Annotated in this window: 55 protein-coding genes (1 of these 55 running past the window's edge); 20 read left to right on the forward strand and 35 right to left on the reverse strand. The window is 46.0% G+C overall.

What is annotated here, in order from left to right; genetic code table 11:
* Nucleotides 1-283: 283 nt before the first annotated feature.
* From clpB to rluD, 3 genes are all read right to left on the reverse strand, one after another.
* Complete coding sequence (gene clpB / locus ABUE20_RS17565; protein ID WP_408621259.1) at nt 284-2,860, reverse strand: ATP-dependent chaperone ClpB; 2,577 nt, start codon at nt 2,858-2,860, stop codon at nt 284-286.
* An 84-nt stretch (nt 2,861-2,944) separates the two neighbouring features.
* Nucleotides 2,945-3,664, reverse strand: a complete 720-nt coding sequence (pgeF, locus tag ABUE20_RS17570; RefSeq protein ID WP_408621260.1) for a peptidoglycan editing factor PgeF — start codon at nt 3,662-3,664, stop codon at nt 2,945-2,947.
* A 30-nt stretch (nt 3,665-3,694) separates the two neighbouring features.
* Nucleotides 3,695-4,666, reverse strand: coding sequence for a 23S rRNA pseudouridine(1911/1915/1917) synthase RluD (gene rluD / locus ABUE20_RS17575; RefSeq protein ID WP_408621261.1), 972 nt, complete (start codon nt 4,664-4,666; stop codon nt 3,695-3,697).
* A gap of 124 nt (nt 4,667-4,790) precedes the next feature.
* Here rluD and bamD point away from each other — a divergent pair, with 124 nt between their 5' ends.
* Nucleotides 4,791-5,528 carry an outer membrane protein assembly factor BamD gene (bamD, locus tag ABUE20_RS17580; protein ID WP_408621262.1) on the forward strand — a complete coding sequence of 246 codons (738 nt, stop codon included), beginning with the start codon at nt 4,791-4,793 and terminating at the stop codon, nt 5,526-5,528.
* A gap of 73 nt (nt 5,529-5,601) precedes the next feature.
* Here the strand turns inward: bamD and ABUE20_RS17585 are convergent, their stop codons facing one another.
* Nucleotides 5,602-5,940, reverse strand: a complete 339-nt coding sequence (locus ABUE20_RS17585) for a P-II family nitrogen regulator (protein WP_408621263.1) — start codon at nt 5,938-5,940, stop codon at nt 5,602-5,604.
* Between the two features lie 186 nt (nt 5,941-6,126).
* Here ABUE20_RS17585 and ABUE20_RS17590 point away from each other — a divergent pair, with 186 nt between their 5' ends.
* The gene (locus ABUE20_RS17590; RefSeq protein ID WP_408621264.1) at nt 6,127-6,660 is read left to right on the forward strand and encodes a GspH/FimT family pseudopilin; all 534 of its coding nucleotides are present in this window, start codon (nt 6,127-6,129) and stop codon (nt 6,658-6,660) included.
* Here ABUE20_RS17590 and ABUE20_RS17595 read toward each other — a convergent pair.
* The 10 genes from ABUE20_RS17595 to murJ form a co-directional block, all read right to left on the reverse strand.
* Nucleotides 6,643-7,050: a type IV pilin protein gene (locus ABUE20_RS17595; RefSeq protein ID WP_408621265.1), complete on the reverse strand. Its 408-nt coding sequence runs from the start codon at nt 7,048-7,050 to the stop codon at nt 6,643-6,645. The two genes, ABUE20_RS17590 and ABUE20_RS17595, sit on opposite strands and share 18 nt — an antisense overlap.
* Nucleotides 7,047-7,469 carry a hypothetical protein gene (locus ABUE20_RS17600; protein ID WP_408621266.1) on the reverse strand — a complete coding sequence of 141 codons (423 nt, stop codon included), beginning with the start codon at nt 7,467-7,469 and terminating at the stop codon, nt 7,047-7,049. The genes ABUE20_RS17595 and ABUE20_RS17600 overlap by 4 nt, the downstream gene beginning before the upstream one ends.
* Nucleotides 7,466-8,398 carry a PilW family protein gene (locus ABUE20_RS17605; protein WP_408621267.1) on the reverse strand — a complete coding sequence of 311 codons (933 nt, stop codon included), beginning with the start codon at nt 8,396-8,398 and terminating at the stop codon, nt 7,466-7,468. The genes ABUE20_RS17600 and ABUE20_RS17605 overlap by 4 nt, the downstream gene beginning before the upstream one ends.
* On the reverse strand, nt 8,391-8,837 hold the full coding sequence (locus tag ABUE20_RS17610) for a prepilin-type N-terminal cleavage/methylation domain-containing protein (RefSeq protein WP_408621268.1): 447 nt from the start codon (nt 8,835-8,837) through the stop codon (nt 8,391-8,393). The genes ABUE20_RS17605 and ABUE20_RS17610 overlap by 8 nt, the downstream gene beginning before the upstream one ends.
* An 87-nt stretch (nt 8,838-8,924) precedes the next feature.
* Nucleotides 8,925-9,860, reverse strand: a complete 936-nt coding sequence (gene ispH / locus ABUE20_RS17615; RefSeq protein ID WP_408621269.1) for a 4-hydroxy-3-methylbut-2-enyl diphosphate reductase — start codon at nt 9,858-9,860, stop codon at nt 8,925-8,927.
* Nucleotides 9,860-10,312, reverse strand: a complete 453-nt coding sequence (fkpB, locus tag ABUE20_RS17620) for an FKBP-type peptidyl-prolyl cis-trans isomerase (RefSeq protein WP_408621270.1) — start codon at nt 10,310-10,312, stop codon at nt 9,860-9,862. Before fkpB ends, ispH begins: the two co-directional genes overlap by 1 nt.
* Complete coding sequence (gene lspA / locus ABUE20_RS17625; protein WP_408621271.1) at nt 10,309-10,809, reverse strand: signal peptidase II; 501 nt, start codon at nt 10,807-10,809, stop codon at nt 10,309-10,311. Before lspA ends, fkpB begins: the two co-directional genes overlap by 4 nt.
* Complete coding sequence (ileS, locus tag ABUE20_RS17630; protein WP_408621272.1) at nt 10,810-13,629, reverse strand: isoleucine--tRNA ligase; 2,820 nt, start codon at nt 13,627-13,629, stop codon at nt 10,810-10,812.
* Nucleotides 13,626-14,588 carry a bifunctional riboflavin kinase/FAD synthetase gene (ribF, locus tag ABUE20_RS17635; protein ID WP_408621273.1) on the reverse strand — a complete coding sequence of 321 codons (963 nt, stop codon included), beginning with the start codon at nt 14,586-14,588 and terminating at the stop codon, nt 13,626-13,628. Before ribF ends, ileS begins: the two co-directional genes overlap by 4 nt.
* Before the next feature lie 47 nt (nt 14,589-14,635).
* Nucleotides 14,636-16,213: a murein biosynthesis integral membrane protein MurJ gene (murJ, locus tag ABUE20_RS17640; RefSeq protein WP_408621274.1), complete on the reverse strand. Its 1,578-nt coding sequence runs from the start codon at nt 16,211-16,213 to the stop codon at nt 14,636-14,638.
* A gap of 188 nt (nt 16,214-16,401) precedes the next feature.
* Between murJ and rpsT the strand changes: the two genes are divergently transcribed.
* Nucleotides 16,402-16,662, forward strand: a complete 261-nt coding sequence (gene rpsT, locus ABUE20_RS17645; protein ID WP_408621275.1) for a 30S ribosomal protein S20 — start codon at nt 16,402-16,404, stop codon at nt 16,660-16,662.
* A gap of 82 nt (nt 16,663-16,744) precedes the next feature.
* On the opposite strand, the gene ABUE20_RS17650 is transcribed toward rpsT, so the two are convergent.
* The 5 genes from ABUE20_RS17650 to ABUE20_RS17670 all read right to left on the reverse strand — a co-directional run bounded on the left by ABUE20_RS17650 (nt 16,745) and on the right by ABUE20_RS17670 (nt 20,696).
* Complete coding sequence (locus ABUE20_RS17650; RefSeq protein ID WP_408621276.1) at nt 16,745-17,038, reverse strand: ArsR/SmtB family transcription factor; 294 nt, start codon at nt 17,036-17,038, stop codon at nt 16,745-16,747.
* A gap of 5 nt (nt 17,039-17,043) precedes the next feature.
* Complete coding sequence (gene nhaR, locus ABUE20_RS17655; RefSeq protein WP_408621277.1) at nt 17,044-17,952, reverse strand: transcriptional activator NhaR; 909 nt, start codon at nt 17,950-17,952, stop codon at nt 17,044-17,046.
* A gap of 7 nt (nt 17,953-17,959) precedes the next feature.
* A complete protein-coding gene (locus ABUE20_RS17660; RefSeq protein WP_408621278.1) occupies nt 17,960-18,313 on the reverse strand; it encodes a hypothetical protein in 354 nt (117 codons plus the stop codon).
* A gap of 30 nt (nt 18,314-18,343) precedes the next feature.
* Nucleotides 18,344-19,528, reverse strand: a complete 1,185-nt coding sequence (gene nhaA / locus ABUE20_RS17665; protein WP_408621279.1) for a Na+/H+ antiporter NhaA — start codon at nt 19,526-19,528, stop codon at nt 18,344-18,346.
* Nucleotides 19,529-19,793: 265 nt separating this feature from the next.
* Nucleotides 19,794-20,696, reverse strand: coding sequence for a LysR family transcriptional regulator (locus ABUE20_RS17670; protein ID WP_408621321.1), 903 nt, complete (start codon nt 20,694-20,696; stop codon nt 19,794-19,796).
* 120 nt (nt 20,697-20,816) lie between these two features.
* Between ABUE20_RS17670 and ABUE20_RS17675 the strand changes: the two genes are divergently transcribed.
* Nucleotides 20,817-21,434, forward strand: coding sequence for a LysE family translocator (locus ABUE20_RS17675; protein WP_408621280.1), 618 nt, complete (start codon nt 20,817-20,819; stop codon nt 21,432-21,434).
* A gap of 153 nt (nt 21,435-21,587) precedes the next feature.
* Here ABUE20_RS17675 and ABUE20_RS17680 read toward each other — a convergent pair whose 3' ends face one another.
* Nucleotides 21,588-22,076: an Lrp/AsnC family transcriptional regulator gene (locus ABUE20_RS17680; protein ID WP_408621281.1), complete on the reverse strand. Its 489-nt coding sequence runs from the start codon at nt 22,074-22,076 to the stop codon at nt 21,588-21,590.
* A 110-nt stretch (nt 22,077-22,186) separates the two neighbouring features.
* Here ABUE20_RS17680 and ABUE20_RS17685 point away from each other — a divergent pair, with 110 nt between their 5' ends.
* Together ABUE20_RS17685 and ABUE20_RS17690 are read left to right on the forward strand one after the other, a co-directional pair.
* Nucleotides 22,187-23,398: a trans-sulfuration enzyme family protein gene (locus ABUE20_RS17685; RefSeq protein ID WP_408621282.1), complete on the forward strand. Its 1,212-nt coding sequence runs from the start codon at nt 22,187-22,189 to the stop codon at nt 23,396-23,398.
* Nucleotides 23,399-23,634: 236 nt separating this feature from the next.
* Nucleotides 23,635-24,486 carry a thymidylate synthase gene (locus tag ABUE20_RS17690; protein WP_408621283.1) on the forward strand — a complete coding sequence of 284 codons (852 nt, stop codon included), beginning with the start codon at nt 23,635-23,637 and terminating at the stop codon, nt 24,484-24,486.
* Nucleotides 24,487-24,570: 84 nt separating this feature from the next.
* On the opposite strand, the gene lgt is transcribed toward ABUE20_RS17690, so the two are convergent.
* From lgt to rppH, 3 genes are read right to left on the reverse strand one after another with little or no spacing between them, the layout of a single operon-like run.
* Nucleotides 24,571-25,389, reverse strand: coding sequence for a prolipoprotein diacylglyceryl transferase (lgt, locus tag ABUE20_RS17695; RefSeq protein WP_408621284.1), 819 nt, complete (start codon nt 25,387-25,389; stop codon nt 24,571-24,573).
* 55 nt (nt 25,390-25,444) lie between these two features.
* On the reverse strand, nt 25,445-27,709 hold the full coding sequence (ptsP, locus tag ABUE20_RS17700; RefSeq protein ID WP_408621285.1) for a phosphoenolpyruvate--protein phosphotransferase: 2,265 nt from the start codon (nt 27,707-27,709) through the stop codon (nt 25,445-25,447).
* Nucleotides 27,710-27,749: 40 nt separating this feature from the next.
* Entirely contained in the window at nt 27,750-28,289 is a 540-nt protein-coding gene (gene rppH, locus ABUE20_RS17705) for an RNA pyrophosphohydrolase (RefSeq protein WP_408621286.1), read from the reverse strand.
* A 652-nt stretch (nt 28,290-28,941) separates the two neighbouring features.
* Here rppH and mutH point away from each other — a divergent pair.
* A complete protein-coding gene (gene mutH, locus ABUE20_RS17710) occupies nt 28,942-29,601 on the forward strand; it encodes a DNA mismatch repair endonuclease MutH (protein WP_408621287.1) in 660 nt (219 codons plus the stop codon).
* Nucleotides 29,602-29,694: 93 nt separating this feature from the next.
* Complete coding sequence (locus ABUE20_RS17715; RefSeq protein WP_408621288.1) at nt 29,695-30,018, forward strand: isoamylase early set domain-containing protein; 324 nt, start codon at nt 29,695-29,697, stop codon at nt 30,016-30,018.
* 311 nt (nt 30,019-30,329) lie between these two features.
* Here ABUE20_RS17715 and rplS read toward each other — a convergent pair whose 3' ends face one another.
* The 6 genes from rplS to ABUE20_RS17745 form a co-directional block, all read right to left on the reverse strand.
* The gene (gene rplS / locus ABUE20_RS17720; RefSeq protein WP_408621289.1) at nt 30,330-30,683 is read right to left on the reverse strand and encodes a 50S ribosomal protein L19; all 354 of its coding nucleotides are present in this window, start codon (nt 30,681-30,683) and stop codon (nt 30,330-30,332) included.
* A 39-nt stretch (nt 30,684-30,722) separates the two neighbouring features.
* The gene (trmD, locus tag ABUE20_RS17725) at nt 30,723-31,484 is read right to left on the reverse strand and encodes a tRNA (guanosine(37)-N1)-methyltransferase TrmD (RefSeq protein WP_408621290.1); all 762 of its coding nucleotides are present in this window, start codon (nt 31,482-31,484) and stop codon (nt 30,723-30,725) included.
* Nucleotides 31,485-31,492: 8 nt separating this feature from the next.
* The gene (gene rimM, locus ABUE20_RS17730; RefSeq protein ID WP_408621291.1) at nt 31,493-32,020 is read right to left on the reverse strand and encodes a ribosome maturation factor RimM; all 528 of its coding nucleotides are present in this window, start codon (nt 32,018-32,020) and stop codon (nt 31,493-31,495) included.
* Between the two features lie 30 nt (nt 32,021-32,050).
* Nucleotides 32,051-32,305, reverse strand: a complete 255-nt coding sequence (gene rpsP, locus ABUE20_RS17735; protein WP_408621292.1) for a 30S ribosomal protein S16 — start codon at nt 32,303-32,305, stop codon at nt 32,051-32,053.
* A gap of 125 nt (nt 32,306-32,430) precedes the next feature.
* Nucleotides 32,431-33,573, reverse strand: a complete 1,143-nt coding sequence (gene tyrA, locus ABUE20_RS17740) for a bifunctional chorismate mutase/prephenate dehydrogenase (protein WP_408621293.1) — start codon at nt 33,571-33,573, stop codon at nt 32,431-32,433.
* Nucleotides 33,566-34,648: a 3-deoxy-7-phosphoheptulonate synthase gene (locus ABUE20_RS17745; RefSeq protein WP_408621294.1), complete on the reverse strand. Its 1,083-nt coding sequence runs from the start codon at nt 34,646-34,648 to the stop codon at nt 33,566-33,568. Before ABUE20_RS17745 ends, tyrA begins: the two co-directional genes overlap by 8 nt.
* Before the next feature lie 229 nt (nt 34,649-34,877).
* On the opposite strand from ABUE20_RS17745, the gene ABUE20_RS17750 reads away from it, so the two are divergent.
* The 3 genes from ABUE20_RS17750 to ABUE20_RS17760 all read left to right on the forward strand — a co-directional run bounded on the left by ABUE20_RS17750 (nt 34,878) and on the right by ABUE20_RS17760 (nt 38,879).
* Nucleotides 34,878-36,581: a LytS/YhcK type 5TM receptor domain-containing protein gene (locus ABUE20_RS17750; protein ID WP_408621295.1), complete on the forward strand. Its 1,704-nt coding sequence runs from the start codon at nt 34,878-34,880 to the stop codon at nt 36,579-36,581.
* Nucleotides 36,574-37,278 carry a two-component system response regulator BtsR gene (gene btsR / locus ABUE20_RS17755; protein WP_408621296.1) on the forward strand — a complete coding sequence of 235 codons (705 nt, stop codon included), beginning with the start codon at nt 36,574-36,576 and terminating at the stop codon, nt 37,276-37,278. Before ABUE20_RS17750 ends, btsR begins: the two co-directional genes overlap by 8 nt.
* Nucleotides 37,279-37,445: 167 nt before the next feature.
* Nucleotides 37,446-38,879: a carbon starvation CstA family protein gene (locus ABUE20_RS17760; protein WP_408621297.1), complete on the forward strand. Its 1,434-nt coding sequence runs from the start codon at nt 37,446-37,448 to the stop codon at nt 38,877-38,879.
* Nucleotides 38,880-38,951: 72 nt separating this feature from the next.
* Here the strand turns inward: ABUE20_RS17760 and hldE are convergent, their stop codons facing one another.
* The gene (hldE, locus tag ABUE20_RS17765) at nt 38,952-40,385 is read right to left on the reverse strand and encodes a bifunctional D-glycero-beta-D-manno-heptose-7-phosphate kinase/D-glycero-beta-D-manno-heptose 1-phosphate adenylyltransferase HldE (RefSeq protein ID WP_408621322.1); all 1,434 of its coding nucleotides are present in this window, start codon (nt 40,383-40,385) and stop codon (nt 38,952-38,954) included.
* 139 nt (nt 40,386-40,524) lie between these two features.
* Between hldE and lpxL the strand changes: the two genes are divergently transcribed.
* Entirely contained in the window at nt 40,525-41,457 is a 933-nt protein-coding gene (gene lpxL / locus ABUE20_RS17770) for an LpxL/LpxP family Kdo(2)-lipid IV(A) lauroyl/palmitoleoyl acyltransferase (protein WP_408621298.1), read from the forward strand.
* A gap of 72 nt (nt 41,458-41,529) precedes the next feature.
* Here lpxL and glnE read toward each other — a convergent pair whose 3' ends face one another.
* The 3 genes from glnE to ABUE20_RS17785 all read right to left on the reverse strand — a co-directional run bounded on the left by glnE (nt 41,530) and on the right by ABUE20_RS17785 (nt 47,677).
* Nucleotides 41,530-44,352: a bifunctional [glutamate--ammonia ligase]-adenylyl-L-tyrosine phosphorylase/[glutamate--ammonia-ligase] adenylyltransferase gene (gene glnE, locus ABUE20_RS17775; RefSeq protein ID WP_408621299.1), complete on the reverse strand. Its 2,823-nt coding sequence runs from the start codon at nt 44,350-44,352 to the stop codon at nt 41,530-41,532.
* A 38-nt stretch (nt 44,353-44,390) separates the two neighbouring features.
* Nucleotides 44,391-45,920 (reverse strand): methyl-accepting chemotaxis protein, encoded by a 1,530-nt coding sequence (locus tag ABUE20_RS17780; protein ID WP_408621300.1) that lies wholly within the window; start codon nt 45,918-45,920, stop codon nt 44,391-44,393.
* 257 nt (nt 45,921-46,177) lie between these two features.
* Nucleotides 46,178-47,677 (reverse strand): CYTH and CHAD domain-containing protein, encoded by a 1,500-nt coding sequence (locus ABUE20_RS17785; RefSeq protein ID WP_408621301.1) that lies wholly within the window; start codon nt 47,675-47,677, stop codon nt 46,178-46,180.
* A gap of 163 nt (nt 47,678-47,840) precedes the next feature.
* On the opposite strand from ABUE20_RS17785, the gene ABUE20_RS17790 reads away from it, so the two are divergent.
* The 4 genes from ABUE20_RS17790 (at nt 47,841) to ABUE20_RS17805 (ending at nt 52,322) form a co-directional block, all read left to right on the forward strand.
* On the forward strand, nt 47,841-48,518 hold the full coding sequence (locus ABUE20_RS17790; protein WP_408621302.1) for a TIGR00153 family protein: 678 nt from the start codon (nt 47,841-47,843) through the stop codon (nt 48,516-48,518).
* Nucleotides 48,519-48,541: 23 nt separating this feature from the next.
* Nucleotides 48,542-49,804: an inorganic phosphate transporter gene (locus ABUE20_RS17795; protein ID WP_408621303.1), complete on the forward strand. Its 1,263-nt coding sequence runs from the start codon at nt 48,542-48,544 to the stop codon at nt 49,802-49,804.
* Nucleotides 49,805-49,898: 94 nt separating this feature from the next.
* Nucleotides 49,899-50,513 carry a TIGR04211 family SH3 domain-containing protein gene (locus ABUE20_RS17800; RefSeq protein ID WP_408621304.1) on the forward strand — a complete coding sequence of 205 codons (615 nt, stop codon included), beginning with the start codon at nt 49,899-49,901 and terminating at the stop codon, nt 50,511-50,513.
* A 396-nt stretch (nt 50,514-50,909) separates the two neighbouring features.
* Nucleotides 50,910-52,322 (forward strand): sugar porter family MFS transporter, encoded by a 1,413-nt coding sequence (locus ABUE20_RS17805; protein ID WP_408621305.1) that lies wholly within the window; start codon nt 50,910-50,912, stop codon nt 52,320-52,322.
* A gap of 122 nt (nt 52,323-52,444) precedes the next feature.
* Here the strand turns inward: ABUE20_RS17805 and ABUE20_RS17810 are convergent, their stop codons facing one another.
* Entirely contained in the window at nt 52,445-53,071 is a 627-nt protein-coding gene (locus ABUE20_RS17810) for a general secretion pathway protein GspB (protein ID WP_408621306.1), read from the reverse strand.
* On the reverse strand, nt 53,068-54,645 hold the full coding sequence (locus ABUE20_RS17815) for an ExeA family protein (RefSeq protein ID WP_408621307.1): 1,578 nt from the start codon (nt 54,643-54,645) through the stop codon (nt 53,068-53,070). Before ABUE20_RS17815 ends, ABUE20_RS17810 begins: the two co-directional genes overlap by 4 nt.
* Before the next feature lie 98 nt (nt 54,646-54,743).
* Here ABUE20_RS17815 and ABUE20_RS17820 point away from each other — a divergent pair, with 98 nt between their 5' ends.
* From ABUE20_RS17820 to ABUE20_RS17835, 4 genes are all read left to right on the forward strand, one after another.
* Entirely contained in the window at nt 54,744-55,982 is a 1,239-nt protein-coding gene (locus tag ABUE20_RS17820; RefSeq protein ID WP_408621308.1) for a multifunctional CCA addition/repair protein, read from the forward strand.
* Nucleotides 55,983-56,134: 152 nt separating this feature from the next.
* Nucleotides 56,135-56,560 carry an ATP-dependent zinc protease family protein gene (locus tag ABUE20_RS17825; protein WP_408621309.1) on the forward strand — a complete coding sequence of 142 codons (426 nt, stop codon included), beginning with the start codon at nt 56,135-56,137 and terminating at the stop codon, nt 56,558-56,560.
* Nucleotides 56,557-57,462, forward strand: coding sequence for a 30S ribosomal protein S6--L-glutamate ligase (rimK, locus tag ABUE20_RS17830; RefSeq protein ID WP_408621310.1), 906 nt, complete (start codon nt 56,557-56,559; stop codon nt 57,460-57,462). Before ABUE20_RS17825 ends, rimK begins: the two co-directional genes overlap by 4 nt.
* Nucleotides 57,462-57,671 carry the 5' end (the start) of a succinylglutamate desuccinylase/aspartoacylase family protein gene (locus tag ABUE20_RS17835; protein ID WP_408621311.1) on the forward strand. The gene runs 849 nt beyond the window's last position, so the window shows 210 of its 1,059 coding nt (coding positions 1-210); it begins with the start codon at nt 57,462-57,464; its stop codon lies off the right edge, out of view. The genes rimK and ABUE20_RS17835 overlap by 1 nt, the downstream gene beginning before the upstream one ends.

A 57,671-nucleotide genomic window follows, 5' to 3' on the forward strand; every position in this document is an offset into this window, starting at 1 on the left:
GTGACCGTTTGAGGCGGTGTGCCGTGTCAGTGGTGGTGCATTATAGGGACCCCATTTTTTTGCGCAACCTTTTTTTTGGCTTTTTTAAAAACATTTGAACTGTTCGACTATTTTTCAACCAATCTATCCATTATCGTACTCTTTTTATACAAATTGAGTGCAAAGTTTTGATGAAAACGTCGTCTCAAGCAGAATTATTTTTATGCGCCCTATTTAAGCAATCGATATGGGATATAAAAAAGAAAGCGAGCTAATGCTCGCTTTCTGGTAAGACACGGAACGGTTAACTTTGTACTGGACAAATTTCACCATTAACTACGCCAATTTTAAGGGGTTTATCCGGAACAATTCTTCCAGCCAGTAGAGCCTCCGCTAATGGATTCGCCAATTGCTGCTGCAAGGCTCGTTTCAACGGCCTTGCACCATACACCGGATCAAATCCAGCTTCAGCCAGTCGATCTAAAGCTTCATCGGTCACCGAGACATCGAAACCCTGCTCAGTCAATCGAGGCAATAACTGATCGACCTGAATTTTCGCAATTTGACGAATATGTTCCTGCCCTAAAGGATGGAAAACTACAGTTTCGTCGATACGGTTCAAAAATTCTGGTCGGAAGTGTGTGGTCAGCACCTCCATAATCACCGATTTCATCTGTTGATAATTCGACTCACTATAGCCTTCTTGAATAATGTCGGACCCCAAATTTGAAGTCATAATGACTACACAGTTACGAAAATCAACGGTACGCCCTTGACCATCCGTCAAACGGCCATCATCAAGCACCTGCAATAGGATATTAAACACATCGCTATGCGCTTTTTCGACTTCATCCAGCAAAATCACTGAATAAGGTCGACGACGAACGGCTTCAGTCAAATAACCGCCTTCTTCGTAACCGACATATCCCGGAGGCGCACCAATCAGTCGAGCCACGGAATGTTTTTCCATAAATTCGGACATATCGATCCGCACCATCGCATCTTCGGTATCGAACAAAAATTCAGCCAACGATTTACACAGCTCAGTTTTACCAACCCCAGTTGGACCAAGAAATAGAAATGAACCAATCGGCCGATGCGGATCGGCTAATCCCGCCCGGCTACGTCGAATCGCATCTGAAACTGCTTTAATCGCTTCTTGTTGTCCAATGACACGGTGATGAAGCTCTTCTTCCATCCGCAATAATTTAGCGCGTTCACCTTCAAGCATTCGACTCACGGGGATACCGGTCCAACGAGCCAACACTTCGGCGATTTCAGCTTCGGTAACTTTATGCCGCAGCAAGGTCATATCCTGCATTTCAGCCTGAGAAGCCAAATCCAACTGCCGTTCCAGTTCTGGGATCCGACCATATTGCAACTCCGACATGCGATTTAAATCGCCAGCCCGCCGAGCGACATCTAAATCTAACCGAGCCTGCTCCAATGCTGCTTTAATATGTTGAGTCCCGGACAAGGCTGCTTTTTCCGTTTTCCAGACTTCTTCCAGCTCTCGGGATTTTTGTTCCCGCTCTTTCAATTCTTCTTCGATTTTAGCCAGACGCCCTTGACTGGCCGCATCTTCTTCTTTTTGCAGCGCCTGTTGTTCTAGTTTCAACTGAATAATCCGGCGATCGATACGGTCCAACTCTTCTGGTTTTGAGTCAATTTGCATCCGGATACTGGATGCGGCTTCATCGATTAAATCAATTGCTTTATCCGGCAATTGTCGATCTGAAATATAACGATTTGACAGCGTTGCCGCAGCCACAATAGCCGGATCGGTAATTTCTACCGAGTGATGCAATTCGTAACGCTCTTTAAGCCCACGTAAAATCGCAATGGTATCTTCAACATTCGGTTCTTCAATTAATACTTTTTGGAAACGCCGCTCTAAGGCTGCATCTTTTTCAATATATTGACGATATTCATCAAGAGTCGTTGCACCCACGCAATGGAGCTCACCACGAGCCAAGGCCGGTTTTAGCATGTTACCGGCATCCATCGCCCCGTCACCTTTACCTGCACCCACCATGGTATGCAGTTCATCAATGAACAGAATGACCCGACCTTCTTCTTTAGAAAGCTCATTAAGCACCGCTTTGAGTCGTTCTTCAAACTCCCCACGGTATTTAGCACCAGCAACTAGGCTCCCCATATCCAGTGCTAATACGCGCTTGTTTTTAAGCCCTTCAGGCACTTCACCGTTAATAATTCGCTGGGCTAAGCCTTCTGCTATCGCGGTTTTACCAACCCCGGGTTCACCAATCAAAACTGGATTATTTTTAGTTCGCCGTTGCAGCACCTGCACGGTTCGGCGGATTTCATCATCACGACCAATCACTGGATCCAGTTTTCCTTGTTCAGCTCGTTCGGTCAGGTCAATGGTAAATTTTTCCAAAGCCTGACGTTGATCTTCAGCATTCTGGTCATCAACTTTTTGTCCACCTCGAGCCTTATCAATCGCTTTTTCCAGTGTATCTTTTTTAGCACCTAATCCGTGCAAGATCTCGCCCAAAGGTCCTTTATCATCTAATGCTGCTAACAAGAAAATTTCCGATGAAATATATCGGTCCTTACGTTTCTGGGCAATTTTGTCACATAAATTGAGAAGGGATATCAAGCCATTGGATAATTGAATATCACCGCCAATCCCAGTCACTTGCGGAATTTTTTCTAGTTCAGTGGTCAGCTGAGAGCGCAAGGCGCTACTCTCGATGCCTGCATTTAATAAAATGGGGCGAATGGAGCCAGAGTCCTGATTAAGTAATGCAACCATCAAATGAACCGGCTCTATATATTGATGGTCACGCCCCAATGCGAGTGATTGAGCATCGGAGATCGCTAACTGAAACTTACTTGTAAATCGATCTAAGCGCATACCGCCTCCACAAATTGATCAAATAACTTATCTGTTCAATATGTGGGTGCGGAATGCTCAATATTCAAGATAGGGAGGCAAGAATTATTCCAACCAAATCGCAGCGGCCATCCGCCCCGTTTGCCCATCCCGCCGGTATGAAAAGAAATGCTCACTATCGGCATAAGTACACCCCGGATGTCGGGTAATTTGCTTCACACCCAACAGTCTGAGTTGTAACTCAGCCAACAGCTTAATATCAGCCAGATACTTATCACCGTCAGCCTGAAAAGCAGACTCACTCTCGGCAAGAACGTCCACAAAAGCCGAGCGAACTTCCGGGCCCACCTGAAAGAAAGACGGACCAATCGCCGGCCCCAACCAAGCTTGCAGATCCTGAGCCGGCACATGCATCGCCACAATGGTTTTACCAATAATGCCGGATGCCAAACCTCGCCATCCACCATGAATTGCAGCCACACAACGCCCTTTGTTATCAGCTAATAACACCGGCAAACAATCAGCAGTCATCACAACACAAGGTACATGTCGCCCCCGAGCTAATGCAGCATCTGCTTCAATACCCGGACTCGCCAGTCCGGCATCGACGACATGAGTTCCATGTACCTGACTGAGCCAACACGGCGTTCCCGGTAAACACTCCTGAAAAGACTGTCGGTTACGGATGACATGCTGAGGATTGTCCCCGACATGATCTCCTAAATTGAACGCATCAAAAGGAGGCCGACTCGCACCATCGAGACGATCTGTATATACCGCCCGAACAGATGTCGGGAAACAGCCTTCTATGGGATAGATTGCCATATTTCCTCCTTAATTATGGATAACTTGAGTCTACTCCTGCCAAGGATTGAGTTCACTATCCTTGCGGATAATATCCGTCAACGCCACCATATCATCGGGAATATCTGCGTGCCATTGCATGAGCTCACCGGTAATCGGATGTTCCAGTTGCAGCATAACCGCATGCAATGCCTGTCGCTTAAAATTCTGCAATGTTGTGACTAATTCAGGAGTGGCCGCTTTCGGCAGTTTTAAACGTCCGCCATACACCGGATCGCCCACTAATGGATGACCAATATGAGCCATATGCACTCGGATCTGATGAGTCCGGCCGGTTTCCAAACGCAATCTGAGCCGGGTATGCTCCCGGAACTTTTCAGCAACGCGATAATGAGTGACCGCGGGTCGACCAAAGGGATCGACCGCCATCTGGGTTCGTTTGGTTTTATGTCGGCCTATCGGCTCATCCACCATGCCTCCGGCAGTCATCTGTCCAATCACAATCGCTTCATATTCCCGGGTAATTTGTCGGGCCTGCAGTGATTCAACCAGATGCGTCTGAGCCGCAACGGTCTTGGCCACAACCATCAACCCGGTCGTATCTTTATCTAAACGATGCACAATACCGGCTCGTGCCAGTTTTGCACTTTCAGGGTAATGATATAGCAAACCGTTTAAGATAGTTCCGTGGTGATTGCCCGCTCCCGGATGAACAACAACATCGGCCGCCTTATTAATCACCAAAATATCATCATCTTCGTAAACAATATTCAGCTCGACCGGCTCTGGCTGCCATTCGATGACATCTTCCAGTACTGCCTGAACCGTGATCGTTTCATAGCCACAGAGCTTTTCTCGCGGTTTGATGATGGGATGTCCATCGACATAAACGCGCCCCTGTAGGATCCATTCTTTCAGCCGAGAACGGGAGTAGTCACTGAATAACACCGGAAGCGCCTGATCAAGACGTTTGCCAATGAGATCTTCCCCAACTTCAGCCTGCAATTCTAATTCTTGGTTCATAGCACCACTTGTGATTTAGACTTCAATTTAATTAAAGTTAGTTATTTTAGCTTTTCTTTTGCAAAAGCATAAAGGATACTTTAGCTTTTATGCCATTGTTAGCTAGGAAACAGTCATTCTGCTTATGCGTTATAGTCATATCATTGTTGGCCTGTCGATGTGCATTGCACTTCTTTCAGGTTGTTCATCTAAAAAGGATGAACAAATCGTCCCAGATAAACCTGCAGCCGAGCTTTATCAAGAAGCTCAGAAGAATCTGATGCTTAATGATTATCGTGGGGCTGAATCAACATTAGAAGCTTTAGATAACCGTTATCCTTTTGGTCCATACGCGGATCAAACCCAGCTTAAACTTATCTATGTTTACTATAAACGAAGTGAAACCGAAAAAGCACTGGCCAATATTGATCGCTTCATTCGCAATAACCCCACCAGTCCAGCCTTAGCCTATGTCTATTATATGCGAGGGCTAACCAATGAAGCAGCTGATTATAATTTTTCACAGTCTCTATTAGGGATTGATCGAGCGACACGAGATCCAAGTTTTATTACCTCGGCATTTAAAGATTTCAAAGTGGTACTGCAGCACTATCCCAATAGCGATTATGCAGCCGATGCCCGGCGTCGTATGCTCGATTTGCAAGAAAAATTAGCTCGCCATGATTTAGCGATTGCAGAGTATTACTTAAAACGTGAAGCGTATATTGCAGCCGTTAACCGGGCCAAACAAATTATTGAAAATTATCCAAATTCAGCAGAAAAAAATAACGCATTACGAGTCATGATCCGAGGATATCGCAGCTTAGGATTACATGACCTTGAGCAACAAGCACAACAGGTGTTACAAGCTCAACGCGGCTGACTTGACTTTGCATAAAATAAAGCGAGCATCTGCTCGCTTTATTGATCATTCGACCTAGAAAAAAGCAACATCATTAGATGGCTTCTTCGTTTTCTTCACCAGTACGAATACGAATTACCCGTTCGATATCACGAACAAAAATTTTCCCATCACCAATTTTACCGGTCTGAGCTGTCTTCGAAATCACTTCAATACAGTGATCTAGATCATCGTCATTTACAACGAGCTCAATTTTAACTTTGGGTAGGAAATCAACTTTGTATTCAGCACCACGATACAGCTCGGTATGCCCTTTTTGACGCCCGAAGCCTTTCACTTCTGTGACAGTCATCCCTGTAATGCCAATATCGGCTAAAGCTTCACGTACATCATCCATTTTGAATGGTTTGATAACGGCGATAATCTGTTTCATTTGTACTCCTTACATTTCATCTCATTCCCAACCAAGACCGAATAAGCTCACCATGAACTCTACCTGTTCCGAAAGTAACAGAACCTATTTCAAGAATTACCACCTCATGTGATAACGTCATTCTTTCATTGACCACTTAGTAAATTAATTACTATAAATTATCCATAACATCAACTGCTATTGATTATGACAAATAGATTAAACCGCATCCATTCATTGAAGCAAGTCGGATTCACGCTCATTGAACTGTTTGTGACCCTAGCTCTGACGATCATTGTACTATTGCTTACTTTTCCTCAATTCAAACCCCTGATTGCAACCGAACATGCTCAGCAAACTCAGCAAGTCTGGGTGCAAGCACTTCGCTGGGCCAGATTGCAGGCCATGGAGTATGGCGAAACAGTAAAAATTTGTTTTTTAGATAGACGACAAAACTGCCAACGACAATCCGCTTCTCAACTGACTATTTTTCTAGATAGTGACAATGACAACCATATGCAATCGAGTGAAACGCTCCTAGGCGTTATTCCCATTGCAGCTGATACACAAGTTCAATTTAACCGAAGAAGCATCCGCTTTGATCAGGATGGACAAGCCAGTGGAGCCAACCAGACTATCCATATGTGTACGGCACAACGAAGTTGGAATATCAAAATTAATATGGCGGGACAACTTTCATCGACATCGATTCAATCCGGTTGTTCATTGGCACAAAGTTGAGGGATCCACATTTGTCATCACCACTGTAGGCGTTAACATCAATTGCAGCTGTATACAATCAGGGTCAGCATTCGCTTGATCAGGTAAAGCTTCGGCTAAAATTTGTACCCCTGATTGACCTTGTTGCTGAACCAAACTCAGAGAAAAACGAAACGATAGCTGTTGAGGTTTTTTCCAGATTAGTTCATCAATGTTGTCAGGATACTGATGATGATTGAGCTGATATTCATCGATGCTATTGACGATCAAATACAGTTCAGAAATAGCCTGATTTCGCTGTTCTAAAGCCATAAAATGCTGATACACGGGTGCAGCTAATACCGATAAAATTCCAATAATAGTCACAACAATCAATAACTCTAACAGGGTAAAACCAAGCGTGGGTCTCATTGATCCTGTCCTTTAAATAACCATACCAACCTATTGCGTGTGGTTCGGAACTGCCGGAAATGACACTCAGGAATCGTAAACTGAGTTAAAGCGGGCTGTACAATGCCAACAGAAATATAGCGATACTGCTCATCACGTACCAAGATCCGCCATAACCAACACGACTGCTGTGAAGTGGCACAACGAGCATAGCATTGTGGAATCATGGCTAATGAAATATCAGACTGATATGGAGTCAATTCTCGAACTTCAAAAACAGTAGAAGGCTGAGCCACAGCTGCAATTACATTTTCCAGAGCCTGCCAAGATTGTATTGAACGACGATAGTGCTGTACCGATTGCAGCTGCACATGGACATCGAGCAGGAGGGAAGCCGCTAAGACACTTAATAGCATGATCAATATCATAACAATCATCATGACGAAGCCCCGCGAAGTGGCCGGGGACACTGTACTTGCATTGCGAAGGCCGATAACCATACGATTTGCTCTGCGGTTGTATATTGATAATTTTGAGCGGCTCCAGATAGATGGATATGCTGTCCTGCGATTTCATACTCACTCATTGAGTGTATGCTAGGTACCGGTTCAGATGAACGCACTAGTAAACCGATATCGACCGCTAAAACCTGTGACCAGTCCGAGGCCCCCATCTGATCACTCGCAAGCCAGTGGATCCCATCCGGCATGCATACGGCGGCTCGGATCCGCAGCGCTACAATTCCAGAAACCAATACACCCGTAGTCTGCCCTGCAATCCCATTCTTATTTCGATAGAACATCTGTAATGCGGGCCCGTCATCGCCCTGTACCAGAAAAAACCACTGATGATGATAGCGGCGTTCACTATTCAGCAGCGGCGATACAACATTGGCCGGTTGATAAACAGGGCCATCATTGGCTTCAGGTAACGATGAATAATGCTGAACTGAATCCTCTAATCCAATAATTTCAATGACATCTGAATTATTCAATAACGGATGGGTTGGACTCTCAAGACAAGGCAATGAAATCGAAGCCGTTTTACGAACACTGTAAAGTCCGATATCAGTTCTCGCATCAGTATTCTGGGGATAATTCGGTAACTGGCAGTTCGATGAGCGATCCAGGCTCGTTGTAGAAAATGCCGTTTGATTCCCCCAATATCCTGCTTTTTGGAACGCTCGAACCAATAGTTGTAACGTACTTTGGGCTCTTAACTGCAATTCATCAATGTGTTGTAACTGATATTGAAAACGATTGACCTGCACATAAATACGCAGACCTCCCGCAATGATCAACATTCCCAAAGCGCCTGCGATCAGCCATTCCAGTAACATGGCACCTCGAACATTGAGACGATCATTCATAAACAGGAACCGAAACGGAAAGAAAATTCTCTGAAGCAGACTGAAGATGCGACGCTGAATTCATCCATTGCGCCGTGATCGTAATCGCATCCGGGAGCAGGTTAAATTGCAGCTGTAACTGTTCCAAACTCAGAGGGTCATTCGGATTGGAAACTAACATTTGGCAAATAGGAAGCCAGCTTCCCTGACTCGATTGCGTCGAACAATTTCGACTTGATAATTGGGAAGGGATTCCTTGCCCGCCCCCCGATGACGATAACTGAAGAAGCTCCACAACTGACTTAGCCGAGTCTAAGAGCCGTTGTGCTTTTTGATACTGAAATGCCCGAATTAACTCAAGGCGCTGCAAATGTACCAATTGCAGCGTAAAAACAAGGGTAATGGCCAACAATGCTGATGCGACCAACGTCTCGATCAAGCTAAATCCATCTACACGCATCCACTAATAATAATTAAATCATTAGTGGATTGCAATAGGTTCTGGCTTGAGTTTCAAAGACTCATCATACGGACAAAAATAAGTTCGCTAGATAATGCGTAACTCTGGGGGAACTTCAAAGGCAATACTCTCTTCCCGACCTGAAACTTCTGTGACAATTTTCCCGCCCAGTTCTAACAGCCGAGCAATAACATCCTGCACCAAAACTTCAGGAGCGGATGCGCCAGCAGTGACACCAACTCGCTTCGCCGTCTCAAACCATTCCAATTGAATATCAGCAGAACTATCAATCAGATAAGCAGGAGTGCCAAGGCGGGCAGCTTTTTCCCGTAAACGATTAGAATTCGAAGAATTAGCCGAACCAACCACCAGCACCACATCCGTTGTTTGTGCCAGCTGCGAAACAGCATCCTGACGATTCTGTGTCGCGTAACAAATATCGTCTTTACGCGGCCCTTGAATATTAGGGAAGTGATGCCGTAAAGCGTCAATAACCGCCGAAGTATCGTCAACTGAAAGGGTCGTCTGAGTGCAATAAAAAACATTATCTGGATTTTTCAGAGTCAGATTATCTACATCCGTTACCGTTTCAACCAGATAAATTCCCCCTTCAGGGTTATCATATTGACCCATGGTGCCATTCACTTCGGGATGTCCATGATGACCAATCAAGACACATTCAATCCCGCGCCGACTCGCTCGGGTTACTTCCATATGCACTTTAGTCACCAGAGGACAAGTTGCATCAAAAACTTTCAACTGCCGATCTTTTGCGTCCTGACGCACGGACTGGGCTACCCCATGTGCACTAAAAATACAAATAGCTTGTTCAGGGACCTCATCAAGCTCATCGACAAAGATCGCACCTCGCAGACGCAAACCATCGACCACGAAACGGTTATGCACGACTTCATGGCGCACATAGATAGGTGCCCCAAAAATTTCCAATGCCCGCTCCACGATAGAGATGGCCCGATCCACTCCGGCACAAAATCCCCGGGGATTGGCTAAGATAATTTCCACTAAACCTCCTGACAGGTTCCAGGTTTATCACTCGATAATATTTCAACTCGAAATAAAATCGTTTCACCGGCTAAGGGATGGTTCAAATCCACAGTCACGGAATCGCCATTAATCGACTGAATAATTCCCGGGATCTCCTCACCATTCAATTGGGTAAATCCCATAACGAGTCCTTCTTCCAACTCGATATCCGCTGGAAATTCAGAACGTTCCAGATACACAATCTGTTCTGGGCTCCGCTCACCAAAGGCCTGTTCCGGAGCCAATTGCCACTGTTCTTTCGCACCCACATGCAATCCCAGTAGACATTGTTCAAAAGATTCCGGTAAGTGGCCATCTCCCAAAGTAATCGTCACAGGCATTTCACGCTGCCAAGTCGATTCCACAATACGACCATCAGCAGTCGTCAATTCAAAATGCAATGTCACTGGATCGCCAAGCTGTATGGTCATGATCGCTCTCCCGATGACTTAGACGGCTGAGTCAAACTATCCCAAATCAGCAGTGCAGCCCCGACACAGATACAACTATCCGCAATGTTAAAAGCAGGCCAGTGGTAGTGATCCCAGTAAAAATCCAGAAAATCGATCACATAGCCATGCACAAATCGGTCAATCACATTGCCCAAAGCACCACTAATAATCAATGCGTATCCAGCCGCAGTGAATGGTTGAGAACGCCGCATACGCTTTAATAGCCCGATCAAAAACAGACTTACCGCAACGGCTAAAAGACTAAATAGCCAGCGCTGCCAACCCCCCTGACGACTCAAAAAGCTAAAAGCGGCTCCATAATTATGGACATAAACCAGATTAAAAAATGAGGTAACCGGACGTGATTGATATAACGTAAACGATCCAGCCACCCAAATTTTAGTCAATTGATCCACAATCAACATGATTGCGCTGAGCCCAAGCCAGCGCAATGAATGAGATGAAGCGCCCATCATTTAGGCGAAACGCCGCTGTTCGCCGTCACCTGCAACGTTCGTGACACAACGGCTACACAAAGTAGGATGCTCATGATGATGGCCCACATCCTCACGATGCTGCCAGCAACGTTCACATTTTTCACCGTTCGCTTTGCTCACCCATACTTTTAGACCATCCAGTTCGGTAGTTTGCGCAGAGGCATTCGCATCGCCCAATGACTGCACTGCAGTAGCCGAAGTCAATAGAACAAAGCGCAATTCATCTTCCAACGCATCTAATTGAGTTTTTAATGCATCATCGGCAAACAATGTCACTTTTGCATCAAGTGGGCTGGCAATCTGTTTCTCATTACGAGCCTGTTCGAGGACTTTATTCACTTCGTCACGAACCTGTTGGATCACAAACCAATGCTGATCCGCAGCTTCGTCAACGGCATCGATACCAAAGCCTTCATACCAGGTTCCGGTAAAGACAAACTCATCCCGTTCGCCGGGCATTTGCTGCCAAATCTCATCGGCAGTAAAGCTCAAAATAGGCGCAATCCAACGCGTCATGGCTTCAACGATATGATACAGCGCACTCTGACATGAACGACGAGCCTGACTATCCGCTTTCGCGGTATACTGGCGATCTTTGATGATATCCAGATAGAAACTACCCAGCTCAATTGAACAGAAATGCATCAATTTCTGATACACCACATGGAATTGATAATTATCATATGCTTCAATAATTTCTTGTTGGGTGGCTAATGCACGCTGCACCATCCAACGATCCAAGGCCACCATCTCATCACTGGCGACCATATGTTGTGCCGGCTCAAAACCGTTCAGGTTCGCCAGTAAGAAACGCGCCGTATTTCGGATCCGTCGATACGCATCCGCCGCCCGTTTGATAATCTCATCCGAGACGGTCATCTCTGCGGTATAGTTGGTCGACGCAATCCACAGCCGTAGAATATCAGCCCCAAGTTTGTTCCAGATATCTTGTGGAGCAATACCATTGCCGAGCGATTTAGAGAATTTTTTCCCTTCAGCATCCACCGTGAAACCATGCGTCAATACTTGTTGATAAGGGGCTTTACCATTAATCGCTGTTGCAATCATCAATGACGACTGGAACCAGCCTCGATGTTGATCTGAACCTTCGAGGTACATATCCGCACTATTGCCATTAAACTCAGAACGCTGTCCAACCACACTATAATGAGTTGACCCAGAGTCAAACCAGACATCTAGTGTATCTTCCACTTTCCGATAGCGGCTGGCTTCATCACCTAACAGCTCTTCGGGTTTTAAATCGAACCACGCCTGAATGCCTGCTTTTTCAATACGCTTCGCCACTTCTTCCATCAATTCGACACTACGAGGATGCAATTCATTCGTGTCTTTATCAACGAACAGCGCAATTGGAGTTCCCCAAGTTCGCTGACGGGAAATACACCAGTCCGGACGATGTTCAACCATCGATTGAATCCGGTTTTTACCCCAATCCGGGATCCAGCGAGTATTCTCTATCTCACCCAGAGCCTGAGCTCGCAGCTTGGCTTGATCCATACCGATAAACCACTGCGGTGTCGCACGGAAAATAATCGGTGTTTTATGACGCCAACAATGCGGATAACTATGCAAAATCTTAGTGGCATACAGCAGAGCACCATGTTCACGCAAAGTATCAATGACCGTTGTGTTGGCTTTAAAGACATGTTGGCCTGCAAATAACGGTGTATCCGGTAAGTAAACCCCATTACCGCCCACCGGATTATACACTTCGATATCATATTTCAAGCAGACAGCGTAGTCTTCCTGACCATGCGCAGGTGCTGTGTGGACACACCCCGTCCCTGATTCAGTCGTCACATGCTCACCTAAAATAATAGGCACCTGACGATCATAAAATGGATGTTTCAGCGAAAGAAGTTCTAAATTCTGACCGACACAGGAGCCTAAAACTTTAAACTCACTGATACCAATACGCGCCATCATCGGTTCACACAGATCTTCGGCACAAACGATACGTTCAACGCCTTCGGGTCCCTGAATTTCAACTAATACGTAGTTCAAACGAGGATGAAGCGATACCGCCATATTGGCAGGCATGGTCCAAGGGGTCGTCGTCCAGATCACAACTGAGACAGGTTCGGCTGTCGCACTTACGCCAAACATAGCACACAATTTTTCAGCATCAACCGGCACAAAGCGCACATCGATAGCAGGGCTTTCGATATTTTCATATTCAACTTCAGCTTCAGCCAATGCTGAACCACAATCGAGACACCAATGAACCGGCTTCGCGCCTTGCAACAAATGCCCATTTTCAACGATTTTAGCCAGAGCCCGTACGGTACTGGCTTCTGTTTTATAGTCCATGGTGCGATAGGGATGTTCCCAATCACCAATGACGCCCATCCGGATAAAATCCTGACGCTGACCGTTAATCTGTTTGGTTGCGTAAGCCCGGCATTTTTCACGAAATTCAGCCGCAGTTACTTTTTGACCTGGTTTGCCGACTTGTTTTTCAACTTGCAGCTCAATCGGCAAGCCATGACAATCCCACCCCGGAATATAAGGGGAATCAAAATCAGACAAGGTTTTGGATTTAATAATGAAATCTTTGAGGATTTTGTTAACCGCATGGCCTAAATGCAACGTACCATTCGCATAAGGAGGCCCATCATGCAGAATGAATGATTTTTTCCCTTGTTTAGCCGCACGAATAGCCTGATATAGGCCTTTCTCTTGCCAACGTTTTAACATCGCTGGCTCACGTTGTGCCAGGTTACCGCGCATAGGAAAATCAGTGCTCGGCAGATTTAACGTATCTTTATAATCGCTCATCGATCCACAGTTCCAGTTGAATTATCTTGGTTCTCAAACCATATTCTCGCTCGCTGCATGTCCGCATGCACTTGGCGTTGCAGTGCATCCAGCGAATCAAACTTAACTTCATCTCTTAATTTCATTCGTGGTTCAACCACGAGGCGCCTTCCATACAGAGTTTCTTTTCGATCTAATACATGGACTTCAAGTAACAAATCTCGCCCATTGGCCGTTGGCCGATGTCCAATATTCGCAACCGCCGGCCAGTTCACCGGTTGCCCATCAACCGAAGTGACAGACATGGCATACACGCCTTTTAAAGAACTATGCCCACCGGGCATATGCAAATTAGCCGTTGGGAATCCTAACTGTCGGCCCAGTTTTTGGCCATGCACGACATGGCCTTGGATCTGATAGCGGCGTCCCAACCAGCGGGCAACCTCTTCAAACTGATTATTGGCCAAACCACGGCGAATCAACGTGCTGCTCACCCGCTCGCCTTGAAGACAATACGAATGCGTATTTTGCACACCAAAGCCATAATCCTGCCCCGCTTGTTGCAATAACTCAAAATTGCCTCGACGCTGGGCACCAAAACGAAAATCGTCACCGATAACCAGATGCCGAACCTGCAGTTTATCCACCAGCAGTGCTTTAACAAATTCGGTGGCGCTCATCTGAGCAAACTGCGGACCAAAGCGCATTACCAATAGTTCATCGATCCCTAATGCGGCCAGTTGCTGATATTTATCGCGGAATGAACTAATCCGAGCGGGTGCTTTAACTCCAGCAAAAAATTCCATGGGTTGTGGCTCAAAGAGCATCACAGTCGACACTAAATTTAATCGCTGCGACTGCGCCAACAACTGTTCAATCACCTGCTGATGCCCAAGATGAACACCATCAAAGTTGCCGATTGTTAATACTCGCTCCCCACTTAATGGTGGAATATTATGTGTGCCACGGATGAGTTTCATTACACCTAAATCAATGATCCATGCTAAATCGCTGGATTATAGCCTGTTTAGTCATCAGATACAGCCCCACTACTGCTTTTCAAGTGGGAAAGACGTCCCCCCAAGGCTACCAGAGAAACGAGGTAAACAACAATGGCTAAACCAATCGCTTCGATGAGCATCATTGCGCTATGGTGCCAACTACTCACCATCCATGTCGACCAATGCGGGAAGACCTCATACATAGCTACCGCCATAATCGCTGTACTGACCACCACTCGCAGCATAAACAGTAACGTAAAGCGGCTCAGTCGATACACATTGCTCTTCGCTAATCCCCAGTACAACAATGAAGCATTGATCACCGCCGAAAAAGCCGTGGCCGCCGCTAATCCAACATAACCAAAAGGCAACACCAAAATCAAATTAAACAACATATTGGAAAGCATCGCGATAATGCCATAACGCACCGGAGTACGCGTGTCCTGACGGGCATAATATCCAGGAGCCAATACCTTAATCAGCATAAAAAATAATAAGCCACTCATATACGCAATCAGGCTGGCTGCCGCATGCGACACATCACTTTGATCAAACTCACCACGCATAAACAATACGCGCAGCATCGGACCCGCCAACACCATCATCCCGACCATGGCCGGAAGACCTAGCAGCCAAATCATCCGCACGGCCCAATCCATCGTCTGTCGAAACGCTTTTGGATCCTGATCGACATGACGCTGCGATAAACTGGGCAAAATCACGGTCGCAATCGCAATCCCAAATAATCCGAGAGGAAACTCAAGCAAGCGGTCTGAATAATATAGCCAGCTGATCGAGCCACTGACTAAAAAGCTCGCCATGAACGTATCGAACAATAAATTCAGCTGACTAACAGAAACCCCGAACAACGCTGGGATCATCAGTTTGCGGATCTGGGTTACTCCCGCATGATGCCAGCCCCAACGAGGCCTACGCAACATTCCCAAACGCCACAAAAAAGGCAGCTGAAAACTAAACTGTAACAATCCCCCAAAGAAAACCCCCCAAGCCAGTGCCATAGCAGGCTGCGCCATGTGTGGGGATAAAAAGATCGCCGCTGCAATAATCGCCACATTCAAAAATACCGGTGTGAATGCAGCCACGGCAAAGCGATTGAAACTATTAAGTATCGCTCCGGACATCCCGGTAAAAGTAATAAACCATAAATACGGAAACGTGATTTTTAACAGTACCGAAGCCAACTCAAATTTATCCGCGCCCGGTTTGTCATGTAGCCAGTCTAAAAACCAACCGGTTCCAAAAATCATCGCCACCACGGGCGATGCTAAAATGCCAACCAGCGTCACCAGCGTCACAATCAATCCCAGCGTACCGCTGACCCGAGCCACTAATGCCCTTAACTCACTGTCATCTTCTTGCTGTTTGTATTGAGTAAAAACCGGAATAAAAGCCTGAGCGAAAGCACCTTCAGCAAATAATCGACGTAAAAAATTAGGGATGCGATTGGCAAAGAAGAAAACATCCGCTCCCGTTCCGGCCCCGAGCAAATTTGCAACCACCACATCCCGAACTAATCCGAGCACACGCGAGATGAGGGTCATGGAACTGACAATCGCCCCTGATTTCAGTAATTTTTTACTCAAAGTTGTAATAACCTCACGAAACAATCATGACTTAACAGATAGAAGCTGTTAGAATGCGCCCAAGTTTAACCTTGCGTGATGAGAAATAACAGATCCACGCGATTGGTTAAATTTTGTTTGACATCACATGGGAAAAAAGGCATATTCCACGGCCTTTAAAGAAAGAGATTCGAGTTCGGGAGTAAACCTTGGCTAATATCAAGTCAGCTAAAAAACGTGCTATCCAAGCTGAAAAAAGCCGTAAGCACAATGCTAGCCGCCGCTCCATGATGCGTACTTACCTGAAAAAGGTAATTGCAGCTATTGCAGCAGGCGACAAAGAAGCAGCGCAGGGCGCTTTGAAAGCAGCTCAGCCTATTCTGGATCGTGCTGCCACTAAAGGCCTGATCCACAAAAATAAAGCAGCTCGTCATATGAGTCGCTTGAATGCTCAAATTAAAGCGCTGTAATTTTTTCAGCCTTTAATAAAAAAGCCGGCAACTCGCCGGTTTTTTTATATCTGAAATCCTGAATAGTTCACATCTACTTGAATTATTTCGCACAGAACATCTGGTGCAGTAACTGCAACACCGATTTAGCTTCCTCACTATATAAACGATAGTAGATCGTTTGTGCGTCCTTACGCGTTGAAACCAAATTCTCCCGCCGCAGCCAAGCCAAATGTTGCGACAACGCAGACTGACTCAAAGGCACACTCTGATTGAGCTGCCCTACCGATAATTCTCCTTCGACTAAATGACACAGAATCATAAGCCGATGTTTATTCGCCAACGATTTTAAAAGGCTCAGAGCTTGATCCACATTTCCTAATTGTAAACTATCCATAATCGCTACCGGGTTATTCCTGAAAACAGTTCACTAAAATCACTCTGACACAACCGCTGTACAGCTGGATGTTGGATCATTCGCTTAGCGAAAATCACGTAATACTCCTCTTTGATATCATCGGTCATTCCCAATAGACGGATCCGCTGATCCATCATAATCTCTTCCATATAAATAGCAGGGGCCACAAAAATCCCCTTAGACGCCGACCCAAATGCAGTCATCAATGCCGCATCGTCAAATTCGCCCATGATAGAAACGGCTAGTCCCAACTCTTCAAACCATCCCAAAAGTTTGCGCCCTAATGCGCTGCGTCGCGATGGGATCAACAGTGGATATTGTTCCAAACATGCCGGGAAGACCAGCTTATCGGTTTTATCAAAATGTATCGAGGAGAAAAAAGCAATCCCGCATTCTCCCAACCATTTACTAAATAAAGCATCATGCTTATCACTGTCGAGCGCACAATCAGATAAAATCATATCCAACTTGTGTTCACTTAACTGTTCCAGCAACATCTCATGGGTCGATTCAATACAGCGCAGTTGCATACGCTCATCATCCGGCATGACCGACATCAAGACCTTCGATGCTAAACCTTTAGATAAAGCATCGGCGACACCGACTTCAAATAATAAGCTTTCCTGCCCGGTATAGTTCACAATATCCAGCATTTCATAGCTTAAAGAAAACATCTTATCCGCATATTTAAACACCAGTTGACCTAACTCGGTCGGTGTAATTTTGGGCCCCTTACGCACAAACAGAGCCCCTTTTAAGCGTTCTTCTAACAGCTTAATCTGCCCCGTCACCGTTTGTGGCGTTAAAAACAATGCCTGAGCAGCAGCCGTCACGGACCCCCGTTTACAGGTCATCCAGAAGTAATACAAATGGTTGTAATTTAAATGTGCCATTTATCCCCTACCGACATTCATTAAGATCGGCTAATTGGTCTCTGAGCCACTTTTTTTGCTCAGGTAACAATTGCTGCTGATCCGCCCAATTATTCCAATGGCGATACGTTTCCTGAGTACAATACTGCCCCCGAGCCCATAAATAACGCTGTCCACCCCGAGAGTTTAAAGCCCGACTGGCAAAGGCATCTTGCATGTCCGACTGTTGTTTCAACTCTTTCAGACTATCCACAACCCCTTGTAAATAAGCTTGGCACAGTGCCGGTTGTTTCTGACAATCATATGGACTATGGGGATTGGCAACGGCTGATGCACTCACTCCCATAATGGCTAAAATGACACCTAATTTAGACGCTATCATACCGGTTTCTCCATTAAAATCATCCAAGGACTATTTCTGATCATGGGTCACACCCCATGCAGGAGCTGTTGTCATTCGCAATAAAAGATAACCACAACACGCTGCTAAAAAAGATCCCATTAGAATCGCCAGACGGGCCTGATCAACGAAAACACGCAGTTCCGGAAATGCCAGTGATGTGATAAAAATCGACATAGTGAAGCCAATACCCGCCAATACGGCTGTGGCAAAAATCTGATTCCAGCGGATCCCTTTAGGTAACGTCGCTAACTTTAACTTCACAGCTAAGACACACGCGACAAAAATTCCCACCGGTTTACCAATAAATAATCCCAACATCACACCAAGTGACAAAGAAACATGAAAGACCGACTCAGCTCCTAAAATTCCAATCCCAGCATTGGCAAATGCAAACAACGGCAAAATGATATAACCCGACACAGAATGCAGTGCATGCTCCAATCGCTGCAACGGCGAATGCTCATGGCCTTTCACTCGCAAGGGGATCATAAATCCAAGTAAAACCCCGGCGATGGTCGCATGAACTCCGGATTTTAAAACCGCAACCCACAGCACGACGCCCAGTAACATATAAGGTGTCAGCGAACTACAGCCCCGACGATTTAAAATAAACAATCCAATTAACGCAGCCCCCGCCCAAGCTAATGCCGTTAAAGACATCCCATGCGAGTAAAACAACGCGATAATGAGAACCACCCCTAAATCATCTGCGATCGCTAAAGCTAATAAAAAGATCTTTAAACTCGCCGGAACTCGTTTACCTAACAGAGCCATCACCCCGAGTGCAAATGCAATATCCGTCGCGGCCGGGATCGCCCAGCCCGACTGCAAAACAGGATCCTGATGATTAAAAAACAGATAGATGACTGCGGGGACAACCATCCCTCCCAAGGCAGCAAATACCGGTAAACTCGCCTGTTCCCGACTCGATAATGCGCCTTCTAAAATTTCACGTTTGACTTCAAGGCCAATCACCAGAAAAAAGATAGCCATTAACCCATCATTCACCCATAACAATAATGGCTTTTCAATATTGAGTCCGGCAATTCGAACTTGTACGACCGTATCGAATAAATGCTCATATAAATTCTGTAACGGAGAGTTTGCCATCACTAACGCCACCAGCGCAGCAATAATCAGTAAAATGCCACTAGCGGCTTCCATACGTAAAAAACGATCGATAAATTCACGCATTCTCTGTTCCCGTTTATGAGTGATAACATCCTAGTTTAGCGATTGTTACCGATAATAAAATTCGATTCTTATTTAGGTTACTTTCGGTTTTTACGAACATTATAACTATTTGAATCGCAGCTTTAACACGCTGCTATCGATCCGCCCCAAGGCTCGCTCAGATAGCTATAGCCATCATCAACTCAAATTAAAATGGCTAACGCTATAAATTATAGACGGTTCCATCTCGATCATGAGGCCCAACTCATCCAGACGGATACCCTATCTAAGATAAAAGCGACTCTCGATGCTGACACAGATATCGCCACAGCCGCTGTGCGGCATGTGATGAAAAACTGCCACTGCGTCTGGCTAGACCGATTCGTCGTGGATATTCGGGTGTTAAAGGGAGCACTCGAATCTCAGGGTGAAAATCAGGGACGGCCAGTTCAGCTACGATAGAAACCCCCAATCCAGAACGGATCATGGCCAATATAGAAGTTAACTGCACCGCTGTATGTTTAAACTGTAACGGAGTTCCCGATGTTGAAAACCAAGCCCGAATCAATGCTTCACTTCCGCCTTTGGTTAAGATGAAGTGACGTGTTTCAAGGTCAGCTACCGATATCGCAGGTAACAACGCCAAAGGGTCATCCTCATGAACCAATGCGACGAGTCGGTCCGTGACTATCGGAATAATCTCTAAATCTAAATATTCATGATCCACAATTGTAGCGAAATCAACCCGCCCTTCACGCAATGCTAGAAGTGCTTCATCGTCATTAAACTCACTAATTCCCACACTTACTTTGGGTAAATCTCGACGAACGCTCTCAAATAATCGCGGTAGCATATGGGTCGAAGCCGATGCGCCAAAAGATGCAATTTTTACAACGCCGGCTCCCTCTTTTCGGATCATCCGCAGCTGTCGGATTAACATCGTCTCTTGTTCCAAGCGTTGTCGAGCAAACTGAGCCACCAGCCTCCCTTCTTCAGTCAACTCCAAAGGACGAGCATCTCTTTTGATAAGCGCAAACCCCAACAAAGATTCGGCTCGACGAATGGCTTTGCTGGCTGCGGGCTGACTTACCGCTAGCGATGTGGCCGCTTGCGATAGATTTTCTCCCTCTAATAGATGCAGAAGAAGTTTAGGAACCAACGCCGGAATGCTATCTAAGTGTTCAATCATCACAGTATAACTTCAGGTTATTTTTTTATTCATGATTATGCTATCAAGATATTCCGAAACTAGATATAACGCGCCACGCCTTGGCCATCACAATCACTCTTATCGAAGGAAATAAATAGTATGCACATAGAAACATGGTTCGCCTTTTTTACAGCATCATTCATCCTAACCATGATGCCTGGCCCCAGTATCTTGTTAGGGATGGTTCATTCGATGCGCTATGGCATCTCCAAAACTCTCTTTACAGCACTTGGGGATATCTCTGCCAATTTCATACAAATGGTAATAGTTGCCGTCGGCTTGGGAGTTCTGATCTCCACTTCCGAGCAGGCCTTTACTCTCATCAAATGGTTTGGCATAACCACGCTACTTTATATGGGGATTAAAATGATATTTTTCAGTCGTTCAAAACAGCCACAACTCCAAAAGCTCACCGATGAGGCGATCCCGACCTACAAACTGTACTGGAGCGGATTTCTGGTCGCTGCGGGAAATCCCAAAGCGATTGTATTTTTTACAGCTTTTTTTCCACAATTTATTGATCCTACCCAATCCCTCCTATCACAAATGGCAATCATGTGCCCCACAATGGCCACTTTAGATTTTTCATGGGTTATGTTCTATGCATTATTGGCCAACAAGAGCCTGCATTTTATGAAAGCTCATCCCCAATATATGAACCGAATCGGCGGCACAGCCCTTTTAGGAGCAGCATGTGTACTATGGGCGACCCAATAATCTCAACATAGAGCGAAAAGACATAGATCTAATTATGGAATCGCCATCAACACCTGATCTCAGCAAGGTAGATGTTGTTTGTGACCTCATTTCCACAAGCAATCTCTATTAAAACAGCTACGGTACTGGCACAACATACCGAATCGGCTGGCGTTAAACCGGCCAATAAAGCCCCTGTTTCGGGATATCCAGTACCAACTGTGAATTCATGCGTCGCACACATGGGTTAGCCACCATCAATCGTTCACTAAAATTATCGTAATCCCGAGTATCGGTGGCCGTGACTACCGCCACCAAATCAACATCGCCCGTCACATAAAACACTTGTTGGACCGCGGCCTCGTGTTTAATCCACTGCTTAAACTGCTCCAGAGCCGGATAATTATCCCGTTCCAGTTCGATGCTGACTAAGAAAGTCAAATGCGGTAACTGGTTGGGATCAACCATCGCAACCTCAGCCACAATAATCCCCTGCTCTCGTAGCCGTTTAGTTCGGCGCTGCACCGCAGACGCAGATAACCCGACACGTTCGGCCAGTTGCTCACTGCTGAACCTGCAATTTTGCTGCAATAACGCCAGTAATTGACGATCAAACCGGTCCAATTCCATAGCATGGCCTTTTAACTGCACTAATCGGGTCATTTTCCCCGATCAATAGCTTAAAAACCAGCATTCACACTCTAAAAACGCCGTATCAGCAGATGAAATCCAACTTAAAATGACTCTTATTCACCACAATAAATATCACCTTTATGACGGACACCACTTTTTCTGCCAACACCATCGCTCTGAATGCAGGGCTCAGCCGCAACCATCCGTTCCGGGTGCTGGCCCCGGATATCACCATGAGCATCAACCATCACTTTCAACCCGATCAGGGGGCATTCTCAGCCGAGCAGATCGACGATCTAACGCAAACAGATTATCTCTATGCCAGTTGGATGAATCCAACAGTACGGCAATTAGAACGACGACTAGCGGCGTTGGAACAAACGGAAGATAGTTTTGCCTGTGCCTCGGGAATGGCCGCTATCACCGCCACCTTCTTAGGATTACTAAAAGCTGGGGATCATCTGCTGATCAATGATGTCTGCTATGCGGGCGTTAGCGAACTGGCTCTGAAACTATTACCCGAATGGGGAATTGAAGTCAGCTGCGCCAATTTAACTAATATGGAAGAAGTAACCCGAGCCATCCGTCCCAACACACGACTGATCCATGCTGAAAGCCCCTGTAACCCGCTGCTCCGTCTAACCGATATTCAGCGTTTAACGCACTGGGCCCATCAGCAAGATATACTCGTTAGTGTCGATTCAACATTTGCAACACCGCTCTTATGTCAACCGGCCACTTTAGGTGCAGATTTAGTGATTCACTCACTCACCAAATTCATGAATGGTCACGGAGATGCGATGGGAGGCTGTGTCAACGGTCACCGTTCTCTTATCCAGACGATCCGTTCCCGAGCTGGAGCTTATTTTGGCGCAACATTAAGTGCCCAAAACGCTTGGCTCATTATGCGAGGGATCGACACACTGCCCCTTCGCATGCAGCAAGCTTGTGCCACAGCCGCACAGGTTGCCCGTTGGCTGGAACAACATCCCAAAGTTAAACGGGTGATCTATCCGGGGTTAGCCAGCCATCCTCAAAAGGCACTGGCTCAAAAAATATTTCCCAAAGGGGGCGCGATGCTGACTTTTCAGGTCGATGACCTAGATGCCGTTGCCGACGCATTCGCTCATAAAGCAAAAGTTTTTTATTATGCCTTTTCATTAGGCCATCAACGCTCACTAGCCGTTGCGCTGAAAACCCAACCGCTACTTCAGAACAGTTACTCGCTCAATCAAGAACAGTTAGCAGATTATGCCCGTTATGCCGGTGACGGCGTGATCCGGCTAGCTATCGGTCTGGAATCAGCAACCGATCTCATTGCCGATCTCACAACGATACTCGGAGCGTCATAGTTAGATAGCCTAACGGCCGTAGGTGAACGATGCTTTCTTTCTACCACGATTCGCGGTGGTTTTGCGCATGAAGCATCGAGCCTTGCCGGCTCGTTCATCGATAGATTCATCGGCACTATCTCAGCCCGAGAAAGACTATTCACAAAAATTGCAGTCGCTATAATAGTCTCAAGCCACAGTTTCTGATGGTATAAAACCATCGGGCAAATATGCCTTAATCAATTACTGGAATTCAGATGAAACAATACTTAGATCTCTGTCAGCGAATTATTGATGATGGAGTATGGATTGAAAATAAGCGAACTGGGAAACGCTGCCTCACGGTCATCGATGCATCATTAGAATATGATGTTGAACATCAGCAATTCCCGCTCATTACAACCCGTAAAAGTTACTTCAAAACAGCCATTGCTGAACTACTCGGCTATATGCGAGGTTATGACAATGCGGCACAATTTCGTGCAATTGGCTGTAATACCTGGAATGCGAATGCCAACGAAACTCAGGCTTGGTTGGATAATCCCAATCGTAAAGGCGAAGATGATATGGGGCGCGTCTATGGCGTTCAGGGACGTCGTTGGGCTAAACCCGATGGCGGGCACGTCGATCAACTCAAAAAACTCATTGATAACCTCAGCCGGGGGATTGATGACCGAGGCGAAATTTTATCGTTTTACAATCCGGGAGAATTCCACCTCGGATGTCTGCGCCCCTGCATGCATACCCACACATTCTCGCTACTAGGAGACGATCTATATCTGACCTCCTATCAGCGCAGCTGTGATGTTCCATTAGGGCTTAACTTTAATCAGGTACAAGTCTATACGCTACTAGCGCTGGTTGCTCAAATCACTGGGAAAAATGCAAAACGAGCCTACCATAAGTTAGTGAACTGTCATATTTATGAAGATCAACTCGAACTACTCCGAGACGTACAACTGAAACGGAAACCATTTCCTTTGCCACAACTCCATATTAATCCGGACATCAAATCACTTGATGATATTGAAACATGGGTTACGCCTGATGATTTCGAAGTCACGGGTTATCAATCGCACCCACCGATTAAGTATCCGTTTTCAGCTTAAATATCGATATAACCACCGCACGAGGCGGTGGTTAAAGAGACTCTCATCAGCCATATTGCAACGACTTGACAGAGTTTTCTCTGATTAACGAACAGAAGATGAAGCCGCACGCCGATAAGCCCAGATCAGGATGAGTAATCCAATCACAATCATCGGGAGTGATAGCAGTTGCCCCATCGTCGTTCCGAAGAACAAAAATCCTAACTGAGGATCCGGTTGGCGGAAAAACTCAACAAAGAACCGAAAACATCCATACCCTAGTAAAAATGCGGCCGAGACAGCCCCCATTGGTGGACGACGTTTACGATAACAAGCCAGAATCACGAGTAATACGATACCTTCTAAAAAAAACTCGTATAACTCAGAAGGATGTCGCGGTAAAGGACCCGCATCAGGGTACACAATCCCCCAAGGCATCGTCGTCACTCGCCCCCACAACTCCCCGTTAATAAAATTACCGATACGCCCCGCAGCGAGCCCAAAGGGAACAAGAGGAGCGACAAAATCAGCCACGATGAAAAAATGCCGGTGCGTTTTACGAGCAAAATAGAGCATCGCTAAAATCATACCAATCAGACCGCCATGAAATGACATGCCCCCTTGCCAGACTTTAAAGATATACAGCGGATTATGCACAAATAAATCCAACTGATAAAACAACACATAGCCAATCCGCCCACCGAGGATCACACCTAAAAAGCTATAAAACAGCAGATCACTCACCTGTGGGCGTGTCCAGTCATTATCGCTGCGATCCGCGTAACGATTCGCAATAAACAACGCCCCCATAAAGCCAACAAGGTACATCAAACCGTACCAATGAACACTTAAAGGACCAATATGAAAGGCAATCGGATCAAGATGAGGAAATTGAATGGGTGTTGTCACAAAGACCCCTTGCATGATTATTTAGGAAAAATACCGCCGCATTGTGCAAGTATAACGACCAGAACACAAGTTATGCATCTTGAGAGTTCATCCGAACCAGATGGATCAAATCCTGTGAGGTTAAATATTCATTGAGTAGCGCTAATATTTGCTCCGCATTTTCTGCAGCCAGCAATGGCTCTCTAAATTGTTTGATATCGTTGATATTGACTCGCCGAATCAGATATTTAATTTTTGCCAGATTAAAACTACTCATACTTAGATGTTGATACCCCAGCGCCAATAAAATTAGGCAGCCAAAAGGTTCTCCGGCCATTTCACCACAAACACTCACCGGGATACCAAACTGCTGGCCTTGTCGAATTACATGATCAAGCGCTCGAATAACCGCCGGATGATAAGTCGAATACAAACCGGAGACCCGGGTATTATTACGATCCACAGCCAACAAATATTGAGTGAGATCATTGGTTCCAACCGACCAGAAATCGACTCGCTTCGCCAGTTCAGGCAGAATAAAGAGCGCGGAAGGCACCTCGATCATCACCCCCAATGGGGGACACTGGTGCTCATTACGATTAGGTAACTCTTCAGTGACTTCCTGCCAAGCCCGGTCCATTAATTGCCGAGCATGATCAACCTCTTGCAAGGAACTGATCATCGGTAACATCATGGATAAATTCGGATGGATCAACGCCGCCCGATACATGGCACGACATTGCACTAAAAAAATATCCGGGTGATCCAATGTCATCCGGATCCCTCGCCATCCTAAAAATGGATTCTCTTCATGAATTGGAAAATAAGGGAGCTGCTTATCGCCACCGATATCCAGAGTCCGCATGCAGACCGGTTTATTCTTATAGCTACTCAGCATGCGTAAATAACTCTGATATTGTTCCGCTTCCGAAGGAAAACGGTTCTGCATCAGAAAGGGGACTTCAGTGCGATACAAGCCCACCCCATCGGCAACTCGCTGTGCCATATCGGCATCGGCACTTAAACCAGCATTAATTAATAATTCAATATGTACATGATCCAATGTGCAGGCGGGTTGTTCAATATCCTGATTAATCTGAGCCACCAGAACCCGTTCCTGACGCAAAAGTTGCCGGTATTCCTGACGCAAAATATAATCCGGTTCAACAAAAATACGGCCATTATGCCCGTCGACAATCAAATCCCGATGCAATAGTAAATTCAAATCGACGGAGATACCGAGAACCGCCGGGATCCCAAGCGCCCGGGCCAGAATCGCCGCATGCGAATTACTCGCCCCTTGCTTGGAAATAATCCCTTTCAACCGCTCTCGCGGCAAATCGCCCAACATCGTTGCCGTCACTTCATCGGCAATTAAAACAAAGTTACGATCCGGAGCCTGACACCACTGAGGCTGAATAAGATGGGTTAACAACCGTTGACACAAATCCTTTAAATCAACAGCTCGTTCTCTTAAGTAGCTATCACTTAACGCTTCAAACTGACTCAAATATTCATCTCGAACCAATTGCAGTGCGCTAATCGCGGTATACCCTTGTTTAATCTTCAGCCGTAATGATTTGACAAAACCCGCATCATTGATCATGCCTTTATAGACTTCGAAGATGGACAACACATCTCTGGGCAAATCATTACCAAGGCGCTGAGACATCTGATGAATATCACCCAATGTACAGCTGAGTGCATGCTCTATCAGTCCTAATTCATCGTCGATTTGAGTCGTTGTTTCCAGTTCCAGCTCACCTAACTCGCCCGGAGACTGAAAAACCCAGCCATTAGCCATCGCGATCCCAGGCGATCCTGCAATACCTTTGATGGCGTCTTTAGGAACATCAGGGGAAGTATGAGTCGCTTCAGCCGCTTCAGCTTGGCTGAGAACGGCTGAAAGATGAGCGGATAGCGTCACTAAAAAAGCTTCTTCAGCGTCACTGAACGAACGGATCTGGGATTGTTGCACCACCAGAACTCCGATTAACTGACGCCGATAAATGATCGGAGTCCCTAAAAAGGAACGAAATGAATCTTCCTCAGCCTCAGGGAGATACTTAAAACTGGGATGGTGATGGACGTCGGCCAGATTAATTGGCTCTTGTCGCCTAGCGACTAACCCGACAACCCCTTCATCAAAATGAATACGAGCATGACCCACCGCAGCTTGAGCCAAGCCATCCGTTGCACGAAGTAACAGCTGCTGTTTTTCACTATCGGCCTGATAAACAGAACAACAATCCACCTGCATCGTGAGCCGAATTTCTCCAACCAAAAGTTGCATGGCCGCATCAAACGAAGCAGCCTGACTTACTTTTTCAACAATCCGGCGTAACTCTGCTAGCACCGTAATTCCTCACCATAAATCTATCAACTGATAACATCATTCAGGATGAACGAGAGTTACGCCGTTTTCGTTTTCGCCGGGTACTATTACTGCGCTCTTTGACCGGATGCCCCATTAATAATGGGGCAAACTCTTTCAGAGCCCGACGATAGACATCTCGTTTAAACGAAACGACCTGTCGGACTGGATACCAATAACTGACCCATCGCCAGTCATCGAATTCAGGATGTCCACAGCTGTCAAAACAGATATTAGACTCATTACTCTCTAAACGAACTAAAAACCATTTTTGCTTTTGACCCAGGCACACGGGTTTACTTTCCCAGCGCACCAATCGTTTTGGCAATTTGTAACGCAACCAATGCCGGCTAATAGCGAGAATCCGAACGTCGTCTTTTTTTAAACCGACTTCCTCAAATAGCTCCCGAAACATAGCTTGTTCCGGATTTTCACCGTCATTCACACCTCCCTGAGGGAACTGCCAAGAGTGCTGGCCGAATCGACGCGCCCAAAGCACCTGTCCACGTTTGTTACAAATGATGATGCCAACATTCGGACGATACCCATCACCATCAATCACTGAAATACCTTCAGTTAAACCTTACTTATGATTTGATTCTTTCACATAACTTTTGAGGCAGCAAACCAAATCATGTCGATTCCAAGAGAAATATGAACTCTATCGTTCTATCGCGGATTATTTACACAACGCTCAACAGCTCAAGGATCACTTTTCCAAAAAATCTGTGGATAAACCTTTTGATAACCTATCAGTTACTCACAAATAAGTTTTATGCTGTGCATAATAATTAGCTGAATGCCTCATATATTATAGATTAACTATATGATTTTAAATATTTTATTTTTACATCTTCAGCCTAATTAGTCAGGGATAAGACTTCTCTTGAATGAGTGTTCGAAAAACATACTATTTAAAATTTTTTGGATTTAATCCACATTTTTTAATGATATTTTCTTCTATATCACTCTGCATTAGTCTCAGGTGAAGGTTATTCATCAAAGTTGTGGATAAGTCTGTGGGATCACTCTGAGTGAACGGGCATAACCCGTGCACGACTGCTACACGATAAAAATCTTATCCACCAGTCACCTTCAATCCTCTGTTTTATATGCACTTTTTATAGGTAAAAGAAATATCACAGGACACTGCCGAATGAGGCTTCACTGCTGTACAATAATTACCAGATCGTTGATAACCCAATGCCGAGAACATGACATCACCTGCTTCCATCACCGAATTACTCGCTCGCTGTCAAAATATGGCTGGGCTGACACTCGTCGATATCGCATCCCGATTAGGGGTGGCTCTACCTAAAAATCTACGCAAAGAGAAAGGCTGGAGCGGACAACTCATCGAGCTATGGCTGGGAGCGAGCGCCGGAAGTAAACCGGAACAAGACTTTCCTCAGCTGGGTATTGAACTCAAATCACTCCCCGTTGATCGTGAAGGGATCCCGCTGGAGAGTACCTATGTCTGCATGGCACCTTTACTTTACAGTCAGGGAGAAACTTGGCAAACCAGTAGTGTCCGCAACAAACTTTCTCGAGTGTTATGGATCCCGATTCTAGCGGAGCGAACTATCCCACTTGAACAGCGGATGGTCGGAACGGCCATTTTATGGACACCATCCGCGCAGCAAGAAGCAATCTTGCGCCAAGATTGGGAAGAACTCATGGAGATTATTGCCTTTGGTCAGGTTGAACAGGTTACCGCCCGCCATGGGGTTGCATTGCAACTTCGCCCCAAAGCCGCTAATAGTCGGGTCAGAACCAAAGCCTATGGTAAAAACGGACAACTTATTGATACGCTCCCCCGAGGATTCTATTTACGAAGAGAGTTTACTAAGCAGCTATTGTCATACTATTTCTGAAATAAATCTGAAGACTATTGACCAATATCATAATTTGAACAAAACTTAATTTACGCTATATGGAATAATTCGTCTGACAAAGGAGCTATAACAATGGCATTGAAAAAGCAGTATCTTAAGTCGAAGCCTGAAGTTCGCGTCACATTTGAAGTGAGCAAAGAGGCCGCTAATAATGCATCTAGAATATTTTTGCTTGGGGAATTTAATCAATGGGAACCCGTTGAATTAGATCATATGAAAAATGGTAAATTTAAAATCGTCGTAAAATTACCAACAGATCAACAAAGCAGTTACCAATTCCGCTATAAGCTCTGTGATGCCTCAGGAAAAGAATATTTCGAAAATGACTGGAATGCAGATGCCTACTGCCCCAATCTATACGGAGAAGAAAACTCTGTGATTACCGTAACCCATTGACAGATATTCGCTTCTTATAACACCAGTTAAAATAAAACTTTCGACGTACCCCGTGGTTTTATTGTTAACATCCAAAGGCTGTCGAATGTTGCAGACAAGATTGATCCGCAACATTCGACAGGCCGGAAGTGGTTTTGATCTTGTCTCCCTTTTTGAGCTCTGCTTACCGTGTTATCACTTTGAAATTTTATATTCTGAATGCGTGTCATGCTGACTCAGCCCCACAGGCCTCATCAGTGAGAGTGCTCTTCTCAGATCGAAAAAGCCCGGTGAACACCGGGCTTCCAAACTCATATTGGCTGATAAAAATCTTATTTTTTATCCAGTTTTTCTTTAATACGAGCTTTTTTACCTGACAGATTACGCAGGTAGTAGATTTTCGCACGGCGAACGTCACCACGACGTTTCACAGCAATGCTTTCAATTAACGGGCTGTGAGTCTGGAATACACGTTCAACACCTTCACCACTTGAAATTTTACGAACGGTGAATGAAGAGTGTAAACCACGGTTACGTTTTGCAATTACAACGCCTTCAAAAGCCTGCAAACGTTCGCGATCACCTTCTTTAACTTTGATCTGAACGACAAGGGTGTCACCTGCAGAAAATGCAGGAACATCTTTTTTCATTTGCTCTTCTTCGAGCGCTTTGATGATATTACTCATAATCTCTTTATCCTAGTAGTAACTGAAACTGTCGTGTGTTTACTCGTTATTGTCACGAATATACTCAGCAAGCAATCGCTGCTGTTCGTCAGTCAGAGCTAGAAGCTTTAATAACTCTGGTCGTCTCTGGTAAGTCCGTCCCAGTGATTGTTGTTCCCGCCAACGCGCAATCGCTTGATGATTGCCACTTAGCAATACCTCAGGTACTGCCTCACCATCCAGAATTTCCGGACGCGTGTAATGTGGACAATCAAGAAGGCCATTCGAAAAAGAATCCTGTTCCGCTGAAAGCTTATCGCCTAAAACACCCGGAACCAATCGGGCTATCGCATCGATCATGACCATGGCAGGCAATTCTCCGCCACTTAGGACATAATCTCCAACTGACCATTCTTCATCGACTTCAGAGCGAATTACCCGCTCATCAATCCCTTCATAACGACCCGCCAAAAAAATCAATTTTTCAGATTTTGCCAGCTGAGCCGCATTGGCTTGACTAAAAGTTTGCCCTTGAGGCGACAAATAAATAACCCGAGCACCTTCCCCGGCAGCCGATTTTGCAGCATGAATCGCATCCCGCAACGGCTGAACCATCATTAACATGCCAGGACCGCCCCCATAAGGCCGATCATCGACAGTTCGATGACGATCGTGGGTAAAATCACGAGGATTCCAACGATGTAGCTCCAGTAAACCGTGCTTTATCGCTCGCCCCGTAACCCCATACTGGGTTATCGCATCAAACATCTCTGGAAATAAGCTAATAACACCGATCCAGAGCGAAGGTAATTTGTCATTCATCAGGAAACCTAAAAACCAGGGTCCCAATCCACTGTAATCACTTGAGCCTCACGATCAATCTGATCGATCATTTGTGACTCAATAAACGGAATTAGCCGTTCTTTTTTACCGAAAGCATCTTTCAGGTTTGCCTGTACAACCAATACATCGTTAGAACCCGTCTCCATGAGATCGATCACCTGACCTAAATCATAATTCTGACGGTTCACAACTCGCATTCCTAACAAATCACGCCAATAAAATTCATCGTCGGCTAATTCAGGAAGGTCGGCTGCCAATACTGCGATATCTTGCCCGGTCAATGCCTGGGACTGTTCACGGATATCATAACCTTTCAACTTGGCAATCAAGGAACTATTATGTCGGCGCCAATCTGTCATTTCGACTTCACGCCACTGCCCATCCTGCCCGACTAACCAATGTGGATAGTCAAAAATTGCTTCGGCCTCTTCAGTAAAAGAGTTGATTTTCAGCCACCCCTTAATGCCATAAACCGCACCAAGGCGACCTACAATGACAACTTCCGGATGACTCATCTCATTTACCTTATTTAATTCGTTCAACGCTTAAGCAGTAGCCTGAGCCTGAACATCTTTGATCAATTTTTCTACGCGAACAGAAACAGTCGCACCTTGGCTAATCCAGTGTTTAACACGTTCCATATCTACACGAAGATTTTCTGTTTCGCCTTTCGCGATCGGATTATAAAAACCTAAGTTTTCAATGAATCGACCGTTACGAGCGTTACGGCTGTCTGCTACAACAACCTGATAAAATGGCCGTTTTTTCGCGCCACCACGTTGTAAACGAATGGTAACCATATCGTCCTCATTTCTTATATTGAATGTTTGCTCCTGCTGGAGCACCCGCTAATTGAAGCCGCGAAATTTTACACTGTTATGAATAAAAAGCAAGCCATCTATACAGATGGCTTGTCATGGAGGGATTATTTTTTAGCGGCGTAATGGCGCTGATCATGCGCCTGAGCCAACAAATTACGACTCTCTTGCAAAAACTGCTCGGCATAATCACCAAACCAGTCACTCACTCGCCGAAATTCTTCAATAAAAGCTTCGCTATCATGACGCTCAAGCATTTCCAGCATTTGCCCGAACCGATGGTAATAACGACGGATCATCTTCAAATTATCACTCTGTGCCATAATGATATCGGCATACAGTTCTGGACTTTGTGCAAACAGGCGGCCAACCATTGCTAATTCCAAGCGATAAATAGGAGAGCTCAAATCCAATAACAATTCCAGATCCGGTGCTTCTTGCGCCAGATGAACCCCATAAGCAAACGAGGTAAAATGTCGCAAAGCCTGAATAAGCGACATCGCATGATCATGTTCCGCAGCAGGCGCCGCATATAAATGCGATCCCCAGATTTGGATCTGATCCAGCAACCATTGGTATTGTTCTTGGCCACGGCCTTCACTGTAAACCACAACCTGCTTGGCAAAGCTGGTGACATCCGGGCCAAACATCGGGTGCAAACCAACTACAGGGCCAGGATGCACCTCGAGCATGACTTGCAATGGCGTGGCTTTAATACTGGTTAAATCCGTCAAAATACAATCGGCTGGAAGATGGTTCAGTTGACGAATCACGGATTCCGTAACGTGGATCGGAACCGACACCACCACCACACTGGCTCCGTCAAGCAACTGATCCGCGCGCTCCCAATCCTGCTCTTCTAAAATCCGAACTTCATACCCCGATAAACGGAACATCCGAACAAAAAGGCCACCTAACTGGCCATTTCCCCCGATCACGACAATCGGGCCAGCTTTGGGATTAACGGCCTTAAAGCCATTTTCATGCTCATTGCTATACGATTCGCGCATGACGCGCCGCAATACATCTTCGATCAGCTGACCTGAAACATTGACCTGTTCAGCTTCCTGACGTCGCTTAGCCAACATAGCCGCTTCTCGATCCGGCGCGTAAATAGGCAGACCATGCTCACTTTTGATCTCCCCCACCAGCCGCACAAGTTTCAGCCGTTCCGATAACAGTGTGATTAATTGCTGGTCAACCGCATCGATTTTGTCTCGTAACGGTTGGAGCGGATGAGTATCACTCATCTTGATTCTCCACACGAGGAGCTAAATGCCCTTTCAACGCGTGATACATTTCACCCATGACTTTTTCGGTCGTTTGCCAGTCAATACAAGCATCTGTCACTGAGACACCATATTTAAGTTCAGAAACGGGCAACTCACTTGGCTGATTGCCTTCATTAATGTTGCTTTCCAGCATCAATCCGACAATCGAACGATTACCTTCTTGGATCTGATTGACGACATTCCAAGCCACCAACGGCTGCAACCGATGGTTCTTATTGGAGTTACCATGACTACAATCGACGATCATACAAGGCTCTAGTCCCGCTTCTCGCATCGCGTCTTCAGCCTGAGCCACATTCACAGAATCATAGTTAGGCTGCTTACCACCGCGCAAAATCACATGCCCATCCGGGTTACCATGAGTTTGCAACAAGGCCACCTGGCCTTGAGTATTGATCCCCATAAACCGATGGGCTGCAGAAGCCGAACGCATCGCATTAATCGCGGTCTGTAAATTGCCATCAGTCCCATTTTTAAACCCAACCGGCATCGACAAACCACTGGCCATTTCACGATGCGTCTGAGATTCGGTGGTCCGAGCACCAATCGCCGACCAACTAAATAATTCATTCAAATACTGAGGACTAATCGGATCCAGCGCTTCAGTTGCCGCGGGTAATCCCAATTCGGCGATCCAGGTCAACAACTCCCGCGCCCGGTGCATTCCGGTTTCAATATCAAAACTATTGTCCATGTGAGGATCATTGATGAACCCTTTCCAACCCACCGTAGTTCGAGGTTTTTCAAAATAGACTCGCATCACGATAAACAGTTCGTCTCGGTATCGATCATGCAATGCTTTTAAACGACGAGCATAATCTTTAGCTGCATCCAAATCATGGATGGAACACGGACCGCAAATCACCAGAAAACGTGGATCACGTTTATGGCAAATATCAGCGATCGTCTGACGAGATTCCAGTACGAATGCTTCAGCTTCGGCAGATAGCGGAAGCTTAGCGCGCAATTCAGCAGGTGTGATCATGACCTGTTCAGACTGGATATGTTTATCATTGATCAAATCAGTTTGCATCTAACCTCTATACTCCTTGGTATTGGCATTATCAGCCACGTATAAATGAATAAATGGATAGGATAGCTCACAATACCAGTGATCCCAGCATTTGCAAGTTCAGATCGCGTTTTAAGACCCAATCATTCATCGCCTGCGAACTTTCCAATAATTTGTGGCTGATTCGTGGTTTTTTCTCGGATACTGTCGTTAATCTTTTGTCAAAAGACGTTATGTAAAAGTTATGGCGATGGCCCATTTACCCGACTATTCATTAATCATCTCTTTAGCTCAGCAGATGAGTTTATTTTTAGTAGGAGCCTATCTACTCAGCAAAACGCCATTATTTACACCTATTGTTTATCTATCGCCTCGTTTAAGCCATCGTATTTTTGTCTATCTGTTATTTTCAGGTCTATGCATATTGGGCACTTATTTTGGACAACCCGTCCATGATGCGATTGCCAATACCCGAGCTATCGGCGCGGTCTTAGGTGGGTTATTCGGCGGTCCGGTGGTCGGTTTTGCCGTTGGACTCACAGCAGGACTACACCGCTATTCCCTGGGAGGGTTTAGTGCTTTAGCCTGTGCGATTTCAACAACTTGTGAAGGATTATTAGCCGGTTCTATTCAGGCGATAGTCCGTCATCATCATCGCCGAATCGACGAACTCTTTTCACCACTATTAGTATTCAGCGTCACCTTTGCCGCTGAAGCCCTACAAATGCTAATCCTATTAATCTTTGCCAAACCTTATCCGGATGCTCTAGCGCTGGTTAAAGTGATCGCTTTACCGATGCTCATCGCCAATCCCATTGGCGCAAGTCTATTCATGATGATGATCAGCGATCGCAAATCACTTCACGATAAATTCAGTCGAAGTTACTCACAAAAAGCGCTCAAATTAGCCCAGCGCATCGTGGGAGTACTCCCCGATCTCACCCAACAAAGCGCCCAACAAATGGCTGAAATTCTTCATCAGGAAACCGGTGTAGCCGCCGTAGCCATTACCAATCGTGAACAAGTGTTAGCATTTGTGGGAACCGGTTCGGATCATCATCTGCCCAATACGGCCATTACTTCAGCATTAACTCGCAAAGCAATTGAGGAGAACAGCATTGTCTTTGCCGATGGTGTGCAACATATCTATCGGTGTAGCTGTTCAGAAAAATGTCCTCTGCGATCGGTTTTAGTCATTCCACTGCGCTGCGCTGATGAAGTCATTGGTACCGTCAAACTCTATGAATCCAAACGTCGGTTGTTTCTGACCATCAATCGAACACTGGGAGAAGGCATCGCGCATATTATTGAAGAGCAGATGGTGACCAGCCGCTATCAACAGCAACAAGCGCTACTCACGCAGGCCAAACTGAAACTGGTCAGGGCTCAAATCCATCCACATTTCTTATTCAATGCCCTCAATACCATCACCGCTATTATTCGGAAAAATCCACCTCAGGCCCGCAAACTCATCGGAGAATTAGCTCTATTTTTGCGAACCAGTTTAAAGCAGCATTATGAACAGGTTCCGCTGATTGATGAACTTCGTTGTATTCAAGCCTATTTGAATATTGAGCAAGCTCGATTCGGTGAACGATTGCAAGTAGACATCGACATTCCCGAAGCTTGGCTGCAATTTCAAATCCCGAGTTTTACGCTGCAACCTTTAGTGGAAAACGCAATTAAACATGGGATCAGCCAAATTCTGACACCAGGCCATCTAAAACTTTATCTTCAGGAGCAATCGGATCATTTTGAATTAATCGTGGAAGACAATGCCGGACTCTATCATCCCCCATCACCGGAAACATGTTCGGAACAAGGTTTAGGATTATCGATCGTACGGACCCGACTCCGACATCAATATGGAGAACAGGCTAGACTTATTATTGACTGCCTTCCGGAGCAATCAACCAAAGTACGAATCCAATTACCAAGGAGTGGTTATGTTTAAAGCGGTCATCGTGGATGATGAGCCTCTCGCTCGTGATGAATTAAAAATACTATTAGAGCAGGATGATCGCTTTGAAATCATTGCGGAATTTGACAATGCTGTGAGCTGTTTAAGCCAGTTACCCAATCTGGCCGCGGATGTGCTGTTTGTCGATATCCAGATGCCTAAATTAACCGGTCTAGATTTACTCAAAATTATCCCTCAAAAGCCACGACCATTTATTGTATTGATCACCGCTTACGAAGATTACGCACTTCAGGCTTTTGAAGATGCGGCATTTGATTATCTACTCAAACCTATCGATGATGAACGACTAAAAAAAACACTGCATCGACTGGCTCAACAGCTCACTCCCGAACCAACCTCAAATCAACACCTGACACTACTGCCCTGTTTTAGTCATCAGCAACAACAATGGATCCGATGTGAATCAGTTGAATATGCTTTTTCCGACTTGAGCGGTGTCCATATTTTTGATGGTCAGCAACAATACCATACCCAGCTCACCCTAAAAGCTCTGGAACAACAACTAGGGCTGGTGCGTTGCCACCGCCAATATCTGATCAATCCGGGAGCCATCCACGCTATTGCCATCAATGATGACGGACATGCTCTGCTCACCACCATCAGTCAATCGCAAATTCCAGTCAGTCGACGCTATTTAAAAACACTACGAGAACTCTTTGCACTGCCTTAAACACGAGCCGACAGGATATTGGCACACGTTGTTCGAACCGCTTACCCCCAAATTGGAACCTTTCATCCGGCTATATCACCAGTAAAAGCATCCGTCCATCACCTGACTCGCCATCCATGTTTAAATTGATTCTGGATAGAACACTATAATGATGAAAGGAGAACATCATGCTCTGGTTCCTGTTTTGTGTCGCCGTCTTAATCGTCGGCTATTTCAGTTATGGGAAACTGGTCGAACGCATATTCGGCCCCCAACCACAACGTCCGACCCCAGCGACTGAATTCGCCGATGGCGTCGATTATGTCACGATGTCTGACAAAAAAATTTTTCTGGTTCAGCTATTAAATATTGCAGGTTTAGGCCCCATCTTCGGTCCTATTCTGGGGGCACTTTATGGCCCAGTTGCCATGCTATGGATTGTTCTGGGCAGTATTTTCGCTGGTGCTGTTCACGATTATTTCTCAGGAATGTTATCCGTCCGCGCTAATGGGGCTTCGGTTCCCACAGTAGTTGGCAATCAACTGGGGAATTTTGCCAAACATTTCATGAACCTGTTTGCCGTGATCTTGTTATTGCTCGTTGGAGTCGTCTTTGTCCTGGGGCCAGCTAAACTACTGGCCAATATGATGAGTCTGCCAGTTTCCATCTGGGTCGCCATTATTTTTGCCTACTACATTCTCGCAACCATCGTTCCTATCGACAAAATCATTGGTCGCTTTTACCCTATTTTTGGTGCCTTATTGATTTTTATGTCGGTCGGATTAATGATTGGGCTGGTCGTCAGTGATCACCATTTTTATAATCAGGGTCTGAATTTCGCCGCCAATTTACATCCGAAAGATCTCCCAATTTGGCCATTGCTATTTATTACTATTGCCTGTGGGGCCGTATCAGGATTTCATGCAACCCAATCCCCACTGATGGCTCGGTGTATGGCCAATGAAAAATCAGGACGCTTTGTTTTTTATGGCGCGATGATTGGTGAAGGGATCATTGCTCTTATCTGGTGCACTCTGGGGTTGTCTTTCTACCATGATACGAATGCGTTGAACGCCACTCTCGCTCACGGCGGACCTGCGGCAGTTGTCCATGAAGTATCCACCTCGTTATTGGGAGGTGTCGGTGGGATCTTGGCTATTTTAGGCGTGGTCATTTTACCGATCACCTCTGGTGATACTGCATTTCGTAGCGCTCGGTTAATTATTGCGGACTTTTTGAAACTCACCCAAAAATCATTAGTGCGTCGACTTTGGATTGCCATTCCCATGTTTATCGTGGGTTACTTGATCACTCTGGCTCAATTCGGTGTGATTTGGCGCTATTTCGGCTGGGCGAACCAGACCACCGCAATGATCATGCTCTGGGCCGCAGCCGCTTATCTGGCCAAAGAAGATAAACTGCACTGGATTTGTACCATTCCAGCCACATTCATGACCGCTGTTACATTTACCTACCTCTGCCATGCCACCATCGGTTTTAATTTACCTATGAGCATTGCAACCCCTGTAGGACTCGGTATCGCAGTGATCTGCATTGTGGCTTTTCTAATCAAATTCAGACATCGTACTAGCGCACCTGAAAAACTATCGGAACAACATTAGCGCCATCCATACATCTAAAAAAGGCCAGTTACACTGGCCTTTTCATCAAATAATTCTAAATCTTAAACGGCCCTAAGCCTTCGGATCTTTTCTGATCGCTTCAATAATTGCCGTCGTTGAACAACCATCTTCAAAGTTCAGAATTTTTACTTCCCCACCATTTGCCAACACTTCCTGATGCCCGGCAATCTCATGAACTTGATAATCACCGCCTTTCACCAACAAATCCGGTAAAATATCTGCAATTAAGCGTTGCGGTGTATCCTCACTAAAACTAACTACCCAATCAACAGCCGCAAGTCCTGACAAAACGGCCATTCGTCGTTCCAGTGGATTAACCGGGCGAGATTCACCTTTTAAACGACGTACCGAATCATCATCATTGACCGCAACAATGAGCCGATCCCCCATCTGTCTGGCTTTAGTCAGATAAGACACATGTCCGGCATGTAAAATATCGAAACAGCCATTGGTCATCACTACTTTTTCACCACGGCTTTGCGCAATTCGGACCGCCTCTTTTAAACGTTCCGGCGAGATCACACCAAAGCCACTTTCATGATCACCGTAGATAAATTTAGCGAGTTCCTGAGCATTCACAGTGGAGGTTCCCATTTTGCCAACCACAATACTCGCCGCCGCATTGGCTAAAGCGCAGCTCTGAGCCAATGATTTACCGGCCGCTAAGCTCGACGCTAGCGTTGCGATCACGGTATCCCCCGCCCCAGTCACATCAAAAACCTCTTTGGCTTGTGCCGGTAAGTTCAGTGCTTCCTGATCGGGCTGCAACAGCGTCATGCCATGTTCACTGCGGGTGATAAGCAATGCAGACAGTTCCAGCTCTGCTACTAATGCCAACCCTTTGTTGACAATATCTTGTTCACTCAGACATGGCCCTACGACCGCTTCAAATTCACTATAATTCGGAGTCAACAAAGTCGCACCGCGGTATTTTTCAAAACTGGTGCCTTTCGGATCAACCAACACCGGACAATTTCTAGCTTTAGCAGCCTGAATCAAGGACTGAACTTGTGCCAACGCCCCCTTGTTATAATCCGACAGGATCACAACATCATGTCCAAGAAGATGTTGCTGATATTTAGCCACTAGCGGTGTGGCATCCACCTCATGAAAATTTTCCTCAAAATCCAATCGGATCAATTGCTGGTGACGACTCATCACTCGTAGCTTGGTAATCGTCGGGAAATCTCGATAACTGGCGAAATCACAAGCCACACCGACACCATCCAACTGAGCCTTCAACGCATCGGCCGCTTCATCTTCTCCCGTCATGCCAATCAACGTTGACCCAGCCCCTAAGGCAACAACATTCAATGCCACGTTAGCCGCGCCCCCCGGGCGTTCTTCGTTACGCTTAACGTTAACAACAGGCACTGGTGCCTCTGGTGATATCCGTCCTGTCGCTCCATGCCAATAGCGATCAAGCATCACATCACCCACTACCAGAACCCGGGCCAATGCATATTCAGGAAGCTCTACTTGCATCACGGGGAAATCCTTTCATTCATTCAATCAATAAGTATAAATATAATGCAAGTGTACCATAGAGATTTTGGAAAGCAGTTGAAATTCCTCTACAATAGGGCCCCATAATTTTTATTTTCTTTAAGATACTGGTCGTTCAATGGCAATTACTGCTCCTCCACGTCTAAACTGGCGCGCATTTCTCCCCCAACATTGGGGCGCATGGCTGATCATTATTTTTTTATACATTATTAGTTTATTACCTACACGAATTTCATGGTGTTTCGGTCGAAACTTGGGACGTTTGGCTAAGCACCTGCTAAAATCTCGCCGTCATATTGCTGAAACAAATTTAAAGATCTGTTTTCCGGAAGCCTCCCTCCAGCAGCGGCAATGTTGGCTCAATGAAACATTTGAAAATTTTGGTTTAGCCATCGTCGACACGGCGACAGCTTGGTTCTGGTCTCAGAAACGCTTTGCAAAATATATGCATGTTGAAGGGGGAGATTATCTGCGATCATTGCGTGAAAAAGACCCCAAAGGTGGAATTCTCATCATCAGTATGCATTTTTATACACTGGAATGGCATGCCCGTATGTATGGCACCCTCGATCCGGGCGTCGGAGTCTATCGCCCCAACTCCAGCCCGGTCTATGAACACTTTCAGCATCGGGCCAGAATCCGCAATAATCATTATCTGGTTAATCGCAGTGATGTCCGGGGGATGATCAAAGCCCTTCATCAGGGGGAAGCGCTCTGGTATGCACCGGATCATGACTATGGGCGTAAGGCCTCCGTCTTTGCACCTTTCTTTGCCCAACCCCATGCGGCAACTGTATCCGGAACGGCTACACTGGCCAAAGTCCGAGGTGTTCGCCCTATCATCAGCTATGCCCGTCGCAACACCGATAAACCGGGCTACACCCTTGTCATCAAGCCATTTACGAAGGACTATCCAACAGGCGATCCTATTCAGGATGCCACATTAGTCAACCAGCATATTGAAACCGCCATTAAGGAACAAATTTCAGAATATATGTGGATCCACCGGCGCTTCAAATCACGTCCAGAAGGGGAAGAATACCCGTACTAGACTGGAGTGATACTGAGCTAGGAGCATCACTTAGTCCAAGCTGAGGTCGAATAAATCCCCCCTGATACCGCGCTATGGGCACAACCAATGTGCCCATAAATTCGCCACAGCAGCTAATTCATCATTGAGTCCTTGCAACTGCGATCGATCCATCAATCGGCTATGACATTGTAAGGCGAGGCGATGGCTCTGATTGCGGATATCCAGATAGGTTTGTGTCAACTGATGTTGCTCGGATTCACTCAGCAGCCCCGCTTGGTGTGCTTGCTCAAAAATCCGGACGTTATCCGACCACTGCGTCAATGACTCAAACTGATATCCATAGGCCAAAACCAAAAATTGAGCGATAAATTCGATATCCACCATGCCGCCCCGAGACTGCTTCAGGTCAACCTGCGAGTCATTGGAACGATCCAAATGTGCCTGCATTTTATCCCGCATCGTCACAACATCCTGCCGCAGCAAATTAACATCTCGTACGGTAGCTAGAATTTGATGTCGTATCCGTGAAAACCGTTGTTGTAATTCAGCATCGCCATAAATAACCCGAGCCCGAACCAGTGCCTGATGTTCCCAAGTCCAGGCTTTCTGCTGCTGATAAGCCTCAAAAGCATCTACGGATGTCACCAGCAGTCCAGCTTGTCCAGATGGCCGCAGCCGCATATCGACTTCATAGAGAATGCCCGATGCCGTCCGGGCTTGAAAAAGATGCATGATCCGCTGCGCTAAACGTAGATAAAACTGTTTACTATCAATCTGCTTCGGCCCCGTTGTCGGTGCATAACTTTCACAATTATGCATAAAGACTAAGTCCAGATCAGAACCATACCCCAGTTCAATCCCGCCCAACTTACCATATCCAATCACGGCAAAACCGGTCTCACTTTGCTCAGATGCTATTCCCTGTGGATAGCCATAACGCTGCACCATCTGTTGCCATGCCAACTGCACAACTTTCCCGGTGATCGCTTCAGCCAGAACAGTTAGATGATCACTGACCTTCATCACGGGCAATGCTCCCACGATATCCGAAGCGGCAATATGCAGTATTTGAATTTGCTTAAACTGCCGCAGCGCTTCCATCTGCTGTTCTAGATCATCCGGCTCGATTCGTAACATGAACGTATTCAGTTGTGCCTGATAGCTCGATTCCGAAACAGGCTGATACAAAATCTGAGGATCGAGTAACTCATCCAGCAGCATCGGATACATCTGCAGTTTTTCGGCCACCAGAGCACTGGCCTCACATAATCGAAATAACTGCTGCAATGCCCCTGAATTTTCCAACAGCAACTGTAAATAAGCGCTACGGGACAAAATAGCTTCCAGTAATGCAAATAGTCGGGGAGCTAAAATATCCGACTGAGCATGAGCTGCGATCATCTGCAAAAAGACCGGCATCAACCGATCCAGCGTTTCCCGCCCCTTCGCGCCCACAATTCTGCGTTTTGAAACCTGTTCAAATGATATTAACTGCCGACAGAAATCTTCAGAAAAGACGCTGGACTCCAATAGTCCCATACCTTGGGTCAGATTCTGCCATAACAGTTGATAACTAACCTCTACTGGCGGCAAGCTATTGTCTTCATCCCCAATAACCGCATCAAACTGATCACTGACATTCTCCAACACCTGTTGAATTCGCAGCAAACAATCCTTCCAATCACTGTCACCCAGCACATAAGCCAATCGCTGCTGATTTAGCGTGTCCTGAGGGAGTTGCTGTGTCTGCCGATCTTTCAATTCCTGAAGAATATTTTCGACCTGTCTTAAAAACAAGTAATCACACTGTAACTGCTGGATTTGCTCAGAGTCTAACAAATGTTGTTCATCAAACACCGCCAATGCCGTAAGTAAAGACGTTTGTTGCAGCATCGGTAGTCGACCACCTCGGATCAGCTGTAACGCCTGTACAATAAACTCGATTTCCCGAATTCCACCTTGGCCCAATTTAATATTACCGGATAAATTTTTCCGCCGGACTTCGGCGCGGATCATCGCTTTCATCTGCCGAAGTGATTCAAGCACACTAAAGTCAATATAGCGACGATAGACAAAAGGAGTTAATAACGATTGAAGACGTTGAACATCTTCCGGATCAGCTTGAATGGGGCGCACTTTGACCATTGCATAGCGTTCCCAATCCCGGCCATGATTCTGATAGTAATCTTCAATCGCATTAAAGCTTACCGCCAATGGGCCCGACTCACCAAATGGACGTAAACGCATATCGACTCTGAACACAAAGCCATCGGCAGTCACCTGACTTAACAGCTGGATCAATTGCTGACCAAGTCGGATAAAATATTGCTGATTGGCTAGTGAGCGCCGGCCCCCTTGAGTTTCACCGTTGTCTCGATAACAAAAAATAAGATCAATATCGGAAGAAAAGTTAAGCTCCTGTCCACCTAGTTTGCCCATTGCCAGCACCGTCAGTGAAACGGGATTGCCCTGATGATCATAGGCAATGCCATAGGTCGGTCGCTCTTTCTCTGTCAGCCATGCCAGAGCACAACTAATCGCGGTGTCCGCTAACTGAGATACCCAGAACATAGATTGTCGGATATCTATTTTCTGCCCCAGCTCTAACCAGGCAATCTCCAGCATGATCCGATTACGACGTAACCGCAGCCACTGTTTTACTTGTGCATCATTCAGACCGGTTAAAGCCGTGTGCCAAGCCTCAGCATTCAATAAATTGGGTAAGGAAGTTTTGGAAGGGGTGAGCAGTTCCTCAAGCCACTGCGGATATTGCAGACTCTGCTCAAAAATAAAGTCACTCAGGGCCAGATTTAAGCCAATAAATGCTTTCTGCCCCTGATATTGCTCCAAAGCGGGATAAACCTGACAAAGTTGCTGCCACCGTTTCTCGGCTAACGGGATCAACTCATCCATGAAAAGACACCCCTTGTGTTGAGTGACAGCGACTACCCTTAACTTTTCGAATCAGTGTCAGATTCAACTCGGAATGCTTTCGCCATTTGATCCAGTTGCTGACCGTGTTTTTCAATGATCTGAGCCGTTTCGCTCAATTCATCCATCACGGTGACACTCCCTTGAATCAGCTCTTTCACCTGAACCAAGTTTTCACTCATTTGCTCAGAAACCGAACTCTGCTGTTCTGATGCACTCGCGATCTGGAAATTCATGTCGGCAATATGTTTCACCTGTTCCACAATCAGCGACAATCCCTCACCCGCTTCACTCGCCTGCATCACACTCTGTTCGGCATTTTCAACACTCTCACTCATCAGATGTGACGCTTCTTCAGCACTGGTCTGCAATTGTTCAATCATCTGCTGAATTTCAACCGTTGCCTGTTGAGTTCGCTGTGCCAAATTTCGGACCTCTTCAGCGACCACCGCAAAGCCACGACCGTGTTCACCAGCTCGGGCCGCTTCAATCGCCGCATTCAGGGCCAGCAAATTCGTCTGTTCAGAAATAGAATTGATCGTTTCAACAACACTACCAATTCTTTCAACTCGTTCTTTAACATGCCCAACAGCAGAAGATGACTGCTCAATATTCTGGGCCAACACAGAAATCGTTTTGATACTCCGTGAAACATTATCATTGCCTTTCACGGCGAGCTCATTCGCTTCATTGGTTGCAATAGAAGCCTGTTCCGCGTGTGTCGCAACTTCCTGAATCGTCGCTGCGACTTCACTCATCGCACTTGCCAATAATTCAATTTGTGCAAATTCTTCTTGGGTTGCATCTTTAGTTTCATCCATACACAACGCCATTTGCTCTGAAACGAACTGCAACTCATCGGTGGTGGTTCGCTGTTGAACGAACACTTTCACCAAATCCGCACGCGTATTATTGGCCGCTTGTTCAATCTGACCAAATTCATCCCGACTGTTCATCAGATTAGGCAACGTAAAGTCTTTATTGGCCATCAAATGCAACTGACTTTGCAGCAACTTAACCTGCTTCATCAATACTCGGCTCGCAGCCATCATCAGCACCAGAAAACAAAGTGCAATCACCAATGTCGCAATCACACTACGCAGCACATATCGACTGGTAATGCCATTCGTCAATGTTTTATTCTGAGTCAGGACCAATTTTGTATTGTCATCGATAGGCCAGGTTAATATTCGGATCCCCTGAGTCTCAAGAATTTGTTTTAACGCTGGGACCTGTGATGGATTCTCACCTGAAATAAGTTGTCCCTGTTGATCTAAAATCGCCAAATGATAACGAAGGTTCGAATGCGTTATGGTATTGAGGTAACCCTCATCCGATAAATGAGGTTGAACAAGAGAAGCGATCTGCTTGGCATCAGTCTGGAGCATTTGGATACTCGTGTTATCTAAATCTTGCTCCACCAGATATGCATCAAAAAAAAGTTTGCCCAACATCACAAATAAACTCATGACGATCAATAAGTAAATTTTATGTTTCAAACTGATTCGAGTAATAAAGAATTCCCACTGCGACAACATCGCTTGCTTCATCTGAGTAATCCTTGCAAAAGATGAGAGTTTCATTATGCCTGATATAGCATCAGATTCATATCGGCGAACAGGGGCAAAACTTGAATGATGATAGCTAAATCACGATATGAATCAAAATAATAGGCGTTATTTTTTATTGTCGCAGCATTCCAAACCGAATATTTTTTCTAAAAAAGTGTTTTATTTTTATACAGACGTTTCCGCTAATTTCATGCACAATAACGCCGTTATTGATTGAATGGTCGTTTCTATTCTTCCTATTTATAGCTGTGCCAATAATCCTGACGCAACAGCACCTCAATTCGGGTAAATTCCATCGCGTCGACAATTGATTCTTGTTTTCGCTGTAGCCATTTACGGATCTGTCGCGCATCATCATCGTCATCAGCCGTTTCAAGCATATCTGCGATAGGTTCCAACACTCGGAGATCTTCAATTCCACCTAAAATATCAAACCACAATAACCGAAAATCATCACGTTCCGGAGTCGGAAATAAATTGCCGAAACAATTGCCGACCATCAAATTACGGCGCAATAATCCAGCCAATCGCTCATATTGAGAAAATTCCAGTTTTTCACTTCCCAAATCCGATTCTTTTAGTTCAGACCAACTGTATTCCAAAGCACTCACCGCAAACTCTATCAGTGACAGCTCCTGTTTAGCCCGAGCCCGCTCGCCCTGATTCAACCAACTGACAATATCAACCACTAAACGATTATAACGAGGACTACTCAGCAACTGATGGATTTCAGATAAATCAGGAAGGCTTTGGCGACATTCTTCCAGATATCGAGTAATTGCTCTACGATTCGGTAACTTGCGAATAAACTCACCTTGTTGATCCAGTAATTTCTCAATACTTAGAACTTCATCCACCCAGCTCATCTGACGCGCTAACCAGAGCAGTTCATCATGCCACTCACAGTCAAACTCCAACACATCCTGATAAATTGTCAAAACCTGATGCATCAGCATCGCAGCCTGCTTAAGTTGTTTAACTGCGGTTAAATCATCAGTTTGATTAAATATCTGTTGGTGTGATTGCCAATGCTGCAACGCATATTCAAGACCATGCATAAACGCATCGCTAATTGAATCTGCGGTTGATAACGGTACAAACGTCAGCTCATGAGACTGTTCAGCAGGCAATTCATCAGCCAGAGCATAGCCCCGTTTGGCCTTACTGGTCGACACCAACTGAATCCCCTCTAACTGAGTCAACTGACGGGCCAATAAAAACAACTGCGCGACATCGCCTTTGACGAGCTCCAGTTCAATTTCTTGGATCGGCTCTTGTTTATCATCAGCCTGAAGTTGACCCGAATCCAGAGCCACTTCAATCAGTGTTTCGTTCTCTAAATCAATAAGCCAAGTAGTACGTAGAAAATCGGTGACAAAGATAGGTAAAAGCTGGGTTTCCAATTGCATTAAGTCGATATCATCAGGCCAATCGACATGTTCAAAACGCCCGAGTTCAGGATGATTTCCTTCAATGACCTGATTAAACTCCGGACGTTCATGCAAACCGCCAATGTTTCGACCCGCGGTTTTTAGGGTCTGAACATTTTGTTCGTCCCCCGTTCGAATCCGCAGCCCCATTTGCAAACGTCGTAAATGACGCTCTGTCGTATCAAAATAAACGCTGCGAAGATGACGAATTTCATGTTGCAGAATCGAAAATTCATCTAATATGTGCTGAAGCGCTCCAAGGCAGCCATCTGGCGCATAGAACTTCAGTTCTATTTCACTATTCATAGTTCAACAGTTGCTGAATTAACTTAAAAAAGACGCGAGCTGAGCAGCATATCATAAATTGCCATAAAAAGCGGCAATGAAGAATCTGCTTGCATGCTAAGTAGTTTACGTTAACATGCGCCGCGCGAGATTAATATCGTCTGATAGACGTTAGGATAAAACAATGCCCAATACGTTACTCGGCTTATTTGCCAAATCACCGATAAAACCGTTAGAAGAACATATCAGCAAAGTGCATGAGTGTTGTGAAAACTTGGTCCCATTTTTTGAAGCTGTCTTTGCAGACGACTGGGACAAAGCTGCTCACTACCGTGCCAATATCAATACGCTTGAAAAAGAAGCCGATAAACTCAAACGCAATATTCGACTGAATTTGCCAAGTGGCTTGTTCATGCCGGTACAGCGCTCTGATCTACTGGAATTACTGACCCATCAAGATCGTATTGCTAACAAAGCTAAAGATATCAGTGGTCGGGTCGTTGGTCGACAACTTTATATACCTAAAGAACTTCATGAGTTGTTTCTCCCCTATCTCAAACGTTGCCTTGACGCAACAGCCAAAGCAAGAGAAGCCATCAATGAGCTAGAAGATCTGCTGGAAACTGGATTCCGTGGACGTGAATTGGATCTGGTCACCAACATGATCGCTCAGCTTGACCAAATTGAAGATGATACCGATACCATGCAGATCGGGCTTCGCCAAGGCTTAAGAGCTCTGGAATCTCAAATCAACCCTGTCGATGTCATGTTTTTATATAACATGATTGAAAAAGTCGGGGAACTGGCCGATCAGGCGCTACGTGTTGGTGCCCGTCTGGAGTTGATGATTTTCCGAGCGTAGTATTCATAAACAGGTTTCTACATATGGAAGTAATAGCAAATTACGGCACGACCTTGGTGCTGGTAGCGGCTTTTTTTGGTTTTATTATGGCTTGGGGCATCGGTGCTAACGATGTTGCCAACGCAATGGGAACGTCCGTCGGCTCTGGTGTTCTAACCATTCGAAAAGCTGTTATCATCGCCATGATCTTCGAATTTACCGGCGCATATTTAGCCGGTGGTGAAGTGACCAATACCGTACGTAAAGGCATTATTGATCCGGCTTTATTTAGCCATGAACCCCACCTTCTAGTCTATGGCATGATTTCGGCCTTGCTAGCGGCTGGCTTCTGGCTACTTATTGCATCTTATCAGGGATGGCCCGTATCGACAACACACTCAATTATCGGTGCGATTATCGGTTTTGCCTGTGTATCCGTGGGTCCAGATTCCGTCGAATGGTCGCAAATATCAAGTATCGTCGGCAGCTGGATCATCACCCCGATTATCGCGGGGGTCATATCCTATCTGCTCTTTACCAGTGCCCAGCTCTTGATTTTTAATCATAGTAACCCGATTGTTGCCGCCAAACGTTATGTCCCCGGATACATGTTTTTAGCCGGATTAGTCCTCTCTTTGGTGACCATCAAGAAAGGACTCAGCCATGTTGGTCTGCATCTTGGCCCAGTAGAGGGGTATCTGCTCGCTATCTTAATCGGTCTGATTATTGCGGTCATTGGGCGGCTAGTCATTAACCGCCTGCATATTGATCCCCATGCCGATAAACAAATGCACTACACCAATGTGGAAAAAATCTTTGCTATTTTGATGGTGATGACCGCCTGTTGTATGGCATTTGCTCATGGTTCAAATGACGTGGCTAATGCGATCGGCCCATTGGCCGCCGTAGTCAGTGTCATCAGCCATCACGGGATCATTGAACCGAAAGCACAGTTGGCTTGGTGGATCTTACCCTTAGGTGGTTTAGGTATCGTGGCCGGGCTGGCGATTTTGGGTCACCACGTCATTGCCACGGTCGGGAAAGGCATTACGCACCTAACCCCCAGCCGTGGGTTTGCCGCTGAACTATCCGCCGCCTCAACCGTCGTCATTGCATCTGGTACTGGATTACCCATTTCGACGACACAAACTTTAGTCGGCGCTATCTTAGGTGTAGGAATGGCTCGAGGGATTGGCGCACTCAATTTAGGGATTATCCGGAAGATTGTCATCTCTTGGGTGATCACTCTACCCGCCGGTGCTATTTTTGCGATCATTTTCTATTACATTCTGAAAGCTTGTTTTTAATAGTATATATTTAGATAGTTGAGCCTGAAGAGGGAAAGCCTTACACTGATTCCCTCTTCAACTTGAACCAATTACGACGAAAACGAGACAGCTTGTGAAATACAAACTTCTGCTTTCGGTGCTTGCTCTCGGAGTGAGTGCCAGCACCTTTGCCGCACAGCGATATATCACGAATGACCTGTTTATTTACATGCACTCCGGTCCCGGAAACAATTATCGGATCGTCGGGACAGTAAACGCAGGCGAAGCGGTAAATGAATTAGAATATGACTCCGATAGCCAATTTGCCCATATTCATATTATTGATTCAGGAAAAGATGGCTGGATTGAAGCCGATAAACTCAGCAATACCGTCAGTCTGGATGCCCAGCTCAAACAAAATCAGACTCAGCTTCAACAGACCCAACAACAGCTCAAACAGTTGAAAGCTGAAACCCAACAAACGGAACAATCTAAATCTGAAACTATTGATCAGCTCCAGCAGCAGCTTAGTACTGAAAAACAACAGACAACCCAATTGCATCAACAGCTCAGCACCATTATGGCTGAAAACAAAAAGTTATCCTCACAACTCAGCAGCATTCAGGAAAACGTTCAGATGCAATGGCTGCTCAGGGGGGGAATGGTCGCCGGTGCAGGCCTAATTCTTGGTTTGATTATTCCATATCTTCCCAGACGTAAAAAACATAAAGAAGAAAGGTGGATGTAACGCCTTTCACCTAATTTATTAGCTAATTTTGAAGCAGATCGCATTTTATGGATCTGCTTTTTTTATTCGTCTATTTTTAGCGCTGACAAAACGAGAACAATTTGGCTATATCTATTCATAAAATAGCTAAGATTTAGTTTAAAAAATGACAGAATCGCTTAATAGAATTTACACAATCCATTGATTTATAATTATTTTTATAAAATTAAACATCATAATCTTTAAACCTCTCGAACAAAACATTAATAAATTCGCTATAGCGATAGACTAGATTGCCACCCCCGGCAATGTGTGAATTAGTTCAATCTTCGTACTTTCAGAGTCTTTATCATAACGGGCAAATGGTGGCTGAAAGCCAGCCAAACCTAATATATTAATAATCAAAGGTACCCTGTTATGTTTAATGGCAAAAGCTTAGTATCCATTGCAGCTGCTTTAGCTGGTCTGCTCTTTGGGCTCGATATCGGTATTATTGCAGGTGCGCTCCCATTCATTACCAGTGACTGGCAAATCACCACTCATCAACAAGAATGGGTAGTGAGCACCATGATGCTTGGGGCAACGTTGGGTTCGATTTCTAATGGATGGTTATCCTCTCGACTAGGACGAAAATTTAGCTTACTCGGTGGGGGATTACTCTTCGCTATTGGGACAATTGGATGTTCTCTGGCCGTCAATATTGACATGATGCTAGTCTTCCGTGTCATTCAAGGTTTCTCTATCGGGATTGCATCTTATGCAGCACCGCTATACCTCTCTGAAATGTCTGATAAAGAAGTTCGTGGAAAACGCATTGCGATGTATCAGGTTATGGTCAATGTCGGAATTGTGTTAGCGTTTTTGTCAGATACCGCCTTCAGTATTTCAGGAAACTGGCGTGCTATGTTTGCCGTATTGGTGATTCCAGCCGCGATTTTGATTATCTCTGTATGGATGATGCCTAAAAGTCCACGCTGGTTGGCCTCTAAAGGCCGAATGACCGAAGCGAAAAACATTCTTCTATCATTGCGGAGCGACGAAAAAGAAGCTAATCAAGAATTTACAGATATCGTTGCCAGTTTAAAAGTCAAAGAATCCGGTTTTTCACTGTTCAAAATTAACCGAAACTTCCGCCGCAGTGTGGCCCTTGGTGTCGTATTACAGTTTATGCAACAGTTCACCGGCATGAACATCCTCATGTACTATTCACCGACCATCTTCAAAATGGCAGGCTTTGATACTCACCTCGAACAGATGATCAGTACCGTATTTGTCGGGATGGCATTTGTGATCACCACTACGATTGTCGCTCGTTTTACTGATAGCTGGGGCCGCAAACCGGCACTCAAAGTCGGCTTCTTGATCATGGGCGTCGGCATGTTCTGTCTGGGAGGTTTGTTAGAACTGATTAAAGCCGGTCATACAGGTCCAATGTTCGGTTATTTAGCCGTACTAATGGCTGTCATCTGTATCATCGGTTACGCCATGAGTGCCGCCCCAATGGTCTGGGTACTTTGCTCAGAAATTCAACCTCTGAAAGGTCGTGATTTTGGGATTGCCTGCTCCACAACCATGAACTGGATATCCAACATGGTATTAGGTGCAACTTTCTTAAGTTTGCTCAACGGCATTGGAACCGGGAATACGTTCTGGTTATACGCCGCGTTTAACATCATCTTTATTCTCGTCACTATCGGTTTTGTTCCAGAAACTAAAGGTGTGGCGTTAGAACGTATTGAAGCGAATTTAATGAGTGGCGCTAAATTGCGGAATCTGGGAGAACATTCGCCCGAACAGGAACCGACCAAACAACCCGTTCATCAAAACTAATTCAATTTGACTTCCCCGTCTCCCTAAGTCACTACGGTGACTTAGGGCTTTTTATTCAAACGATCTATTTAATAGGTCAAAAAGCCTCACCGATCAACAAGAGCCCCTCTAATCCATAGCTTTTACTTCCAGTCCACCAGCGCGGGTTGCCGCACCAGTTGTCCACGATAGCGAAAAATCGTATCCGGATAACGGATCATCACGACCGTCAAGCCCGCATACTGATCGCCCTGATGCAATATTTGCTGATTGAGCTGAATATAAGAACGCTTTGGATCAGAGGAATAGACGTGGGCACTATAGATGAGCGGCGGTAACCCTGCCACTTGAGAAGCAGGCAACTCACTCAACAGTGGGGGTTGATCTTGACCAACCTCGGCCAATGAATGAGCTTGAGTAGTCTCTGACGATGTATCAGATAAAACTCCGGGCGCTACTTTTTCTGCAACGGGAAGCGGGGGTTGCGTCGATGTTGATGGCTTCACTATCGCCGCTTGAGCAGGCCTAGAAGGCTGAGTGTCAGGTGTCGGCTGCAAAGCCTTCACCTGAGCAATCAAATCAACCGATTGTACAGAGAGCTTAGGTAAAGGGTCCAGAACCGGCGCCTGAACAGTCGCTACCGGTGGCGAGATCACAATCGCGTCGGCCCAGTGCGATTTAGCCCAAAAGCCCCCGAAACCAGCTCCGGCTCCCAACACGCTAGTGACTAACGTGAGAGTGAGCACGGATGATAGCGAACAAGACGTCATGATAAAGGCTCCTGTAATGCGGGTTGCTCAGGATGCAAGATGCGCATCAACATCAACACGGTTTCATCACCGGCAATACCATCGGCATTTAACTGATACTGTTTTTGAAACGCCAAGACCTGCTGACGCAACCCATCATTATACACATGAGGGAAAGATGATGCTGCGTGCCCATTGACTAATGCTAAACGCTGAGCCAAAGCGGCCACCGCGTCGCCTTTTTCCCCCAGAGAAAAAGGGCCCTGATACTGCGGGAATGGCCGCCAGATCAACATATACTCGCCTTTCCAGTGGGCCAACAACCAATCTTGTGAAACCGTAAGCTGTTGTCCGGCCATCCAGAGCGTCAAGTGTTGCTGCATCGTCCTGAGCACCGCATAGTAGCGCTGATTCTGCCAATCCAACGGCACCACTACGGGATAGTTTTGCTTTCGCAGGCCAGCCAAATCACTTTCTCCTCGTAGGCACTGCAAACCAATCCCTTTGAGAAGGGCGCAAGATGCCTGCTCAACCGGGATCTGATATCCCCAGGCTCGAACTAATTGCTGGATAGCCCAAGGTTCTGGGCTGGGTTGAGTCTGTAAATTCTGCCACTGCTGCTGGATCTGTTGCTGTTGTTGTTGATAAGCGAGCAGTTGGCTGCGATCTTCAGGCCGATGACCCTGCTGCCAGCCCAGCCACCCACATCCCAGAATAATGAGCAGCGACACCGGATATAACCAACGCAGCGACTTTCCGGATGAAGAACGCCCCGCAGCTACCGAAACGGTACTAAGCTCCAACTCTTTCGCACTTTGTTCAACTAGCGCCGGACTTACAACCGATTGACCATTCATATAAGCAGCTAACAAGCTGCGATCACACACGAGGTTGATCAGTCGGGCGATCCCCCCGGTATAGCGATAAATACGGTTGATGGCTGCCGCCTGAAAAGGCTCACTCTGGCACTTCACGACTCCGAGTCGGTAATGAATGTAATCGGTCGTTTCCTGCAAGGTAAACGGCAGCAACTGATAGCGGGCCGTAATTCGCTGTGCCAGCTGGCGCAATTCACTCTGACGCAGCATCACGTTCAACTCGGGTTGCCCCACCAGCACAATCCGCAGCAGTTTCTGAGTATCGGTTTCCAAGTTCGTGAGCAGTCTCAATAACTCCAGCGATTCCCGGCTGAGTTGCTGCGCTTCATCAATGAGCAGCATGGCGCTGATCCCTTGCTGATGCTGCTGTCGTAAAAACTGACTGAGCCGATCCGTGAGTACTTTCATTCCAGCCTCGAGCGGATACTCGATCTGAAATCCATCACAGACCGATGCTAATAACTCCGTTCCTTCCAATTGTGGATTCAGCAGGCTTGTAACGCGCACCGTGTCATCTAAACGCCTGAGCAGCGTTCTGGCCATGGTTGTTTTCCCGGTGCCCACTTCCCCCGTTAGCAAGATGAAACCACCGGTATCATTCAACCCATAAAGAAGATGCTCCAGAGCTTCTCGATGGCGATCACTGATAAATAAAAAATCGGGATTCGGCGCTATCGAAAATGGGCTTCCCTGCATTTTAAAATAGTCGTGATACATAACGGATCCTTTCCGAGTTTATTTGATTCGGTAATCGCCACAACGAGACAGCTAAACTCTGTATAATACCGATCTGTCGAGTCAGAGGAGAGTATTTCGTGCAAATTTATCTAGTTGGAGGCGCCGTGCGGGACCAGTTGTTGGATCTGCCCGTTCATGATTGTGATTATGTCGTGGTTCATGCGACTCCGGAACAGATGATCCAGCAAGGATATACTCAAGTCGGAAAATCATTTCCAGTCTTCTTGCATCCTAAAACCGGGGAAGAATATGCTCTGGCCCGTACAGAACGTAAAACCGGTACCGGATATACCGGGTTTGAATGCCAGTTTGGACCCGAAGTCAGCTTAGAAACCGATCTTCAAAGGCGGGATCTCACAATTAATGCAATGGCCCAAGCCAGCGATGGGACCATTATTGATCCATTTGGCGGCCAGTTCGATCTTGAACATCGCTTACTCCGTCATGTCAGTCACGCCTTTGAAGAAGATCCGCTGCGAGTCTTACGAGTAGCTCGTTTTGCCGCCCGCTTTGCCCATTTGGGATTTACCATCGCGGATGAAACATTGCAGCTGATGGCCCAAATGGCCACGAGTGGGGAACTAGACAGCCTCACGCCGGAACGGATCTACAAAGAGCTAGAAAAAGCGTTGCAAAGCCCATCCCCCCAAGTTTTTATTGAGGTTTTAAGACAAGTCGGAGCACTTACGATCATTTTTCCAGAAATTCAAAATCTGTTTGGAGTCCCGGCCCCCGCTCACTGGCATCCTGAAATTGACAGTGGAATACATACCCTACTCACCCTCAGTCAGGCTACGCAGCTTAGTGATCGGGTCGAAGTGCGCTTTGCCGCACTCTGTCACGATTTAGGCAAAGCGCTCACCCCCCGTGAAAACTGGCCCAGTCACAAAGGCCATGATTTACGAGGTGTGCCGCTGGTTGAACAACTTTGTGACCGGCTTAAAGTTCCAAATCATTGCCGGGAGCTGGCCGTGCTTTGTTGCCGTTGGCACATTCAAATCCACAAGCAGGGCGAACTGGAACCCACCCAAATTCTGGATATTTTGGACGGCTGTGATGCCTGGCGTAAACCGCAGCGCTTCGAAGCGATCCTACAGGTTTGCCATGCAGATATTCGGGGGCGCAGGGGTCACGAACAGGACACCTATCCACAAGCAGGACTGATGCAACATTATTTGCAAACACTCAGTCAAATCCCCATTCAACCGATTGTCGCCGCAGGGTTTAAAGGCGTACAAATCAGAGAACAATTACGAGCACAACGGCTGCTCCAACTGGAACACATTCATGCATCCGGGGATGATGCTCGCCAATAAGCCTGACGAACAAAGATGATGAAAACAAAACATATATATTTTTTAACCTAAAATAAGATAATTTAGATTATTTTTTTATATCACTACAAAAACGATTGTTTATCACTCAATCTAGCGTAGATTCGCGCCACTTTTTGGGGAGAAACGGCACAGTGACAAAAACAATCGTAGGATGGCGTGAATGGATAACGCTGCCAGAACTGGATCATCAGATAAAAGCCAAAGTCGATACCGGCGCTAAAACGTCCTGCCTACATGCTTTTTTTGTGGAACCTTTTATTCATGAACAACAAACATGGGTGAAGGTGGGTATTCATCCCAACCAACATAATGATGAAGAATTTTATTTTGAAGCTCCGGTACTCGATCAGCGCATCGTCAGCGACTCCGGAGGACATCGGGAAAATCGCTACGTCATTCAAATGCAAGCCCAATTAGGCAATAAACAATGGCCGATAGAACTCACGCTGACCAATCGGGATCAAATGCGTTTTCGGATGCTTCTCGGCCGCGAAGCGCTCAATGGTCATTTTATCGTGGATCCTGAAGCTTCTTATTTACAAGGCAACCCCTTATGAAAATTGCGATATTATCCCGCAACCCTAATCTCTATTCGACTCGCCGCTTAGTTGAAGCGGCTGTGGCCCACGGTCATGAAGCTGATGTCATCGATGTTCTCAAATGCTATATGAACATAAACACGGTCGATCCATCTATCCATATGAAAGGGGTCGAACTGCCTGATTATGATGCCGTTATTCCTCGTATCGGGGCATCGGTTACTTTTTATGGAACGGCGGTACTGCGTCAGTTTGAGATGATGGGCGTTTACCCACTCAACGAATCGGTAGCCATTACCCGTTCCCGGGATAAACTGCGCTCGCTCCAGTTACTGTCTCGTAAAGGGATTGGTCTGCCCATTACGGGATTTGCTAACAAACCGGCCGATATTCCGGACTTGTTGACCATGATTGGCGGTGCTCCCTGCGTGATTAAACTTCTGGAAGGAACCCAGGGGATCGGGGTTGTTTTAGCTGAAACGCGAAAAGCAGCTGAAAGCGTTATCGAAGCCTTCATGGGGCTGAAAGCCAACATCATGGTTCAGGAATATATTAAAGAAGCGGGAGGCGCCGACATTCGCTGTCTGGTCATCGGAGATCGCGTTATTGCTGCGATGAAACGTCAAGCCAAAGCGGGAGAATTTCGCTCTAATCTTCATCGAGGCGGTACGGCAACACTGGTCAAGCTTACCCCTCAGGAACGACAAACCGCCGTTCAGGCAGCCAAAACCATGGGACTGAATATTGCCGGGGTTGATATTTTGCGTTCCAATCGAGGTCCTGTCGTCATGGAAGTAAACTCTTCCCCGGGCTTAGAAGGTATCGAAAACGCCACCGGCATCGATATTGCCGGGAAAATAATCCAGTTTATCGAAAAAAATGGTAAACCGAATAAGACTCGAACCAAAGGAGTGGGTTAATGCGTCAAACCCTGCCTTTTATTCTGAATGGACAAGCTATTTCACCCGGCCAGCAAGGCCGGGTTTTTCTCCCAATTACCCGTCTTTACAATAATACCCCGCTCGATCTAGAAGTCATTATCGAACATGGCCGTTATACGGGTCCAACCCTATTAGTCACCGCCGCCATTCATGGAGATGAACTCAATGGAGTCGAAATCTGCCGACGA

Source organism: Celerinatantimonas marina (assembly GCF_046054165.1).
In the GTDB taxonomy this organism is placed as follows: Bacteria; Pseudomonadota; Gammaproteobacteria; order Enterobacterales; family Celerinatantimonadaceae; genus Celerinatantimonas.

Bases quoted from the DNA above. Each gene is read 5' to 3' on its own strand.
- clpB (WP_408621259.1), bottom strand. From the start codon at position 2,860: ATGCGCTTAGATCGATTTACAAGTAAGTTTCAGTTAGCGATCTCCGAT.
- pgeF (WP_408621260.1), bottom strand. From the start codon at position 3,664: ATGGCAATCTATCCCATAGAAGGCTGTTTCCCGACATCTGTTCGGGCG.
- rluD (WP_408621261.1), bottom strand. From the start codon at position 4,666: ATGAACCAAGAATTAGAATTGCAGGCTGAAGTTGGGGAAGATCTCATT.
- bamD (WP_408621262.1), top strand. From the start codon at position 4,791: ATGCGTTATAGTCATATCATTGTTGGCCTGTCGATGTGCATTGCACTT.
- ABUE20_RS17585 (WP_408621263.1), bottom strand. From the start codon at position 5,940: ATGAAACAGATTATCGCCGTTATCAAACCATTCAAAATGGATGATGTA.
- ABUE20_RS17590 (WP_408621264.1), top strand. From the start codon at position 6,127: ATGACAAATAGATTAAACCGCATCCATTCATTGAAGCAAGTCGGATTC.
- ABUE20_RS17595 (WP_408621265.1), bottom strand. From the start codon at position 7,050: ATGAGACCCACGCTTGGTTTTACCCTGTTAGAGTTATTGATTGTTGTG.
- ABUE20_RS17600 (WP_408621266.1), bottom strand. From the start codon at position 7,469: ATGATGATTGTTATGATATTGATCATGCTATTAAGTGTCTTAGCGGCT.
- ABUE20_RS17605 (WP_408621267.1), bottom strand. From the start codon at position 8,398: ATGAATGATCGTCTCAATGTTCGAGGTGCCATGTTACTGGAATGGCTG.
- ABUE20_RS17610 (WP_408621268.1), bottom strand. From the start codon at position 8,837: ATGCGTGTAGATGGATTTAGCTTGATCGAGACGTTGGTCGCATCAGCA.
- fkpB (WP_408621270.1), bottom strand. From the start codon at position 10,312: ATGACCATACAGCTTGGCGATCCAGTGACATTGCATTTTGAATTGACG.
- lspA (WP_408621271.1), bottom strand. From the start codon at position 10,809: ATGATGGGCGCTTCATCTCATTCATTGCGCTGGCTTGGGCTCAGCGCA.
- ileS (WP_408621272.1), bottom strand. From the start codon at position 13,629: ATGAGCGATTATAAAGATACGTTAAATCTGCCGAGCACTGATTTTCCT.
- ribF (WP_408621273.1), bottom strand. From the start codon at position 14,588: ATGAAACTCATCCGTGGCACACATAATATTCCACCATTAAGTGGGGAG.
- ABUE20_RS17650 (WP_408621276.1), bottom strand. From the start codon at position 17,038: ATGGATAGTTTACAATTAGGAAATGTGGATCAAGCTCTGAGCCTTTTA.
- nhaR (WP_408621277.1), bottom strand. From the start codon at position 17,952: ATGGCACATTTAAATTACAACCATTTGTATTACTTCTGGATGACCTGT.
- ABUE20_RS17660 (WP_408621278.1), bottom strand. From the start codon at position 18,313: ATGATAGCGTCTAAATTAGGTGTCATTTTAGCCATTATGGGAGTGAGT.
- nhaA (WP_408621279.1), bottom strand. From the start codon at position 19,528: ATGCGTGAATTTATCGATCGTTTTTTACGTATGGAAGCCGCTAGTGGC.
- ABUE20_RS17670 (WP_408621321.1), bottom strand. From the start codon at position 20,696: ATGATTGAACACTTAGATAGCATTCCGGCGTTGGTTCCTAAACTTCTT.
- ABUE20_RS17675 (WP_408621280.1), top strand. From the start codon at position 20,817: ATGCACATAGAAACATGGTTCGCCTTTTTTACAGCATCATTCATCCTA.
- ABUE20_RS17680 (WP_408621281.1), bottom strand. From the start codon at position 22,076: ATGACCCGATTAGTGCAGTTAAAAGGCCATGCTATGGAATTGGACCGG.
- ABUE20_RS17685 (WP_408621282.1), top strand. From the start codon at position 22,187: ATGACGGACACCACTTTTTCTGCCAACACCATCGCTCTGAATGCAGGG.
- ABUE20_RS17690 (WP_408621283.1), top strand. From the start codon at position 23,635: ATGAAACAATACTTAGATCTCTGTCAGCGAATTATTGATGATGGAGTA.
- lgt (WP_408621284.1), bottom strand. From the start codon at position 25,389: ATGCAAGGGGTCTTTGTGACAACACCCATTCAATTTCCTCATCTTGAT.
- mutH (WP_408621287.1), top strand. From the start codon at position 28,942: ATGACATCACCTGCTTCCATCACCGAATTACTCGCTCGCTGTCAAAAT.
- ABUE20_RS17715 (WP_408621288.1), top strand. From the start codon at position 29,695: ATGGCATTGAAAAAGCAGTATCTTAAGTCGAAGCCTGAAGTTCGCGTC.
- rplS (WP_408621289.1), bottom strand. From the start codon at position 30,683: ATGAGTAATATCATCAAAGCGCTCGAAGAAGAGCAAATGAAAAAAGAT.
- trmD (WP_408621290.1), bottom strand. From the start codon at position 31,484: ATGAATGACAAATTACCTTCGCTCTGGATCGGTGTTATTAGCTTATTT.
- rimM (WP_408621291.1), bottom strand. From the start codon at position 32,020: ATGAGTCATCCGGAAGTTGTCATTGTAGGTCGCCTTGGTGCGGTTTAT.
- rpsP (WP_408621292.1), bottom strand. From the start codon at position 32,305: ATGGTTACCATTCGTTTACAACGTGGTGGCGCGAAAAAACGGCCATTT.
- tyrA (WP_408621293.1), bottom strand. From the start codon at position 33,573: ATGAGTGATACTCATCCGCTCCAACCGTTACGAGACAAAATCGATGCG.
- ABUE20_RS17745 (WP_408621294.1), bottom strand. From the start codon at position 34,648: ATGCAAACTGATTTGATCAATGATAAACATATCCAGTCTGAACAGGTC.
- ABUE20_RS17750 (WP_408621295.1), top strand. From the start codon at position 34,878: ATGGCCCATTTACCCGACTATTCATTAATCATCTCTTTAGCTCAGCAG.
- btsR (WP_408621296.1), top strand. From the start codon at position 36,574: ATGTTTAAAGCGGTCATCGTGGATGATGAGCCTCTCGCTCGTGATGAA.
- ABUE20_RS17760 (WP_408621297.1), top strand. From the start codon at position 37,446: ATGCTCTGGTTCCTGTTTTGTGTCGCCGTCTTAATCGTCGGCTATTTC.
- hldE (WP_408621322.1), bottom strand. From the start codon at position 40,385: ATGCAAGTAGAGCTTCCTGAATATGCATTGGCCCGGGTTCTGGTAGTG.
- lpxL (WP_408621298.1), top strand. From the start codon at position 40,525: ATGGCAATTACTGCTCCTCCACGTCTAAACTGGCGCGCATTTCTCCCC.
- glnE (WP_408621299.1), bottom strand. From the start codon at position 44,352: ATGGATGAGTTGATCCCGTTAGCCGAGAAACGGTGGCAGCAACTTTGT.
- ABUE20_RS17780 (WP_408621300.1), bottom strand. From the start codon at position 45,920: ATGAAGCAAGCGATGTTGTCGCAGTGGGAATTCTTTATTACTCGAATC.
- ABUE20_RS17785 (WP_408621301.1), bottom strand. From the start codon at position 47,677: ATGAATAGTGAAATAGAACTGAAGTTCTATGCGCCAGATGGCTGCCTT.
- ABUE20_RS17790 (WP_408621302.1), top strand. From the start codon at position 47,841: ATGCCCAATACGTTACTCGGCTTATTTGCCAAATCACCGATAAAACCG.
- ABUE20_RS17795 (WP_408621303.1), top strand. From the start codon at position 48,542: ATGGAAGTAATAGCAAATTACGGCACGACCTTGGTGCTGGTAGCGGCT.
- ABUE20_RS17805 (WP_408621305.1), top strand. From the start codon at position 50,910: ATGTTTAATGGCAAAAGCTTAGTATCCATTGCAGCTGCTTTAGCTGGT.
- ABUE20_RS17810 (WP_408621306.1), bottom strand. From the start codon at position 53,071: ATGACGTCTTGTTCGCTATCATCCGTGCTCACTCTCACGTTAGTCACT.
- ABUE20_RS17815 (WP_408621307.1), bottom strand. From the start codon at position 54,645: ATGTATCACGACTATTTTAAAATGCAGGGAAGCCCATTTTCGATAGCG.
- rimK (WP_408621310.1), top strand. From the start codon at position 56,557: ATGAAAATTGCGATATTATCCCGCAACCCTAATCTCTATTCGACTCGC.